This is a genomic window from Sorangium sp. So ce385 (assembly GCF_051474135.1).
Classification (GTDB): domain Bacteria; phylum Myxococcota_A; class Polyangia; order Polyangiales; family Polyangiaceae; genus Sorangium; species Sorangium cellulosum_D.
The window spans coordinates 8,249,419-8,306,007 of sequence record NZ_CP150337.1; the positions used below are offsets into that span (position 1 = coordinate 8,249,419).

Genomic DNA, 56,589 nt, shown 5'->3' on the forward strand with positions numbered 1-56,589 from the left:
ATCAAGACGATCAACGACTGGATCTGCGCCGGCGCCCCCGACCGCTGAGCATCGTCCGCCCCCGCGGACCTCGCGCCGCCCCCCCCCCGCCGGCGGCGCGCGCATCGACCGAGAACGCCCTTCCCGCCTTCCCCAGATCGCCCCGTCCAACGATGACGGTCGGCCGATCGAGCCGATTTCCGCCGCGCCCCCGGCCGCGCGCCTCACCGCCGACGGACGCGCGCGCGGCGAAGCCACGGCCAGGGCCCATGTGCGCTGCCGCGGTCGGAGACGCCGCCGCGGAGATGGAGACGGACGGAGCCCTCTGCCGGCGACGCCGCACACGGGCGCTCCCCCGCAGCGCCGCGACGCCGCGATGCCGCGACGCAGCGAGCCGCGAGCCGCGAGCCGCGAGCCGCGAGCCGCGAAGACGAACCAGCGGGGACGTCGTCCGCCTCCGCGGTAAGGCGTAGCGATCCGTGCTCTTCACCTACTTTGCAGTTGTCAGTCGCCACGTGTTCTGTAGCATCCGAAGCTGAGCATCTCTCCTTCGCTTGCATCTTAGGCGCACGAGCACGACCCCCCCAATCAAGGAGGATCCATGAACGCAAGGAGCATCGGGCTCCCGAGGCGCGGCTTTTGCCGTGCCCTCTCCAGGGCTGCCTTCGCCGCGACGCTGTTCGCCGGCGTGTCTTCGGGCCCGGAGGCCATCGCCGCTCCGTCCTACCGGCTGTTCGAGAGCGGGCAGGTCCGTCCGCTCGCGCTCTCGCCGAACGGCAAGCTGCTCTTCGCCGTCAACACTCCGGACAACCGCCTGGAGGTCTTCGCCGTCAACGGGGGCGGCCTGGCCCACCGCGCCTCGATCCCCGTCGGGCTCGAGCCGGTCGCGGTCGCGGCGCGCAGCGACGAGGAGGTCTGGGTCGTCAACCACCTGTCCGACAGCGTGAGCGTGGTCCGCCTCGGCCCGGCCGGGTACCGCGGCGCCGTCGTGCGCACCCTGCTCGTGGGCGACGAGCCGCGCGATATCGTCTTCGCCGGGCGGAACAAGCGGCGCGCCTTCATCACCACGGCCCACCGGGGGCAGAACATCCCTCATGATCCGCAGCTCACCACGCCCGGGGTCGGCCGCGCCGACGTGTGGGTCTTCGACGCCGGGAGCCTCGGCGCCTCGCTCGGCGGCGACCCGCTCACCATCGTCACCCTGTTCGGCGACACGCCCCGCGCGCTGGCGGCGACGCCCGACGGATCCCGCGTCTACGCGGCCGCGTTCCACTCGGGCAACCGCACCACCATCGTCCACGACTCCCTCGTCCCCGACGGGGGCGAGGAGGCCGGCGGGCTGCCCGGCCCCACGACGAACTTCGAGGGGGTCCCGAGGCCCGAGGTGGGCCTCATCGTCAAGTTCGACGGCGAGCACTGGGTCGATGAGCTGAACCGCCCCTGGGACGACAAGCTGCGGCTGTCGCTGCCGGACAAGGACGTGTTCGTCATCGACGCCAAGGCCAATCCGCCGGCGCAGCTCCCTGGCTCGGGCGGCTTCTACACCGGCGTCGGCACCATCCTCTTCAACATGGCCGTGAACCCGGTGAGCGGGAAGGTGTATGTCAGCAACACCGAGGCGCGCAACGACCTCCGCTTCGAGGGGCCGGGCATCTTCGCCGGCAGCAGCCTGCGCGGCCACCTGCACGAGAGCCGGATCACGGTGCTGAGCTCCGCCGGCGTCGCCCCGCGGCACCTCAACAAGCACATCGACTACGACGCTTGCTGCGCCCCGCTCCCGAACGACGAGAACGAGAAGAGCCTGGCGCAGCCGCTCGGCATGGCGGTGAGCGGCAACGGCAAGACGCTGTACGTCGCCGCGTTCGGCTCCTCGAAGCTCGGCGTCTACGACACCGCCGCGCTCGAGGGCGACACCTTCACGCCGAGCACGGACGCCCAGATCCCGCTCACCGGCGGCGGGCCGACCGGGATGGCGCTCGACGAGGCCCGGGGGCGCATGTACGTGATGACCCGCTTCGACAACGCGATCTCCGTGATCGACACCGCCGCGCGCGAGGAGATCGCGCACCTGCCCCTCTACAACCCCGAGCCGCCGAGCGTCGTCGCGGGGCGGCCGTTCCTCTACGACGCCCGGATGAGCTCGAGCCACGGGGACTCGTCCTGCGGGAGCTGCCATGTCTTCGGCGATTTCGACAGCCTCGCCTGGGACCTCGGCAACCCGGACGGCTCGGTGGTCAACAACCCGACGCTGGTCGTCCCGCCCATCCCCGGCGCCGGGTTCGGCGACGACGGGTTCTTCGGCGAGGACCCCGATTTCCACCCGATGAAGGGGCCGATGGTGACGCAGAGCCTGCGCGGCATGGACAACCACGGCCCCATGCACTGGCGCGGCGACCGCACCGCGGGCAACGCCGAGCCCACGTCGCAGCCGGACGAGGGCGGCTTCGACGAGGAGGCCGCGTTCAAGAAGTTCAACCCGGCGTTCATGGATCTGCTCGGGCGGCACGCGGAGCTCGGCGACCCGGAGATGCAGGCGTTCACCGACTTCATCCTCCAGGTCACCTACCCGCCCAACCCGATCCGCAACCTCGACAACTCGCTCACCCCCGCTCAGCAGACCGGGCGCGACGCCTTCATGAACACCGTCGTCGCGCCGACGGGCTCGTGCGAGAGCTGCCACCGGCTCGACCCCGGCGGAAACCCGTCGGAGGGCGCCTTCGCCGGCTTCTTCGGGACCGACGGCCGCGCGGCGGTCTCACCGGATCCCCAGTTCTTCAAGGTCCCGCACCTCCGCAACCAGTACCAGAAGGTGGGGATGTTCGGCGCGGCCTTCACCACCCTCTCGCACGGCCCCGATCCGTTCCTCGGCGATCAGGTGCGCGGCTTCGGCTTCAACCACGACGGCGCCTTCCCGGACCTGTTCCGCTTCAACAGCGGGTTCGACCAGTTCGAGGGCAACCCCGTCGGCCTCCCGGTGACCCCCGAGAACGCCCAGCTCAAGCGGGATATCGAGCAGTTCATGCTGGCCTTCGACTCGAACCTCGCGCCGATCGTCGGGCAGCAGACGACGCTCACGGCGAGCACCTACGGCGCGGTCGAGGGGCGCATCGATCTCCTCATCGAGCGCGCCGACGCCGGCGAATGCGATCTCATCGCGAAGGGCCGGATCGCGCACCAGGAGTTCGGGTTCCTCTACCTCGGCGGCGGCCAGTTCGCGGCCGACCGGCAATCGCTCGGCGCCGTGCCGGACGCGCTGCTGCGCTTGCTGGTCGCCCTGCCGGGCAGCGCGCTGACCTACACCTGCGCGCCGCCGGGATCCGGCGAGCGCATGGGGGTCGACCGCGATCTCGACGGGCACCTCGACGGCGACGAGACCTCGGCGGGCAGCGATCCGGCCGATCCCCAGAGCACGCCCTGAGGCGGCGCGCCTCCCCCTGAACGCGACCGCCGCGACCCGGCGCACAAAATCGGCGGTAGCGAGGAGCGCTCGAGTTCTTGGGCAGCGCCAAGCACGCTAGAGTGCGTGCGCATGACGTCGACAATCCAGGTGGGGCTCGTCGGTGATCGCGACGACACGGTGACGGCCCACCGGGCCATCCCGGTGGCGCTGCGGCTCGCGGGGGAGGCGCTGGCGGCGCCGCTCGCGTTCGCGTGGGTCCCGACCGAGGAGGTGACCGACGCCTCGCGGGTGGCGCGCTACGACGCCCTCTGGTGCGTGCCGGCGAGCCCGTACCGGAGCATGGACGGCGCGCTGCGGGCGATCCGCTTCGCCCGCGAGGAGCGGCGCCCGTTCCTCGGCACCTGCGGCGGCTTCCAGCACGCGATCGTCGAATACGCGCGCCACGTGCTGGGCTGGTCGGACGCCGAGCACGCGGAGACGGCGCCGGAGGCGGGGCGCGCGGTGATCGCGCCGCTTTCATGCGCGCTCGTCGAGGCCGCCGGGACGGTTCGTTTCCGCGCCGGCACCCGCATCGCGCAGGCGTACGGCCGCGCCGAGGCCACGGAGGGATACCGCTGCCGTTACGGCCTGAACCCGGAGTTCCAGGCCGCGCTGGTCTCGGGCCCGCTGCGCGTCAGCGCGGAGGACGACGCCGGCGACGTGCGCGCCGTGGAGCTGGACGGGCATCCGTTCTTCGTCGCCACGCTGTTCCAGCCGGAGCGCGCCGCGCTCGCCGGTCAGGTGCCGCCGCTCGTGGCCGCGCTCATCCGGGCGTGCTCGGGCCGCGCCGGGTGAACGCCGCGAGGCCACCGGGTCAGCAATCCCGCCAGAAAAACTGGTCGATGACGAGTGGCCGCCCGAAACAGTCGTCAGCCCCGCCCGCTCCGCGCGCGCCAGGTAGCCGCTGACCGTGCTCTCGTCGACGCAGGCCGCCGCCGCGATCTCCGCCCGCGGCGGCGGGGGGCCGCCAAGCTCGCCGCGAGCGCTTCCCTTCGAAAAGGCCACCGAAGCGCCTGGGCGCGGGTCGACGGCCGAGCTTCCGCGGCCGTGCTCCTTGACAACCCCCCGATAATGTAACATCATAAGTTACGTGAGACGAGACAGCCGACTCTCCGGGGTGCTTCACGTCCTGCTGCACATGGCCCAGCACGAGGGGCCCTTGACGTCCGAGCAGATGGCGAAAGCCATGGACACCAATCCCGTGGTGATCCGGCGAGTCATGGCCGGTCTCCGGGAGCACGGATACGTCCGGTCGGAGAAGGGACATGGGGGGGGATGGTCCCTGGCGTGCGATCTCGCGAAGGTGACCCTGCGCGACATCTACACTGCGCTCGGCTCGCCCTCGCTGCTTGCCATTGGGAACCGGACGGAGACGCCCGGCTGCGCCGTCGAAGAGGCGGTCAACGCGGCTCTTAGCAAGTCGTTCGAGGCTGCGGAGTCGCTGCTTCTGTCGCGCCTCGGCGAGGTGACGCTCGCGGCCCTGGGCGAGGACGTGCGGACTCGGGTGGCTGCTCGCCCCGCGCCTCCCAGTGACAGACGCGACCGGCACGAGCCACCACGACAACGAGGGAAAGCGAGGGCGAGGTGATCGCGACGGACCTCGAGCCGGACAGGGTGCGCTCCCTGAACGAGCGCGCACGTCGAGAAGAGGCACGTCGTGGAGGCGCCCCAAGGTCCATGAGTAGGTCACAACGAGCAGGAGCAAAACCATCATGACCGAATTCTGGGAAACCGCGTTCGCCGAGAAGCAGCTGATGTGGGGGCTGGAGCCGACGACGTCTGCTTCTCTCGCGCGCGACACGTTCGCTCGAGCCGGTGTCAAGAGCGTCCTGATACCCGGCATCGGCTACGGCAGGAACGCGAAGCCGTTTCTCGAGCGCGGGATGTCAGTGGCGGGGATCGAGGTCTCTGCGACGGCGATCGAGCTTGCCCGCTCGCGACTCGGTCTCGAGATCCCCATCGTCCACGGATCGGTCACCGACATGCCCTTCGACCGCCGGCAATACGACGGCATCTTTTGCTACGGGCTTGTCTATCTCCTGGATGCCCGCGGTCGCGAGAAGCTCATTCGAGACTGCTACCGCCAGCTGGCGCCCGGTGGGCACATGATCTTCACGATCATCTCAAAGAAGGCGCCAATGTACGGACTTGGGCTCCGGCTCGGCGACGACTGGTACGAGCGCCTGCCCGGTCTTCCGATGTACTTCTACGACGCCGAGTCGGTGAAGCGGGAGTTCGGTCCGTACGGGCTCGTCGAGTTCTCCGACATCGACGAGCCTGCGGGCAGTGGCGCGACTCTCCCATTTATCAATGTAGTCTGCAGGAGGGACGCCGTGATCGTCGGCGCAGATGAAGCCGTGAGGCGGCTCCACGCCGGACAGGTTGAGGTCACGGTCGACGGCGCGCTTCGGCAAACCCAGGTGGAGGCTATCGCGAAGGCGCTCGAGACGAGCAAGACCACTATCCTGAGGATGGGCGGCTGCCAAATCACAGACCTTGGCTGCAAGGCCATCGGAGACGCTCTTCTCGCCAACACCGCGCTCAAGGAGCTGTGGCTGTTCAACAACGAGATAGGGGACGTCGGCGGCGAGGCCATGGGAGATGTCCTGAAAAAGAACGCTTCTCTCGCGACGCTGTGTCTCAACGAAAACCGAGTGGGCGATGCTGGGGCGAAGGCGATCGGAGAGGCGCTCCGAACGTCCACTTCATTGGTCGAGCTGGGGCTCGGGCGCAACCAGATCGGCGACGTTGGCGCCGTGGCTATCGGCGAGGCGCTCGCATCCAACAGCTCGGTGATCGCGCTCAGCCTCAACCACAACCAGATTTGCGACATCGGCGCAGCGAGCGTCGGCGACGCTCTTCGCAACAACGCCTCGCTCAAGATTCTCCGGCTGCGCAACAACGCCATTGGGGACGTTGGCGCGGAGGCGGTGCGGACCGCAATCGCGAGGAACACCACCTTGAGAATCGTCAACTTCGAAGAAAACCCTGCGTCCCCTGCCTTTCACGCTGGCATCAAGGCAGCCCTGGAGGGGCGTCGCCAATGAGCACGGACTCGCGCGGAAGGATCCGGGCCGGCTCGGATCGCGCGGGCGTGCCTTCCACTTTTTCGGCTGCCCTCTCTCGACCGCAACGTGACGGGGAGGACGAGCTGCGCTTTCATCGGACGAGCCTTCCCGCCGACCGACTCGCCAGCACCTATGTCTAGAGAGCGCGCAAGGCTCGCGCTTTACAGACCGACCCACAGAGCCATGTAAACGTCGTCGATGTACTCGTTCGGACCGATCTTCAGCCGCCTCGTCTTACGCCCCTCTTCGACGAATCCGAGTGATCGATAGAGCGCGATCGCGGGCTCGTTCGACGAGCGCACCTGAAGCTCGACTTTTTCAACGCGCGGGTTCGACCGCGCCCAGCGCAAGAGCGCGTTCATGAGGGCTCTGCCGACGCCTTGGCGTTGATGGCCTTCGTGAACGGCGATCATCAGCCTGACGACGTGCGACGTCGCGGCAAGTGAGAGCGGCTCCAAGAACGCATGCCCGACGACCGTGCCCGCGTGTTCGGCGACGAGATAGATGCCGCCGCGCCGATCGTCGAGGTCGACGATCTTCTTTCGAAGGTCGTCGTCGACGATTTCGTCGGGCCTCGAGGCGAGCTTCCCCGGAACGCTCGCGATCGCGCGCTCGGCTGCCGCGAGCAGCGGCGCGTCCTCGGGCCGTGCTTCTCGGATCAAAGGCGCATCGAACCCCATGACGTTCTCTTATCACGCGACGGGGCGGTTGCGAACGCAGTCACGTGGGGAGGTCGTCCGCTCGCAGCACGCCGCGGCCCTCGTTGCCCTTCCTTCGACACGGCACGAAGGGCAAGAGAGATAACGAAAAGGCGCAATGGCGCAAGAAGGGAAGAGAGGCTATCTCTTCCTGGCGTCATCGTGGCGCGAAACATTTTCAGATTTCGTCTTGCGCACGTCATTCCTTTCTTGCGCCTTCCACGCATGGCGATGCGCCCACGCGAGGAAACACATGGCGATGTGTGCACACGACGAATCACGCCGATCCCTCGCGAGACGCCGCGCGGCGGCGCAGGCGCTCAGCGCGATTGCAGGAAGTACCTGCGCGCCGCCTCGCAGAGCTCCGGCCAGCGCTGGGCGAGCGCGGGATCGGCGGCGAGGCGGGCTGACCAGAAGGCGTCGAGCGCGGCGCGCGCGGCGGGGGTCGGGACGCCGTACCGCGCGTGCGTGCTCTCGACGTAGGCGGGGTACAGCTCGCACGCGACGACGAGGCCGGCGTACTGGTTGAGCGTGAGCGGCGGCGGCGAGCGCATGCTGAGCGGATCGCCGGCGCTCGCGGGGGCCGGCGCGGACGGCGGCGGGACGCTCTGCGCGGGGGGCGGGTGGGCGCCCGGCGTGGCGGCGGGCGGGATGCTCGGCGCCGAGGCCGGCGGGGCGCTCGGGCCGGCCGCGACGGGGGGGCGGTCGTGATGGGTCGACGACGCCGCGGGGCCGTGGTGCGCCGCCGCCGGGGAAAGCTCGCGCGACGGTGGCCCGTCGCTCGCGACGGGCTGGAAAGGGAGGGCCGCGTCGAAGCGCGCGACGGACGGCCGCGGGCGCTCCTCGGAGGCCACCTGGATGAAGGGAAGCGCCGAGCCGACGAACCTTTCCGCGTCGGGGAGCGTCTTGCTGAAGGGCCTGCGCTGGTCGCTCCCCGCCGGCGGCTCCACCCGAGAGGACGGCGGCTCCGTCCTGGAAGGCGGCGGCTCTACCCGGGAAGACGGCGGCTCTGTCCTGGAAGACGGCGGCTCCGTCCGGGGGACCGACGCCGCGACGGGTTCGGGCACGGGCACGGCCGCGGGCTCAGGCATGGCCGCGGGCGCGGGCGCGGGCGCGGGCGCGGGCGCGGGCGCGGGCACGGCCGCGGGCACAGGCACGGCCGCGGGCGCGGGCGCGGGCGCGAAGGGCAATCCCCCGCCCCGCAGCGAGCGCGGCCCCGACGCCTCGACCAGCGCCGGCGCGCTCGTCACGGCAGCAGCATCCTCCGCCTCGCGCGCCGCCACCGGCGCTGGCACCGCCACCGGCGCCGGCATCGCCACCGGCGCCGGCATCGCCACCGGCGCCGGCATCGCCACCGGCGCTGCCGCCGCCACCGGCGCTGCCGCCGCCACCGGCGCTGCCGCCGCCACCGGCGCTGGCACCGCCACCGGCGCTGGCACCGCCACCGGCGCTGGCGCAGGCACCGCGGCCAGCGCAGCCAGGCTCATCGGCGCGGGCGCCGCCACCGGCGCAGACGCCGCCACGAAGGGCAATCCCCCGCCCGACCACGAGCGCGGCCCCGACGCCTCGACCAGCGCCGGCGCGCCCGTCGTGGCAGCGGCGGCCTCGGCCTCGCGCTGCGCCGCGGCCCGCTTCGCCTCGGCCAGCCGCTCGTCGAGCGCGCGGCGCGCGTCCTGAAGCGCGCCCATCGCCTCGGGGCTCCCGCCGTCCGGGCCGAGGACCCGGCCGATCGCCAGGATCATCTCGCGCGCGGCGCGCAGCGCCGGCTCGTCCACCGCGCGGCCGGGCAGGTGCCGGCTCGAGAACGCCGCGAGCTCGTCGTCCTCGCAGCGCGCCAGGTCCGCGAGCCGGGCCGCCACGCGGCGCCGCTCCGGATCCGCGCTGCTGCCCCGCTGCGGGCGCATCGCCGCGTCGAGCTTCGCCAGCGCCTCGGCGAGCGGGGGCCTCTCGGACGAGGTCGCATCCATCGCTGGCAAGGGGCGCGCGCCGCTCACGGGGAGAGCACGACCACCGTGGTGACGCTCGGCACGATCGCCATGCCCACCGTGTTCGTGCTGTTCTGCAGCGAGAGGCTCGTCAGGCGCGTCATCGGCGCGCAGCCGACGATCACCGTGAAGGCCGCGGTGATGTTGCGCGACGGGCCCATCACCATCCCGGACGCGACGCCGAGCGCGACGCCCGGGTTGTCCCCCATCGTGAGCGGCGCGACGGTCAGCATGTTGTGCGCCGGCGCGCACGTGACCAGCACGTTCGGCACGAACAGCACGCTCATCGGGTGCAGCGAGATGTTCGGGTACGGGATCGGCACCGGGGCCGGCGTCGGGGTCAAACACACGTCGGGGAACGCCAAGCACATCCCCCCTGCGGTCGTCTTCGCGAGCATCGCTTCACCCCTCGTCCTTGCCGGCGTCCGCGGCGCCCCGCGGCGCGGGCGCTCAGCCGATCTTCACCTGCTCGCCGTCGAGCTTCGCGAGCGTCCGCGCGGCGACGATCGTGTTCTCCCCGCGGACGGCCGCGAGCCCCTCCGCGCGCAGGTCGAAGACCCCCGCGCGCACCTGCTCGAGCGCCTCGACGAAGCGGAACGCCTGCTTCGCCCGCTGCACGAGGCGGCCCGCGCGCGCCTCCATGCGCTCGGCCACGACGACCGCCTTCTGCAGGTGCGCCTCGAGCGACCCGCCCACCAGCCCGAGCTCCTCGATCGCGGCGGCAGCCGCCTGCGCGCGGACCTGGAGCTTGCCCGCGAACAGCCCCACCTCCCGGGCGGCGGCGATCTCGATCTGGTCCCCCGCGCCGAGCCCGAGGCGCCCCGTCGCCTGCACCTTCAGGTCGCCCTCCGCGACCACCCGCGTCGTCGCGCCGGCCTCGCCCTCAAGCACCGCGAGGACGAACACCTGATCCCCGTCCTTCGCGCAGAGCACCCGATCGCCCGCGTCCGGCGCCACGAGGCAGCTCTTCGCGCGCCGCGCGATCACCGGGCCGCCGCCGAGCTCGACCAGGAGCCCCGACGCCGTGCCCCGGACGACGCCCGTCTCGAGCGACGGCGCGCGCCGCGGCGCCGCCTCGACCGGCGGCGGCAAATCCACCGCGGCGAGGAGGTCGTCCTGCGCGCTGTCGTCGTGTGCCACCGTCAGGGGCTCGCGGGCCGCCGTGCTCTGCATTTCGGGTCTCCTCGGCCCGGCTCCGCCCGTTCGGGACGTGCAGGCCGCCGCGCCAGTTTCTGGCAATTTTCGAGGGGAATCAACGGCATCTCGCGTCTCACGGGCGCTCTGCGTCTCGCTCGCCGCGCTCGCCTCGCTCACCGCCGCGCTTCGGCTTCCAGTCCTCGAGCGCGGCGAGCTTCTCGTCGTCGCCCAGCCACCCTGCCCCGGCCGGCAGCCGCGCGCCGTCGCGGCGGGCGCGGTGCAGCTTCGCGCGGAACATCGCCGCCTGCGTGAAGTCGGCGCCCGACAGATCGCAGTGCGAGAGGTCCGCGTACGCGAGCTTCGCGCCGACGAAGCGCGCGCCGGGGCACGAGGCGAACGCGAGGTACGCCTCGACGAGCTCCGCGCCCGAGAAATCGGCCTCCGCGAGCGCGGCCCGCTCGAAGATCGTGTTCTTCAGCCGCGCCCGCGGGAACCGCGCCTGCGCCGCCTTCGCCTCGCCGAAGAGCGCCTGCGTCAGGACCGCGTCGCTGAAGTCGCAGCCCGACACGTCGACGCCGGTGAAGTTGCACTGCGTCGCGTCGCAGCCCGCGAAGCTGGAGCCCGCGACGCTGCCGCGCATGAACTGCGTGCGGAACAGCCGGACCCCCTGGAACGCCCGCGCGCCCAGCGAGGCCTCGACCAGCGTCGTGAGCGTCAGGTTCGCGCCGTCGAGCAGCGCCGTGCGCAGGTCGAGCCTGTACAGCGTCGCCTTCTCGAGGTTCGCGCGAGAGAAGCTCGCGCCGCCGGCCTTGACCTCGACGAGGTTCGCCCGGTCGAGGTTCGCCCCCTCGAACGAGGCGCGCTCGACCGAGCACGTCGTCCAGGTCGCGATGGGCGCCTCCGCGCCCGTCAGCGCCGCGCCCTCGAGCGTCGACTCGACGAAGCTCGCGCCCACGAGCCTCGCCCCCGCGAGCGTCGCCCCGTCGAGGCGGCTCCGGAAGAAGGTCGTCAGGTGCAGGTCCACGCCCGACGCGTCCACGCCCGACAGATCGCACTCCGTGAACGTCGACTCCTTGACGAGCGCGCCCCGCATCGCGCGGGGCATGCGGACCCGGTCGAACACCGCGCCCGAGAGATCCGCGCCCGTCAGGTCGAGCCCGGAGATGTCCACGGCCTGGATCGGCTCCCCGTGGCGGACCTTGTCGAGCACCTCGTCGCGGTTCATGTCGCGCCTCCGGGAGCCGGCGCCGCCTGCCGGTCGAACCGGGCGAACTCGACGCTCGCCTCGGCGAAGGTCGTCCGGCTGTCCCCGCGCGCGCGGCTGAAATCGGCCCGGCAGAGCTGCGCGCCCGTGAAGTCGGCCCCCGCCAGGCGCGATTTCGAGAGGATCGCCTCGGTCAGGTTGCACCCGCGGAGCGAGGCGCGATCGAGGTTCGTCCGGATCAGCAGGGCGTTCTTCATGACCGCGCGATCGAAGCTCGCGCCCGTCGCGTCGGCCTCGGAGAGATCGGTCATCGTCATCTGGGCGCGATCGAAGCGCGCGCCGCGCAGGTCCGTCGTCCGGAAGCAGGTCTTGTCGAGCACGGCGCCCGTGAAGTCGGCCTCCGGCAGGCCGCTCTTGTGGACGGCGACCCCCTCGGAGAAGCGCGCGCCCGCGAAGCGCGCCCGCGACCCGGTGCAGCTCATCAGCGACGTCTTGTGCAGCCGCGCGCCCGACAGGTCCGCGTCGTCGAGCGAGCACTCCAGCAGCGTCGCCCGCTCGAGGTTCGCCCCGGTGAGCTTCGCGTCGGCGAAGCTCGTCTGGACGAACGAGCAGAGCGAGAGGTCCGCGCCCGAGAGATCCACGCCGGCCCAGCTCACCTGGAGGACGTCGGCGCGCTCGAGCCGCGCCCGCTTCAGGCTCGCCCCGGCGAGCCTCGCGCCCATCAGGACGGCCTCGGTCAGGTCGGCGTCGTCGAGCACCGCGCCCTCGAGGTTCGCCTTGCCCAGGTTCGCGCCCCGGAGCCGCGCGCCCGTGAGGTTCGCGCCCGTGAGGTCGGCCCTCGCGAGCACCGCGCCCTCGAGCACCGCGCCCGAGAGGTCGCAGCCGCGCAGGTCGGCCCCCTCGAGGAACGCGCGCACGAAGCGCATCCCCCGCAGATCGACCCCGCGGAAGTCGGCGCCGGTGAGGTCGCGCTCGTCGAGCGGCTCGCCCGCTTCGCGCGCCGCATCGACGACGACGCGCGCCATCTGCGCGGCCTCGGCGGTCATCGGCAGGGCCTCGGACCGGAGGTGCGCCGAGCCCCGGTAGCCCTCGCGCGCCGTCTGCTCCAGGCGCAAGAGCTGCTCGTGGAACGCCGGATCCGCGAGCATCGCCTCGAGCTCGAGGTTGGGCACGCCGCCGCGGCGCCCCGCCTCGGCCAGCTCGGCGTACTGCCGGAGCTGCGCCTGTGCCGAGAACTTCGGCGGGCCGCCGGGCGGCTCGTCCTCGTTCTCGGCGCGCCGGAGCGTCTCCTCGGACACGCCCATGTCCGCGGCCCGCGCTTTCATGCGGTCCTCGGCCTCCTTCTTCAGGCGGGCGGCCCGCTCCTCCTCCTCCTCCATCTTCCGCGACGCGGCGTCCAGGTACACGACAAGCGCGTCGAGATCGTCGACCGGCGGCGGCGCTTCCTCCTCCGGCAGCGGCCCGTCGAGGCCGTAGCGCGCCGGGTCGATGCCGTCGGCGAGGAGCTCCTCGCGGCGGCGCTCGCGCTCCCGCTCCGCGCCGCGCCGCAGGTTCGGCGCGGCGAGGTTCTCGCTCTTGATCCACTGCATCATCTGGAGCCCGGCGACGTTCGCGACGACGCCCGACTCGCGCGGCGGCATGAGATCGCCGTCGCTGAGCGACGCGATCGCGCCCCGGTCCCTGTCGATCCGCCGGGCGAGCGCCTCGCGGTAGTGCTCGATCGGCCGCGGGCGGCCGATCTCCTCGCAGGCGACGACGAGATCGACGATGTCCGCGGCGTCGTCCTCGGCCACGGGGATCGACCCGTGGAAGATCACCACGCCGAGGTTGGCGGAGGGGAAGAGCCACACCGTGTCGCAGCGGACGGGCAGCTCCTGGAACGCCTCCCCGCCCGCGTCGCGGCGGGTGACGAGCACGCGCGCGGTGAGGCCGGGGAGCGCGCCCTCGATGCGCGGGCGCGTCGGGTGCATGTTCTCCACGAGGAACGCCTCGTCGCCGCGGAGCGGCTCGGCGATCCATTGATCGCTCGGCGCGACGTTGAAGAAGGCGGGATCCACGTCGGGCGGCAGGCCGGGCGCCCACTTCTCGGCGTAGTCCGGGCCGTACGTCCCCGCGCGGGCGCGGCGCTGGGCGAACGTCACGTCCATCGCGAGGAAGGACGCCGGGCCCGGCCGGTCGCCGGGCGAGCGGATCAGCGCGCCGTAGTGCTCCACGTTCGGCAGCGGCCGGACGCGCTGCCCGCCGCGCTCGACCTCCTCGAGCCCCTTGCCGTAGGGGTTCGCCGCGTCCTTCGGCCCGCCGAGGGCGTGCGCCCAGTCGATGGGCATCTCCGCGAACGGCTCCGGCTCCGTGAAGCCGCGGCCGCTCCAGGTCCGGTCGCCCAGCACGGCCAGGCGCTTGTCGACGGAGCCGAGCCGCGCGCGCACGAACGACGCGGCGACGCGGCGGCCCTCCGGGGCGTAGCACCGGCCCGCGATGAGCAGCTCGCCGCGCGCCTTCGCGATGCCGTCGTCGAGCGGGAGGGCCCCGAGCTCCGGGGTCGCGGCCTGCCAGAACGTCATCTCGTCGACGAGCGCGCGCGGCGCGTCGAGGGGGAACGCCACCATGGCGCCCACGTGGAACCTGAGGCGCCGCGCGACCTCGACGACGCGCGTGAGCGCCGGGACCTTGAGGGGTTTGACGACTCGCATCCGCGCTCAGAGCTTCGTGAAGCCGGCGTTGTACGCGATGACCCCGGCGAGGATCAGGCCGATCGCCTTCTGCTTCATGTAGGTGCCGAACTGGTTCATCTTGAGGCCGACGGCCTTCTTATCCATCCCGACGTAGTCGAGCTTGATCCCCACGAGCTCGAGCTTGAGCCCGTACAGCGTCTGGTAGAGCGCGGCGTGGTCGGTCTTGAGGACGCCGCTCGCGCCCTTGTAGACGTAGAGCTCGTGCTTGTTCGGCGTGAGGTCGAACGTCAGCCCGAGCACCTCCCACTTCAGGTCGGTGGCGGTGATCTTCGCGCTCGGCGCCTTGATCACGAAGCTCGTGTCGCTCTTCAGGTCGACGTTCCCGCCGAAGTGGCCGTTCCAGGTGGTGGCGACCTCGGTCTTCCAGCTCTGGTAGTCGTCGAAGCTCAGCGCCGTGACCTTGTGCGTCCACGGCCCGGTCACCGTCGACGAGCCCTCCGGCTCGATCGTCTGCTCGTACGTGCCGTGGACGTCGTGCTTCATCCCGCCGCTCGTGATGGTCAGCGTCATCCCGTCGGTGATCGTCTGCGTCATGCCGCCGGCTTCCACGGTGTCCTCGCGGCCCGCCTTGATCGTGGTCGTGCGCGTCGCGTAGTACGTCTCCTTCGCCGCGCCGGTGACCTGGAACGTGTACGTCGCGCCGACGCCCGCCCAGAGGTCGCCCACCACCATGCTGAACTTCTGCCCGCCGACGTTCTCCCAGGAGTCGCCGCCGATCCAGGACCCGCCGTCGCCGCACGTCGTCTCGAGGTAGCTGAACGTGACGTCGACGAGGCTGCTGCCCGCGACCGCCGGGTCGGCGTTCTCGGGGGACAGGAACGTGCCGACCTGCGTCTCGCCGTCGCCCGTGTAGACCGACGAGTGGCCGCCGCTCGGCGTGCCCATGTAGATGCCGGTGCGGTTGTTCGGCGTGTGGAGGAAGATGAACTCCTTGCCCTGCTCGTCCTCGAGCACGAGCTGGTTGCCGCTGCCGGTCCGGATGATGTTCTGGCTGAGGTTGCGCTCCCCGACGACGCTCGGCCGGTGCGCGTTCGGCACGACGCCGGCGATGAACGGCCGGTCCGGGTCGCCGCCGAGGAAGGCGATCATCACCTCGGTGCCCTTGCGCAGCGGGAAGTGGAAGCCCTCGGTCGTCCCGCCGTGGGGCTGCATCATGCGCACCCGCGTCGAGACGCGCGCGTCGGGCAGGCCGCTCGTGTCGAACTCGAAGCGCACGAGGTAGCGGCCGTCGGCGTCGATCTGGGCGTACTGGCTGTCGGCGGGGCCGCAGACCACGGCGTTCTCGAACCCGTAGATGCGCGGCCACGGCGTCGTCTGCGGCGCGCGGAACTGCGTGTCGGCCGGGATCGCGAGCAGCTTCACGCCGTAGATGTCCTTGTCCGAGAGCCGCGTGAGCTTCGCGATCTCGGGCGTGATCCCGGCGATCGACGCGGTGTGGTGCACCTCCAGCGCGAGCCACTCCTCGCCGACGTCGCCCGGCTGGTCCTCCAGCGAGAACCGGTACCCGGCGCGCGGGCCGAGCACGTCGCCGCTGCCGCGCAAGGTCACCTCGCGGCAGCCGATCGACTGCGCGCGCACCTGCGCGAGGCGCTCGGCGTCGCTCTGCATGAAGACGCGGTAGCCGTACTCGCGGATCGCGCCCAGCCCGTTCTGGGTGATGCTGCTCTCGCCCCGCACCGACGCGGACGGGTTCGAGTAGTTGTAATCGGCGATGGTGACCGTCTTCGGGAGCCACTGCACGTCCTGCTCGAGGTGGTGCAGGCCCGGCGGCGCGGTCACGTCGTCGCCGAAGAGGGGGACGTAGCGCACGGCGCCGCCGCCCGGGAAGTCGTCGTGCAGCCCGCGGTCGTCCACGACGACGAGCACCTCGCCGGGCCCGTCCTCGGGGTGCTCGAAGTAGTAGTAGAGCCCCTCGCGCTCGAGCCACCGGTGGAAGAACGCGAGGTGCGTCTCGCGGTACTGCGCGACGAACTCCTCGACCGGGTAGTCGGCCTCGTCGATCGAGAAGCGGAACTCGCTGGCCGCGAGCCCGCCGCTCTGGAGCGTCGCCGAGAGGAACTCCTTGACGGCCTGGTTCGTGAAGACGTGGCTGCGCCAGAAGTGGCGCAGGAGCCAGAGCTTCGGCACGAGCAGCGCCTGGTACAGCGCCCGATCCGCGTTCTGGTGCAGGAGGCGCACGCTCGCGATCACCCCGTGCAGCACGAACGGGTCCTTCCCCTGGCCGCGGTTCGCGCGCACGGTCGCCCGCTCGCCCACCGCCTTGCGCACGTCGGTGTTCGCCGGGACGGAGAAGAAGAGCTCGAACTCGTACGGCTGCGAGACGTGCTCGGTGCCCCGGAAGCCGATGAAAGCGACGCTGGCGAGCGCCGAGCACGAGAGCGTGAAACCGTCGTGGCGCATCAAGAGTCTCCCGTCCCAGACCTACGTGTTGACGGCGGAATCTCGGCGCATCGCGCCGCGGCGTCAACGCTCCGCTGCTCCTGGGCGGCGCCGCGAACCAGGGGCTGTGGCGGTGGGATGAGCGCGCACGTGTGCGTGTCCGGCGCCTCATCGCGCAGCGCCGACGACGCGCGCGCACCGCAGGTTCGTGCCGCGTCGCCGCGCGGCGGCGGTTTTGTGCAGCGTCATCGTGCGATGGCGGCCTCTTCACGGCTTCGTCATCGCGCGATGGCGGCTTCGTCGTGGCTCGCCATCGCGCATGTCGGCTCCGTCATCGCGCGGCGGCGTCCTCGGGCGGCGTCCTCGCGCCGTGGCCTCGCGCGGCGGCCGCGAGCGCGGCCACGACGGCGCGCGCGAAGCCCCGGAGGCGCGCGACGTCCTCGGCGCGAGGCGTGAACGAGCGCGCGTCGCAGTAGAGCCGGCGGGCGAGCTCGACCTGGAGCGCGTGCACCCCCTCGTCGCGGCGCGCGTGCCGCTCGATCGCGTGGCCGCCCGGGAACGGGTCGTCCAGCGCGAGCGACAGGCCGTGCGCGCGCGCGATGTCGGCGACCGCGTCGCGCGCCCAGCCGGCCGCGCTCGCGCCGCCCCGGGTCCCGAGCACGACGTCGGCCGCGCGCGGGAACAGGACGTCGGGGTAGCTGTGCGCCGACACGAGGATCGCCACGCCGTGGCGCGCGCGCGCGGCGGCGAGGCGCGCGGCGACCTCCGCGTGGTACGGCTCGAACACCTCGCGCACGCGGCGCTCGGCCTCGGCGCGGGGCGGCGGGCTGTCGAGCCACGCCTCGCCGCTCGCCGAGCGCCGCCGCACCTCCCGCAGCCCGTAGGGGAGCTTGTCCTCGTAGGGCGTGGGCACGCGCGGGGCCGTGTTGAGGTCGATCACGAAGCGGCTCGCCGTCGCCACCACGAGCGCGGCGCCCTCCTCGGCGACGTCGCCGAAGAGCGCGTCCGTCGCGATGTCCGCGTCGGCCACGAGGGCGCGCTCCGGCACGCGCGTGAAGCGCGCCGCGCGCTCGTCCACGGCGAGGCCCGCGTGCGGGACCTCGACGACGACCGGCCCCGGCGCGGCGGGCTCGTGGACGCGGAACGGGCGGAGCGGAGGCGGCGGCGCGGACATCGTCACCGCCGCGGGTGTACGCGCGGGGCGCGCGGGAGGGAACGGGCTCCCGCGCCCTCGCCGGGAGCGCCGGACCGACGCGCCCTCCGGCGATCTTCGCGCACGCGACCGCGCGGAGGCGCCGCCGGGTTTTTCGCACGGGCGCCCCGCTTTGCGCTCTCATGGCGGGCCATGGGACACCGCCTCCTGTCGATCGTCAGCGACCACCACCTCGACGCCTGGCTGTCGTCGGTCCTGGTGGACGGCGTCGCGACGGTCGGCCTGCTCGTCCTCGCCGCCCACGCCGTCCGGCTGTCGCTCCGCGAGCGCCGCGCCGCCGCGCAGGCCGAGGCGTCGTTCGATCCCGGCGTCGCGCTCGCGCCCGGCGAGGGCGTCGTCATGGGCACCGTCGAGCGAGCGCAAGGGGCGGACGTGGCCGTGCGCGTCGAGGTCGAGCAGGAGGGGTCCGAGACGGAGAGCTCCGGCGTCTGGAGCCACGAGTGGTCCGAGACCGATCGCAAGGTCCGGGTGCAGCCCTTCTACCTGCGCCACGCCTCGGGCGCGCGCGTCCGGGTGGAGCCGGGCGAGGACGTGATGCTCGTCGACGCGCTCGACGGCATGATCCTGGTCGATCGCACGAAGCGCGTCCGCGTGGCCGAGCTCGTGCCCGGCGAGCAGGTCTTCGCGGTCGGCGAGCTCCGGCGCGCGCCCGACCCCGAGGCGCCGACCCAGGGATACCGCGGCGTGGCGCAGGGGTTCCTGCTCGTGCCCCGCTCGCACGGGCGGCGCATGCTCCTCTCGTCCGAGCCGCTCGGGCAGCGGTTCGCGCGCCGGGCGGCGTTCCACCTGCGGTGGGGCGCCTTCGCCGCGGTCGCGTCGATCGCGTTCAACGCCGCGTTCGCGGGCTTCCACGCGCGCCGATGGCTGGGAGAGACGATCGATGTCCGCGTGACCGAGCTGCGAGAGATCGAGAGGGGCGACACCGACTACCACGAGGTGACGGTGCAGGGCGAAGGCGGCGCCACGGTCGTGGACGAGGTGTCCCACGCCGCCTTTGCCCTGCTCCGGAAGGGCGACGCGCTGAAGGCGCGCCATGTCCCGTCGTGGCCGCTGGCCAGCGCGATCGGACCCGGCGTGACGGCCCACTCCGCGGCCTGGGTCGCGTTGCCGCTCCTCGGCGTCCTCGCGTTCGCCTACCTCATCCGCGCGCACGGCACGCGGCCCTGGTACGAGAAGAAGGTGGTCGATCAGGGGAGCGGCAAGCTGCCCGACGTCGCGCCCGGGGCGCAGGCCGGCGTCGCGAAGAAGGCCCCGAAGCGCCCGGAAGGCCGCCGCCGGACGACCTCGTCCGGCTGACGGCTCCGCGGCCCGCCCGCGCCGCGCGGCGCCGTCGCGCGCCGGGGCGCGGTCATCCGCCGGCGGTCGCGAGCGCGCTCGGCTTGATGAGGGTGAAGGCCGCGCCCCAGGGATCGGTGACGACCGACTGCCGACCATAAGGCGTGTCGAAGGGCGGCACTTGCACCTTGCCGCCGAGCGCCTCGACCTTCGCGAGCGCGGCGTCGAGGTCGTCGACGGCGAAATACGTCATCCAGTGCGGCGGGACCTCGGCCGGCCACTGCGCGTCCATCTGGAGCACGCCGCCCGCCGTCTTCTGGCCCTTGTGGAGCGTCACGTAGTCCATCCCGGGCGCGTCGATCTTCTGCGCCTCGAGGTCGAAGACGCGACAGTAGAAGTCCGCCGCCTTCTTGTGATCGCGGGTGTTCACCTCGTGCCAGATCATCGAGCCGTGCTCGAGGATCGCCTGCGCGCCGGTGTGGTTCTTCGGCTCCCAGACGCCGAAGGCGGCGCCGGTCGGATCGGACGCGACGAGCATGCGCCCGTGATCCGCCACGGCCATCGGCCCCATCATGACCTGCCCGCCGTTCGCGCGGATGCGCTCGGCGATCCGGTCGGCGTCCTCGCCGTCGAAGTAGACGCTCCACACCGAGGGGAACGCGGCGCCCGCGGGCCGCTGGCCGATGCCGGCCGCGCGGCGCCCGCCCGCGCTGCAGGTCGTGTAGCGGTGGAGCTCCGGCGGGCCGACTTCGAAGGTCCACCCGAAGAGCGCGCCATAGAACTTCATCGCGCCGTCGAGATCGGGCGTCATCAGATCGACCCACGACAGCGTTCCCGGGGTGTGCCGCTCAATCGTGCTCATGTGAGGTCCTCCGTGCGGTGGCGTGAACGGCGGCGACCCTATCACGGCTCCCCGCCATCGACGGTGGTCCGGCGCGCGCCGCCGCGCCGCCGCGCCGACCGGAAGCGCATTGCGCGGCGCCGCTTCTTTCTTCCATCCGCCGCGCGCGGGAGCCTCGTATAAGGGACCTGCACCATGAAGATCTCCGAGTACACCGCCTTCGATGCCCTGGGCCTCGCGGAGCTGGTCCGCCGGCGCGAGGTGACCCCTTCCGAGCTCATGGACGTGGCCTCGACCGCCATCGAGCAGGTCAACCCGGCCCTGAACGCGGTGATCTCCACGCTGCGCGACGACGCCGAGCGGGCGATCCGCGCGGGGCTGCCGGAGGGGCCGTTCACCGGGGTGCCGTACCTCGTGAAGGACCTCGGCATCCTCGTCGCGGGCACGCCGACCGGCATGGGCTCTCGGCTGTTCCAGGGCCTCGTCTCGTCCGCGGACGACGAGCTGATGACGCGCTTCCGGCGCGCGGGGCTCGTGTCCTTGGGCAAGACGAACACCCCGGAGCTCGGCCTCAACGTGGTCACCGAGCCGGCGGCGCACGGGCCGACGCGCAACCCGTGGCGCCCGGATCGCACGCCCGGCGGCTCGAGCGGCGGGGCGGCCGCGGCCGTGGCCGCGCGGATGGTGCCGATGGCCCACGGCAACGACGTCGCCGGGTCCATCCGCATCCCGTCGTCGTGCTGCAACCTCTTCGGGCTGAAGCCCACCCGCGGCCGCGTTCCGACCGGGCCGATCGAGGGCGAGGTCCTGATGGGCTTCGCCACCGACCACGTGCTGACGCGCTCGGTGCGGGATAGCGCGGCGCTGCTCGACGCGATCGCCGGGCCCGACGCGGGCGCGCCGTACTTCGCGGCGTCGGGGCCCCGGTCGTTCCTGGAAGAGGCGCGCACGCCGCCGGGGCGGCTGCGGATCGCGTTCACCGACGCCTCCTGGAGCGGGGTGCCGGTGCACGACGAGTGCAAGCTGGCGGTGCGCCGGGCCGCGGCGCTCTGCGAGCAGCTGGGGCACGAGGTCGTGCCGGCGCGGCCGGAGATCGCGTGGGAGAAGGTGCGGATCGCCTTCCGGATGCTGCTGTCGTACCACGCCCACATGTTCGACCGCGTCTGCCCGCTGTACGGGCTCGCGGCGGGGCGCGACACGCTCGAGGCGACCACGCTGACCATGGCCGAGGCCGGCCGGCGGATGAGCGCCGTGGATCTGCACGACGTGCTCGTCGCGCGCGACCAGCTGGCGCGGCAGCTCGGGCAGTTCTTCACGCAGTTCGACGCCCTGCTCACGCCGACGCTGGCCACGCTCCCCATCCCGCCCGGCACGCTCGACGCGAACGATCCGACCGTGAGCGCCGAGGGCTGGATCGACCGGATCTTCGAGTTCGCGGCGTTCACGCCCCTGTTCAACGTGAACGGGAGCCCCGCGATGTCGGTGCCGCTCCACATGAGCGCCGACGGCCTGCCGGTCGGCGTGCAGTTCGCCGGCCGGTACGCCGACGACGCGACGCTGCTGCGGCTCGCCGGCCAGCTCGAGCAGGCGGCGCCGTGGGACAAGCGCCGGCCGGGGATCTGCGCGAAGTGAGCGGGCGTCCCCGCGCGGCGCGCTCGCGGCTCAGCTGACGTTCGGCGCGAACCGGCGCTGTCCGGAGGTGATCAGCGGCTGCAGCACCGCGCGCGAGACCGGCTTGACCAGGTGATGGTCGAAGCCGGCCGCCCGCGAGCGGCGCCGATCTTCATCCTGGCCGTACCCGCTCAGGGCCACGAGGAGCGCCCGCTCCAGCTCGGGCTGCCGGCGGAGCTGCCTCGCGACCTCGTACCCGTCCATCCCAGGCAGCCCGATGTCCAGCAGCACGACGTCCGGCAGGAACGCCGGGGCCGCCTCGAGCGCCTCGGGGCCGCTCCGCGCCATGGCGACCTCGTGGCCCAGGGCCTGCAGCAGCATGACGAGGGACTCGGCCACGTCGGGGTTGTCCTCGACGACCAGGATGCGCCTCGGGCTCGCGGGGACCGGGCGCGCCTGCGGGAGCGCCGCGGAGGGCGTCTCCGCGCCCGCGGCGCCGGCGGCGAGGGCCTCCGCCGGCAGCCGCACGATGAACTCGCTCCCCTTCCCCGGCCCTTCGCTCACGGCGCGCACGGTCCCTCCGTGCATCTCGACCAGGCGGCGCACCAGCGTCAGGCCGAGGCCGAGCCCCCCCTGGGACCGGTCCAGCGCGCGGTCTCCCTGGGTGAACAGATCGAACAACTTCGGCAGGAGGTCCGGCGGGATGCCGTGTCCGGTGTCCCTGATCCGGACCTCGAGGCCGTCCCCCGTCCGTTCGCCCATCACCCAGATGCGGCCCCCTGGCTCCGTGTACTTGACCGCGTTGTGGAGGAGATTCGTGATCACCTGCGTCATCCGGGTCGCGTCCACCTGGAGGTGCACGGGCTTCATCGGGAGCGAGATCATCAGCTCGAGGTTGCGCGCCTCGACGAGCGGCCGGACGGTCTCCACGGCCTGGCCCACGATCGCGGCGAGCTCCGCCTTCTCCTTGTGGAGCTGGATCATGCCGCGCGTGATGCGCGAGACGTCGAGCAGGTCGTCGACGAGCCGCACGAGGTGCTCGACCTGGCGCTCGATGATGGCGTAGGCCCTCTCCAGGCGCTCGGCGTCGCACGGCTTCTGGCGCATCACCTCCAGGAGGCTGCGGACCGGGGCGAGCGGGTTGCGCAGCTCGTGCCCCAGCATCGCCAGGAACTCATCCTTCTGCCGGTCGGCCTCGGCGAGCTGCTCCGCTCGGTGCTGGAGCGCTTCTTCGAGGAGCCTTCGCTCGGTGATGTCGACGCACGCGCCCGTCATGGCGACGGGGCTCCCGCGCGCGTCGCGCAGGATCGTCCCCTGGTCGCGCAGCCAGCGGACGGAGCCGTCGGGCCCGACGACGCGGAACTCGACGGTCAGCTCCGTGCCGTCGCGGAGCGCGGCCTGGAAGGCGCCTCGCACGGCCGGCTGGTCGTCGGGATGGATGAGCTGGATGAAGTCCTCGAGGGTGCGCACCTCGCTGTCCGGCGCCGCGCCCATGAGGCGCTTCAGGCTCGCGTCCAGGGTCTCCCTGTCCTCGGCGATGTTCCAGAGCCAGGTGCCCATCTTGGCGGCGTCGAGCGCGACCCGCAGGCGTTGCTCGCTCTCGCGCAGCGCCAGGTCTGCCAGGTGGGGCTCCGTCCGATCCCGCACGACCTTCGCGAAGCCGCGCAGGTTGTTCGCCTCGTCCCTGAGCGGCGTCATGAGGCCGCTGCACCAGACGCGGCTGCCGTTCTTCCGGAGCTGCCAGCGCTCGTTGACCGCCCGGCCCCGCGCCAGGGCGGTCCTCATCTCGTCGGCGAGCACGCCGGCCCGGACGTCCTCGGGCGTGTAGATCAGCTCGAGCGACTTTCCGAGGATCTCCTCCTCGGTGAACCCGAGGACCTCGGCGGCTCCCCCGCCCCAGGCGATGACGTCGCCGGCCGGATCGGCGATGAGGATGGCGTAATCCTTCGTGTTTTCGACGAGCAGCTGATAGAGCTGACGCTGCCACGTGTCCTGTCGGGCTCTCTGTTCCTGGTCCATGGGGCGCACGCCTCACTTTCCGGCGACTCCTCGCTTCGCGGCCGAGCGGCGTGGCAGGAGGCTTCGATCGAGGTCCTCACGTCTGGCGCTGCGGTGACGCGCCCGGGGAGAAGCAACCCGCGAGCCACGCGGGTCCGGGGCGTCGTGCGCGCAGGGTGCGGCGCTCGGGCGTCCGCGGCTCGCGGGGCGCGGGGCGCGAGGCGCGAGGCGCGAGGCGCGAGGCGCGAGGCGCGAGGCGCGAGGCGCGAGGCGCGAGGCCGATCGAGCTGGCGCTGCGGGACGAGGTGGCCGCGCCGAGCTGCCCGGCGCTCCTCTCGACGTTGCGCAACATGGCTGTCGCGCGGTGGAGCTTTCATTGGCTCACGGCCGCTCGAGAGGGCCGAAATTCGAACCGCCACGGCGCCAAGATCTTGTGCTCTTCTTGGCGTCGCGCCCACACCGAGGAGAGGATCCATGAAAGACAGGACGATGGATGAGAGGACGTCTCCGAAGCACGCCTCGTCGGGCGAGCTTCACGCAGCGGCGCGCGGCGCGGCGCATCTCCACCTCATCGTCGGCCCGGTCGGCGCCGGCAAATCGACGTTCGCGCTCGAGCTCTGTCGAGCGCAGCGCGCCGTGCGGATGAACCTGGACGAGTGGATGGCGACGCTCTTCAGCCCGGATCGCCCGGATACGGGCGCGCTGGCGTGGTACATCGAGCGAACGGAGCGGTGCATCGATCAGATCTGGACGCTCACCGAGCGGATGCTCGACGTGGGCACCAGCGTGGTGCTCGAGATCGGCCTCATCCGCCGGGACGCCAGGGAGCGGTTCTACGAGCGCGTCGACGCCGGGGGAGTTGGCCTCACCATCTACGTGCTGGACGCGCCTCGCGCGCTGCGGCGCGAGCGGGTCGAGCGGCGCAATCGGGAGCAGGGAAACACCTTCTCGATGGTGGTTCCACCTCACTTCTTCGAGCTGGCCAGCGACAGGTGGGAGCCGCTCGACGATGCCGAGCGCGACGGACGCGACGTGCGGCTCATGTCCACCGCGGGCTGAGCGCGCCGCCGGCGAACGAGCCGCGATGGCCCGGCGGCGAGCGTGAGACGAGGCCTGTCGTCCGTCGCCGGGATCGGCCATCCTTCGCCGATGCAGCTGTGGCTCGCGTTCACCTCCCCGTTCGCCCGGAAGGTCCGCATCGCCGCCCACGAGCTGGACCTCGCCGGCGAGATCCAGCTGGTCGAGGCCGATCCGTGGACGGACCCGCGCCTGCGCGCGGTCAACCCCCTGGCCAAGGTGCCGACCCTGGTCCTCGACGACGGCGAGATCCTCTACGAGTCGTCCGCGATCTGCGATCACCTGGACGAGCGCGCCGGCGGCGGGCGCCTCCTTCCCCGCGCCGGCCGCGAGCGTCGCCGCGCCTTGCGGCTGCAGGGCCTGACCGACGGCGCGGCCACGGCCGCCGGGCGCCTGTTCGCCGCCGAGCGCCGCGCCGCGACGCAGCCGGACCCGATGACCCCGCGGTTCGAGCGAGCGATCGCCGCGTCGCTCGACGCGCTCGACACCGAGCCGCTGTCGACCGAGGCCTTCACGATGGCCGAGGTCGGCGCCGCGTGCCTGCTCGGCTACCTCGACTTCCGCTGGCCCGAGCGCGACTGGCGCCCCGGGCGCCCGGCCCTCTCGGCCTTCTGGGCCGCCGCGGCCCGCCGCCCCTCGATCGTCGAGACGGCGCACCGCCTGCCGACGGCCGCTCCCCGCCCCTGAGCGCGCCTCGCCTCGGCGCCGGGTCCGCGACCCTGACGCGCCGAGCAGGCCGGGCGGGCGCGTCCGGCGCTATCGCCGCAGCGTCTTGTAGAACATGTAGCCGAGGCCGAGCGTCAGCGCGACCAGCACGGCCCCGCCGACCGCGGCGAGCGGCAGGACCTTCGCTCGCGCTTGCCGCTGCATCTCGCCGACGCGGCTCACGAGGTGCTCGCGGACCGCGTCGGCCCGCTGCTCGAGGCGCTCGCGCTCCGGCGAGTCCTTCGCCTCCTTGTCCCTGACCGCGGGCCCTGCGGCGCCGCCGGCCGTCACGACGTGCTCCTCGCTGATCCGCTCGAGCTCGTCCAGGCTCGCGCGGACGCTCTCGCGGAGCTGGGCGGCGCGGTGTTCCAGGTCGTCGATGCCATCGGTGTTCGTGCTCATGCGATCTCTTCCTTCAGCAGGTTGGCCTGGGCCTGGGCGTGCTCCTTCGTGGCGTCGAGCGGCGGCTCCCGCGGGATGAGCCGGTATCCGACGAGCCCGGCGACCCCCGCCGTGACGAGCAGGACGCCCGCGATGACGAGGGCCGGCGCCGGCCCGCCCATCGCGAGCGCCGCCGCGACGAGGAGCATCGCCAGCGTCAGGATCGCGGCGGCGAAGGCCACGCCGAACGCGATGGCCGCGTTCTTGAACTTGGCGACGTCCCGCTTGGTCTCGTTCCTCGCGAGCGCGACCTCGATCCGGATCAGCTCCTGCGTGTCCTGGATGGCGTCCTTCACGAGCTCGACGAGCCCGCTCTCCTTGGGCTGATGGTTGTTCGCCATGGCTTCCTCGCGTGGGATGGGTCGCCCGGGGAACCCTCCATCCGGCGCTTCGCCGGCGGGCTCATCCGCTCGTCCGCATCGGTCAGCTCCGTCAACGGCCAGTCGTGGGAGGCGCCAATGCATCCATCGGACCAGGCAGAGAGTTGATGGGAGCGCGCCCCGCTGCGCGGACTGACAGGTCTTCCGCGTCGATGGCAGCGTCCTTTGCGCCACATGTGGCGAGCCTGCGCGTGCAGCGTAGGGCGCCTCGCCGTATCGCCGCGAGCGCCGCGCCGGCGGCCGGCGCTCCGCCGCGGCGCGGCAGGGCTCTCTGCGAGCGCTGGCTGGGCGCACGGGTGCGCTGCGTCGGAGGCTCGCCCCGGTCGCGGGCGACCCGACCCGATCGGGGCGGCGGCGTTCGGGTCCTCGTCGGCCGCTCTCGCCGCCGGCGGCGTCGCGGGGCGCTTGATGCTCGCGGCGCCGTCCACGCCTGGTGTAGATCCCTGTCCCCTTTTCAAGGAGACAACCATGAAGGCTCGGATGTGGCTGATGGCGCTCGCGATGCTCACGGCTGCTGGATGCGGGAGCGACGGCGCCGAGGCGGAGAGCGCTACGTGTACGGGCGCAGGGTGTGCGTGCAACGGGTTCGACTGTGACTGCGTGGCGGGCGCGGATTGCAAGACCGACTGCGGCTCGGAGGCGTGCGCGCTCGATTGCTCGATGGGCTCGAAGTGCAACGGCAGCAGCGAGGAGGCGCTCGTGCTCCAGTGCGTCGACACGAGCGAGTGCAAGGGCGACGGCGGCGACGGCAGCGTGCTCACGTGCACGCAGCAGTCGAAGTGCGATCTGAAGGCCGACGTTCGCTCCACGGCGATCTGCCGGGATCAGGCCGCGTGCAAGTTCGACATGGGCTCGGGCTCCATGATCTTTTGCGAGGGCGAGAGCAGCTGCGACCTCAAGTGCTTCGCGGATTGCACCGCGAGGTGCGCCGAGACGGCGACGTGCAAGGTGAGCTGCGGCGCTGACGGCTCACCCGGCGTGACGTGCCCAGACGGGCGCACGGTATGCGGCGCGGCGTGCTGAGGTGCGCGCGGCCGCTGGGCGCCGCCCGGCGGCGCAGCGCGCCGCGCCGCCGGGTGTCGTCGTCGGCGCCGCGCGGGCCGATCAGTACTCGGTGTTGTTCGACGTCGAGATCTTCGAGACGCCCATGAAGAGCTCCTTGCCGATGTCGCTGTAGCGGGTGTTCGTCATCGTCACGGAGCTGCTGCTGCTGTCGGTCCTGAAGATCGACTCCTTCATCTTCGAGATGTCGCACCGGTCGATCACGACGTCGACCTTGAAGGTGGTGCCGCCGTTCTGCCGGATGAACTTGCCGGCGTTCTCCGCCTTGAAGTTCGAGACCCGGAAGGTGCTGGCCGCGTTGATCTGGAACACCTTGTCCTCGCCGTTCTTCGCGGAGCCGCCGTTCAGGACCACGGTGCCGGACTCCTTGATCGTCATGGCGTCCTCGCCGATGTCCTCCCAGACGATGTTCTCGAGCGTGACGTTGCCGTAGGTGTGGATGCCGTCGGCGGCCGGCGCGCCGAGGACGACGTTCTTCAGCTTCGCGCCGTCCTCGAGCTTGAACACCGGCTTCTGCCCTTCCTTCTGGCTGCCGTCGCCGAGCTTGTCCTTGTCGGCGATGAAGCGCTTGCCGCCGCCGTCGAACGTCTCGCCTCTCTTCACGACGATGGTCGCGCTGACGACGCCGCCGCCCCCCGTCGTGGTGGAGCCGCCCGAGCCGCCGTCGTCCGAGCCGCCGCCGTCCACGGGCACGAGCTCGATGTAGTCGATCTTGAGGTCGTAGCCCGACGCGGACGAGTTCCTGCCCGTCACCTTGAAGGTGAACTCGACGTTCCCGGAGAGCGACTTCTCCGCGAGCTTCGCCGTCGTCCAGCTGTCGCCGGTGGCGGACGTATAGGCGTCGAAGGACTTCACCGAGGAGCCGTTCGCGAGCAGCTCGTACTTGCCGTACACGTTCCGCTTGGCGTACCGGAGGACGATCTCGTACTTGCCGGCCGCGACCGACGTGGAGAACTTGAAGGTGTCGCCGCTCTGGTTCGCGCGGAGCTTCACGTTGTCCGCGTTGTCCTCGATCCTGTCGCCCGAGGAGATGGCCCAGGACTGATCCTCCGCCTGGATCTTGACCGCGCTGAGCGCGTCGCTCATCGCGCCCATGTCCATCGCGTCCTCATCCGCCGCGATGCAGCCGACGAGACCGAGCGAGAGCAGCGAACCCAAAGCACCGATCCATTTCAAGCTCATGATGTCATCCCTCGTTGGTTGGCCGTCCGCGCGACCGAGCAAGTATGCAAGCCATCTCAGGAGATCTCGCCGCTCGACCGTCCGGAGCTCTGCGCCCCTCGCGTCGATGCGGCGCCCCGCCGCGCGCCTCGACAGGCCATCAAAGCAACGCTCGGGCCACGAAGCGGCTTTGCCCGAGGTCGTCCAAACGCACGCTATCCTTACATTTTTCCGCCGAAGGACCGCAGTCCGACGCAATCCGACCGTGCCGGCGGAAAGGCACACGCGTGGGCGTCGCGCGGGGTTGTCAACGACGTCAACCCGCGGTTGACGCCGGCGGCTCGAGCGCGGCGACATGGGATGACACGGTGGGAGCACCTCGCCCACGGCGCGGCTAGGGCGGCACCTGAATCGTGCTGTCCACGTTGATCTCAAGGCGCCACGGGGCCGCGGCGGCGGCGGGCTCGGCGCTCCTGCGCTTTTCCAGGACAGGCGGACCTGGTAGACACGGGGCGGGTCGATTCTTCTTCGCCGGACCGATGAGATCGACCCCCTGCGGGCGTCAGTAGCTTCGAACCTCCCCCACCGTGGAGACGATCATGTCAACGAACCGTTCCCGTATGCTCTTCGTCAACCTGCCCATCCGTGACCTGAAGCGGTCGGTCGAGTTCTTCACCAAGCTCGGCTTCTCGTTCAACCCGCAGTTCACCGACGACAAGGCGACCTGCATGATCGTCAGCGAGCAGGCGTTCGTGATGCTCCTCGTCGAGGAGCGCTTCAAGGACTTCACCAAGAAGCAGATCTGCGACACGGCCACGTCGACCGAGGGGATCTTCGCGCTGTCGGCGGGCAGCCGGGCCGAGGTCGACGAGCTGGTGAACACCGCGATCGCGTCCGGCGGGACGGAGGCGGGCGAGCCGTCCGACATGGGCTTCATGTACTTCCGTCGCTTCTACGATCTTGACGGCCACCACTGGGAGGTGGCGTACATGGAGCCGAACGCCGCCCCGCCGCACTAGCACCTGACCTCCAAGCTCACTGAAAGAACGCCGGGGAGCCCCAGTGAGCAAGATTTTGGAGATCCAGGCCGAGCCGCGCTGCCCGGTCTGCCGCATCCTGCAGGCCGAGCTGCTGTAGCGCAGCGCCGAGGCCCTCCTTCCCTGAACGCAGCGCTCGAAGGGCTCGCTCGAAGCCGGCATCAAAGCTTCCTCCGCGAAGGATCTCCCCGAGCAAGAGGGCACCCCAGATGGGCGTGAGGAGCCAATTCGTGTTCCACAGATGCGATATTACGCCCTGATGGGGCCCAGCGAGCCTCGGTCCGCCTCCCAGCTCTCCCGTACCTTCCAGGAAGGGCGCCATCCCGCCATGGCAAACGTTGATCACGAGAAGTCGCCTATCCTCTTCGGGAACCCTCCACTGGGTCAGGCTCGTGAAGGATATTTCACCTCCCGACTCGAGCGGAAGGCGAGAGGACGCAGGTCGCAGGCTGCTGAACTCTCCATGTCCTGTCAGCCATAGGACGTCGAACGCGCCGTCCTCGTAGACGGCCTGCAGGGAGCTGGGGCTGACCTCTGACGCGCCGTGGCAAACCACCTCCACCCCCGCATCCTTGAGCAGCGTCTCGAGCCAGGGAATCTCCATGCCTTCAGTTGTCGCGTCAGTAGCGACCACGGCGACGCGCCGCACCCGCCGATCGGGGCGCGGACGCCGAAGGCTCGTGGACCATGCGGGGATACTCTGTCCAAGAGCGGAGAGGACCGCCTGCACCGGGTGCGGCATGAACGGAATCATGGCGAACGCGGCGATCTTGGGCGAGCTGCTCCCCCCGAACGCCCCCGAGAGCATCGCGCGCAGGGCCGCCTCGTATTCCTGCGCTGCGTTTCCGGTGACCAGGTCAAGCCGGGAAGGATCGATGTCACTTGCATCAGGCGCTTCCAGGCTTTGCCTCACGACCAGGTTAATCGCGCGGAACGCGTTGACCACCCTCGTGGTCTCCTGAACTCCGGGTCCGGGGAGAGAATCGACACGATAGCTCGGACCAACGAGCAGCCCTCCCAGGCTTGTATGTGGGAACCAGACCGCGACACTCTCATCTAGGTCGTCCGATGCATTTCCGTTCCGCCACGCGCAAAGGATGCGTAACACGGCCACGTGATCCCCGCTGCGGGCCAGCGTCACGAGAACCGGATGCAGCACACGAAACAGGAATCCCATGTTCATGGCCGCGCTCTCCGCAGCCCCCCAGCTCGGATCCGCGTGCGCCGCCGAGATGGCATTGAGCAGAGATTCAACGTCTCCTCGTCCACGCAGGACGTCCTCTGCCGCAACCTGGAGCCGAGCGATACTCTGAGGATGATTCCTGATAGACGCGGCGTATGCTTCGCGATCGACGCCGACGAGCTGCCCGATGCGGCCCTGAAGCGCCAGCGCCACCTGCGCAGCCTCGGGCGAACCCGGTCTCAGGCGTCGTGAGTACACAAGCAGCGCGTCCCCGGCCGCCCTTTGCAGTCTTGGTTCAATCTGGTGGTCGAGCAGCCACTCGCACAGCTCGGCCGCAAACAGGGCGCCGACGTCAGGCCTGAGCGGCCCACGAAGGACCATCACGAAGAGCGGCAGCAAAGAGGGCAGGAATTCATTGAATGCGCCGGCTGCGCGAGATGTGTAGAGGGCAGCTCGACCCCATTCGGCCACGTCCGCGAAGAGCTCCTGAAGCGGCGCAATTTCGCTTGTGAAGAAGGCGTGGATGCGCTCTGGCTGCAGCGTGCCTTCCGGCAGTCCGCCTTCGGGGACAAACTTGATGTCCTCGGACAGTCCGACCACTATCCAGGCAAATGCGTCGGAAAACCTGCGCTGGTAGGCGGCCAGAGCGGCGGGCGTAATGGACGCGATGAACTTCAGATACCAGAAGGATAGCCGCTTTGCCTCATCTTGGGCGGCGAGCGCTCCATCGTGCGCTGCTTCCATGAGCGCAGAGGCGGTGCGGTGCAAGCTGGCTAGGGATTCTGGCCCGTCTTGAACCATGTCGAGAATGTCGCGCATAGCACATCTCAGGTTCGCGCGCTCCTCGGAACTGCATCCGGGCAAGTCTATCTCCGAAAGTCTCTCCTCGACTTCGGGTGCGACCAATGCCCCGATGAATGGCACCACATCGAGCAGCCTTACTCCCACGGGTTCAGGGTATCACCAGCAGGCGCCGCGATCGAGTCCGCCGCGGCACCGCGGGTGCGCGCGCCTCGAGCAGCGCCTTCCAGCCGCCGCCGCTCCGCGAGCCGCTCAGAGCGCCAGCTTCACCTCATGGCGGGCGAGCCAGTCGTTGAGCAGGAGGACCTGCTCCACGCTCGACCGGGAGACCTCGTCCGAGGGCCCTCCGGCGCTGCTCGACGCGGCGCGCGCCCGCGCCGCGTCGAGCAGCGGCAGCACCGGCGCGTCCTTCTGGGCGAGGAGCCGGCCGAGCTGGCCGCGGAGCGCCTGCGCGTACGCGGGATCCTGCGTCGCCGGATACGGGCTCTTGCGCCGCTCCAGCACCGAGCGCGGCAGGAGATCGTGGGACGCGGCGCGCAGCAAGCTCTTCTCGCGCCCGTCGAAGGTCTTCATCGACCAGGGCGTGTTGAACACGTACTCCACGAGCCGGTGGTCGCAGAACGGCACCCGGACCTCGAGCCCGGTCGCCATGCTCATGCGATCCTTCCGGTCGAGCAAGAGCTGCAAAAAGCGCGTCAGGTGCAGATAGCAGATCTCGCGCATGCGCCGCTCCTCCCCGTCCTCGCCCGGCAGGCGCGGGACCTCGGCGAGGGCCTCCGCGTAGCGCTCGGCGATGTAGCCCTGGACGTCGAGCCGCCCGAGGAGATCCGGGGCGAGCAGCGTCGCGACGGAGCTCGAGCTCCTCATCCGCGTGCGCATGGCGCTCCAGGGGAACGTCTCGGCCGCCACCGCCTCCGGGTCGTGGAACCAGAGATACCCGCCGAAGATCTCGTCGGCCGACTCGCCGGACAGGGCCACCGTGGAGCGCTCCCGGATGGCGCGGAAGAGCAGGTACAGCGAGGCATCCATGTCCCCGAAGCCGACCGGGATATCCCGGGCCCGGAGCACGATCGCGCGGACGGCGGGATCGGCGAGCTCGGCCGCGGAGAGCACGATGTCCGCGTGATCCGACCCGACGTGCCGCTGGACCTCCGCGACGTAGGGCGCGTCCGGCGTGCTCCGCAGCTCGTCCGCCTTGAAGTTCTCGGCCTGGCCCACGAAATCGACGGAGAAGGAGCGCACCGGCCCCGCGCCGGCCGCGCGCAGGGTCTTCTGGGCGAGCGAGGTGACGGCGCTGGAGTCCAGCCCTCCGGACAGCAGCGTGCACAGCGGCACGTCGGAGATGAGCTGGCGAGCGACGATGTCGTCGAGCAGCTCGCGGACGGTGCGGATCGTCGTCGGGAGATCGTCGGTGTGCGGCCTGGACTCGAGCGCCCAGTAGCGGCGCTCGGTGACGCCTCCCCTCCGGACGCGCACGACGTGGCCGGGGCGCACCTCGCGCATGTCGCGGAAGACGGCGAGCCCCGGCGTCTTGACGAAGGCGAAGAGCTCGCGCAAACCGGTCTCGTCCACGACCGGCGGGGCGAGCGGGTTCGCCAGGATGGCCTTGGGCTCCGAGCCGAAGAGCACGCCTGAGCCGGTCGGCCGGTAGAACAGCGGCTTGATGCCCATGCGGTCCCGGACGAGCAGGAGCTCTTCCTCGCGGGCGTCCCAGAGGGCGAAGGCATACATGCCGTTGAGGCGCTCGGGGAAGCTCGCGCCCCACTCGAGGTAGGCGCGGAGGACGACCTCGGTGTCGCTGCTCGTCCTGAATCGGTGTCCGAGGGCCTCGAGCTCGCCGCGCAGCTCGCGGAAGTTGTAGACCTCGCCGGTATAGGCGAGGACGGCGGCCGGCGCGCCGTCTTCCTCGGCGATCATCGGCTGGCGCCCGCCCTCGAGATCGATGATGGCGAGGCGGCGGTGCCCGAGGGCCGCGCGCGACGTGAGCCACAGCCCCTCGTCGTCCGGTCCGCGGTTCCTCATCGTCCTCGTCATCTTTTGCAGGACGTCGCGTTCCCGCGTCAGATCGCGGGCGTAATCCACCCATCCAGCAATGCCGCACATGGGATCATCGCCTCCTTCCAGCGCCGCCGCGCCACCTCCGGCGGGCCCTTCGGCTCGCCGCGGCTCTCGCGGGCGCTCGTTGTTCGGCGGCGAGCGTAGACAGCGCGGGCGCATCGCGCAACCAGCCTGGCCAGCGCGGCATTCGCCGATCTCGAAGGAGGGCGCGGAGATCCAGGAGTCGAAGGCGGCTGGCGGGAGCGCGGCGTCGCAGGAGAGCTCACGCCTCCGGTGGTGCGACCCACGCTCAAGCACGCTCGAGCGGCCCGTCCGCACGGCGCGCCGGCCGCGAGCGCGGCTCCGCCTGGGTCGAGCGGGGGCGCGCTCCGGCGCCCCACGCCGCGTCGCGACCGGCACGGTTGCTGCAGCCCGTCGCCGCGACCGAGGGCACGTGCGCTTCACGCACGCCGCCGCGCGCCGCCGGGAGAGCGGCCATCGATGATGGAACCCGATGACGAGAACGCCCCGATCGATGCGCCGGTGTCCTTCGGGTTCGAGAGCGACGCCGAGGCGGACGCCACGTGCCTCCTGATCACCTGGTTCGCCGTCGTGGAGTCGGCGGCGCTCGGGGTCCTGCCCGTCCTCCCGGCGCTCGATCTGGCGCGGGAGCGCGGCGACCTCGGCTATCTCGATTCGTTCTTTGCGCACGGCCTGAAGCACCTCCGGGACGAGCAGGCGCACGCGAACCTCTGGTGCGAGGCGCTCGTCGATTTCACCCGCGCCTACCCCGACGTCGTCGAGCGCGCGCGCCTCCCGGGGTGGCTCATGAAATCGATGCTCCGCAGGGTCGCCGTCCCGCACGACGTGCTCGAGTTCGCGGTCGACTGCCTCGCGTTCGAGGTGGTGATGAGCGCGTTTTACGAGATCGCCGCGCCGCGCCTCTCGTATCCTCCGCTCGGGCCGGTGTTCCGGCGCCTCGCCATCGACGAGCGCGCGCACACGGCCTATGACCGCGCCTACCTGGAAGGCTTCTTGTCCCGATCCCGCCTGCCAGCGTACCTCCGCGCGATCTCGCGCTACTGGTGGCACACGGCTGGCGTGCTCGCGACGGTGGTGCCGCTGCTCCGCGCGCTCGATCGCCACAGGCCCCTTCCTCGCGGCGCCTTCCGCCGGACGCTCGCCGCGCACCTTCGAGGGTCGGGGATGCCGGGCTGCCGCCGCCTCGCGCCCGCCCTGCTCGGGCAGCGAGCTGCTTAGTCCATGGGGTCGATCGTCGAGGCGGGATGGATCCATGGCACCTCGCCGCTCGACGGCGCGCCGCTGTCGTCCGTGCGGGTGACGGCCGCCGACGACATCGCCGGGGTGGTCCACGCCGCCCGGCGAGCGCAGGCCGCCTGGGCACGGCGGCCCGTCCCGGAGCGGGCGCGCGTGCTCGCCGAGGCCGGGCGGCGCCTCCTGGGGAGCGCCGACGAGATCGCGCAGGCGCTGCACCGGGAGCTGGGCAAGCCCATGGCGGACGCGTACGGGGTCGATCTCGGCTCGACGCCCGAGGTGTTTCGGTATTACACGACGCGCGGCGAGGCGCTCCTCGGGGACGAGGCGGTCGCCTTCAACCCGATCATGTTTCCGCGCAAGAGGGCGCGCGTCGAGCGCCTGCCGCACGGGGTGGTCGGCCTCATCACGCCCTGGAACTACCCGGTGTCCGTCGCGGTGCACAACCTCGTCCCGGCGCTCCTCGCGGGCAACGCGGTGGTGCTGAAGCCGTCCGAGCACGCCGCCCGGACCGGCGCCGCGCTCGCCGGCGCGCTCCGCGAGGCGCTGCCCGAGGCGCTGCTCGGCCTGGTGCAGGGCGGCGCCGAGGCGGGCGCGGCGCTCGTCGCCGAGGTCGATCTCGTCGTCTTCGTCGGCGGCGTCGCGGGGGGGCGGGCGGTGGCGCGCGCGGCCGCGGATCGCCTCATCCCCGCGCAGATCGAGCTCGGCGGGAAGGACGCGGCCATCGTGCTGCGCGACGCGGATCTCGAGCGCGCCGCGCACGGCGTCGCGTGGGCGGGCTTCGTCAACGCCGGCCAGAGCTGCGCGGGGATCGAGCGCGTGTTTGTCGAGGCGGAGGTGTTCGAGGCGTTCGTCGAGCGCCTCGTCGCCGTCGCGGAGCGGCTGCGCGCCGGCGACGACGGCGGCGCGCCGGGCACGGTGGAGATCGGCCCCATGGTCACCGAAGCGCAGATGGCGCGCGTCGAGGCGCACGTGCGCGCGGCGGTCGCGGCCGGCGCGCGGGTGCGCTGCGGCGGGGCGCGCCGGGGGAACTTCTATCTCCCGACGGTGCTCACGGGCGTCGACCCGTCGCTCGACCTCCTGCGCGAGGAGACCTTCGGGCCGGTGCTCCCCGTCATCGCCGTTCCGGACGCGGGCGCGGCGGTCCGCGCGGCCAACGAGAGCGTCTATGGCCTCACGGGGAGCGTGTGGACGCGAGACGTCGCGCGGGGCGAGGCGCTCGCCCGGGAGCTGCGGGTCGGGGTCGCCACGGTCAACAACCACATGTTCACCGGCGCGGCCCCGCAGGCCGTGTGGACGGGGCGCGGGCGCTCGGGCCACGGCGTGCAGAACGGCCCCGAGGCCCTGCGGGCGATGACGAGGCCGCGGCTCATCGCGGTGGACGAGAGCACCGCGTCGCGCGAGCTCTGGTGGTTCCCGTACGACCGCGCGTTCGTGGAGATGGCGCGGGGAATGGTGCGCTCGCTGGGCGCGGGCCCGGGGCTCGATCGGCTCTCGTCGATGGGCCGGATGGTGCGCGGCGCCGCTCGTCGGTGGATCGGGGCGCGCTCGGCGTCGCGCGCCCCGAATGCGTGAGGGCGAGAATCAGGCGGGGCCGGTCCTCGTCGGGAAGGTGGATAGGATAGATATCGCCGCTGGCTCGAACATCGCTCCTGAGGGGATGAGGGGGAGCGTCGCAGAGCCGCCCTTGACATCCTCGACTCATTTTGCTTTTTCCTTCCCCCTCGATGCGCATTGGCAAGCTCAATCCGTCCGACGTCCACAAGACTCCCGGCTATCACCACGTCACGATCGTCGAGGCTGGCCGGCTGGCCTTCCTCGCCGGCCAGTGCCCGCTCGATCCCGACGGCAACCTGGTCGGGGCGGGCGACCCCCTCGCGCAGGCCGACCAGGTGGCGGCGAACGCCCTGACCGTCCTGGCCGCGGTCGGGGCGCAGCCCGCCGACGTGGTGCGCTCGGTGATCTACGTGGTCAGCGACGACCGCGAGGTGCTGGGCGCTGTGTGGCAGCGACTCAACGACTCGGCGCTCGGCCCGGCCTTCGCCTCGGCCAGCACCCTGCTCGGGGTCGCTTCGCTCGGCTTCGCCGGTCAGCTGGTCGAGGTGGACCTGACCGCCGCCCTCCCCGGTTGATCTGCTTCCGCAGGGAGGCTCTCCTCGACGCGCACGCGGAACACGCTCGCATCGGGCCCTGCCGGGCTATCCGGAGGCGCGCCGGGCGCCGCCGGGCGATCTCGAGCGCGGGCGCGGGCCGCTCTTCGCCGCCCGCTTCGGCTTCGGCGCGTCCGCCCGCGGGCGGAGCTCCCCCCCTCCCCACGCCACCACCGCGTCGATGAAGGCGCGGAGCTGCGGCGGCATGAACTCCCGCTCCGCGTAGATCACCGCGAAGTGCGATTCCCCCTGGATCGCGCCTTTCAGCACGTGCACGAGCGCGCCGCTCTCGAGGTGCGCGCGCGCGAGCGGCTCCGGCAAGAGCGCGATGCCGAGGCCCTTGAGCGCGGCGTCGCAGAGCAGGTGCATGTCGTTCGTGAAGAGCGCCCCCTCGACCTGGAGCTTGCCGCCGGAGGACGGCCAGTGCGTCTGCGGCAGCTCCCCCCGGGCGAAGCCCATGAGGCAGCGGTGGCCCCGCAGATCGCGGCGCGTGCGCGGCGCGCCGCGGGCCTCGAGGTACGCGGGCGAGGCGACCGCGAGGAGCGGGTGGCGCATCAGCGTCCGGGCGACGAGGCCGGGCTCGAGCGCGGCGCTCGCGCGGAGCGCGACGTCGTAGCCGCCGCGCCGGAGATCGACGAGCTGCGTCGTGTTGTGGACGTGGAGGCGGACCTCGGGGTAGCGCCGCGCGAAATCGCAGAGCATCGCGCTGAAGCTCTCGTCCATCATCGGCGGCACCGACACGCGCAGCTCGCCGCGCACGGCGTCGTCGGCCTGGCGCACGCTCGCCTCGGCGTGGTGGACGGCGTCGAGGACGATGCGGGCGTGGCGGTAGAGCGCCTCGCCCGCGTCGGTGAGGGCGAGGCTGCGCGTGGTCCGGCGGAGCAAGCGCACCCCGAGCCGCTCCTCCAGCCGCGCGAGGCGGCGGCTGATGGTGGCGCGAGGGACGCCGAGCTCGGCGGCGGCGCGGGACAGGGATCGGGCCTCCACGGTCTTCGAGAAGGCGAGGAGCTCGGAGGTCTCGAGGGGTTCGTCCATCTGGATCAAATCCTGGCAGGTGCTTCCAACTGTTGATGCATTGTTACAGGCGCGTCCACGGCCCAGAATGCTCGCTCATGAACGACAAGGCACGCACCATCGGTTACTGGATCTCGACGAGTCTCCTCGGCCTCGCCTTCGCCACAGGCGGGCTCGCCGATCTCACTGGCTCCCCCCAGGTCCTCGAGGGCATGGCGCACCTCGGCTACCCGGCCTACTTCGCCACCATCCTCGGGGTCTGGAAGGTCCTCGGCGCCGTCGCCGTCCTCGCCCCGCGCTTCCCGCGCCTCAAGGAGTGGGCGTACGCCGGCATCTTCTTCGATCTCACCGGCGCCGCCGCCTCGCACGCCGCCGTGGGCGACGCCGCCGGCCAGGTGATGACGCCCCTCGTCCTCGTCGCCGTCGCCGCCGCCTCCTGGGCGCTGCGCCCCGAGAGCCGCAGGCTCGCGAGCGCCCCGAAGCGCGAGGCCGGGACCCGCGTCGGCGAGCCCGCGCTCGCGACCTGACGCGGGATCTCACGGAACGACTCGCCCCAACTCACCCATGTACTATGGAGCAAGCCTCATGAGCGACCAACTCCTCCAGCAGATCCTCCTCGAAGCCCGCACCCACAACGGCTGGCTCGCCGAGACCATCGACGACGCGACCCTGCGCCGCCTCTACGAGGCCCTGCGCCTCGGGCCGACCGCGGCCAACACCGTGCCGGCGCGGATCGTCTTCGTGAAGAGCCCCGAGGCCAAGGAGCGCCTGCGCCCCTGCCTCTCGCCGGGCAACGTCGAGAAGACCATGAGCGCGCCCGTCACCGCGATCATCGCCTACGACACGCGCTTTCACGAGAAGATGCCGAAGCTCTTCCCGGCGCGCCCGACGATGGGCGAGGCCCTCGCCGGGATGCCGCCGGAGCAGCGCGACTTCTTCCTCCTGCAGAACGCCTCGCTCCAGGCCGGCTACCTGATCCTCGCGGCCCGCGCGCTCGGGCTCGATTGCGGGCCGATGGCCGGCTTCGACCGGGAGAAGGTCGACGCGGCGTTCTTCGCCGACGTGCCGTGGAAATCGATCCTCCTCATCAACCTGGGCCACGGCGACCCGGAGAAGCTCTACCCGCGCAACCCCCGCCTCGATTTCGACGAGGCTTGCCGCATCGCGTAGCGATCGGCGCGGAATCGGCCGGCGCGGCTTGCAAGGCGAGGCCGCTCGGGGGCAGCATCGGGCGCATGGAACCTATCGAGTTCGTCGACGTCGCGACCGCGAAGGCGGCCCGCGGCGTCCGCATGGTCGCGTCGGGGATGGTGCCGAGCCCCTGGTCGGAGGCCGCGAAGGGGCTGTTCCGGCTCCAGGGCGTGCCGGTGCGCGTGGTGCGGTTCTCGCGGGAAGACGCGGACCTCGCGGCGTGGATGCGCGCCGACAACGTGCCCGTCGTCTTCCACGACGACGAGCCCCCGCGCGTCCACTGGGCCGCGATCACGACCCTCGCCGCCCGCCTCGGCCCGCCGGGCGCCCTGCTCCCCGACGACCTCGATCACCGCACCCGCACCGTCGGCCTGCTCCACGAGATCGCGGGTGAGGACGGCCTCGGCTGGAACGCGCGCCTCCTCATGATCCACGCCTCGATGACGAGCGAGGGCAAGCGCGGCTTTCCGCCGCCGGTCGCGCGCTACCTCGCGGCGCGCTACGGCTACTCCCCGGCGTTCGACCTCGACCGCGTGCGCGCCCGCATCGTCACCGCGCTCTCCGCCCTCGCCGCCCGGCTCGACGGAGGCCGCGACTACCTCGACGGTGACCGCCCGAACGCGCTCGACGTCTACGCCGCCACCTTCCTGACCCCGCTCTGCCCGATCCCGGAGAGCGACTGTCCCCGTCTTCAGCCGTTGCTCCGCCAGGCCTTCGGGACCGCGCGCGAGGAGCTCGGCGACGCGGTGCCGCGCGCGCTCGTCGAGCACCGGAGCCGGATGTACGAGCGCCACCTGGGCTGGCCGATCGAGCTCTGACGGCGTGGGGACCCCGCCCAGGGGTCGGGGCTGCTACCTTCTTGACATGGCTCGGCACGAGAGCTCAGGACACGAGGGCGAGGCGCGGCAGAAGCTCCGGACCAGCCGGCAGGTGTACGACCAGATCCGCTGGGACCCGCGGCTCGACCCGGCCGCGTTCGTCATCGGCTACGAGACCCGCGCGTCGGGGACCGAGGAGATCGGCCTCCCGAGCTTCGACCCGGAGGGCGACATCCCCTGGCATCGAATCCAGTACATCCGCCGGGGCACGACCACCGTCTGGGACCGCCGCCGGCGCGTGGACCTGCTCGAAGGCCAGCGCAGCGCGCCCGCGGCGCCGGCGCCGGCGCGGAGCGGGCTCGACGCCCGGCCCGTCCACCGCAGCGCCCTCGCGCTGATCCCGCCCCGGGAAGCGTGGGCGCCGATCGAGGCGATCCGCCAGGCGCACGACAGGCACGTGCAGCGGTGGATGCCGCACATCAACCTGCTTTACGGGTTCTTGCCGGAGGCCGCCTTCGCCGAGGCGAGGAGCGCCATCGCCGCGGCGCTGCGCGACGTCGCGCCCTTCGAGGTGACCCTCGACGACGTGCGGCGCTTCCAGCACCGCGCCGGCGCCACGGTGTGGCTCCACCCGCGCTCCGAGCCGCCCGGCGCGCTGGAGGCCCTGCAGGCCAGGCTGGAAGCCCTCTTCCCCCAGTGCAGCGAGCAGAGCACGGTCTCCGCCGGCGGCTTCACCCCGCACCTCTCCATCGCGCAGCTCCGCGGCGGCGAGGACGGCGAGGCGCTCGTGGCCGAGTGGCGGCGCATCCTGCCGATCACCTTCCAGGCCCGCGCGATCCACCTGATCAGCCGCCGTGGCGACGAGGCGTTCGCGATCCGCCACGCCATCCCGCTCGGCGCGCCGTCTTCCGAAGAAGGAGATCGGTAAAGCGCGCGTCAGCCCCCGCCCTTCGGCGCCTCCGGGGGGTGGACGCGGGTCCACCTCTCGCCGTCGAACCGCGCGATGTCCGTGGGGCCGACGCACCAGAGGACGCCGCCGGCCTGCTCGATCGTGTGGATGTAGCGCAGCTCCTGCTCGAGGCCGGTGCGCACCCGCAGGGCGCGCCGGCGCTCGAGGTCGTAGCGGAAGAGACCGAAGTTCGACCCGAGATAGAGGGTCTCCTGGTACATGGCGACGGCGTGGAAGAGGTGCGGGCTCCTCTCCCGCGACACGCTCCGGAAGCCGTCGCGGTGATTGCCGACGAGCAGCGCTCCCTCGTGCCCGCACACCCAGATGCGCTGCGCGCTCTCGACGTGAACCGCGTTGAGCCCGCCGACCGGCGGCACCGCGAGGCGGCGCCACCGCGGGCCGCCCAGGTGAAACAGGCTCCCTTCGAGCCCGCGCGGGCCGAGCTGCTGGGCGGCCAGGTAGAGGTCGTCCTCCGCCGGTCCCTGGAGGTCGACGGGCCTCACGAGGTCCTGGAAGTCCACGCCGGGCGGCGCCTGGAGGAGACCCGCGTCCGCGTGCGCCCAGCGGCCGGGGCCGAGCCTCCGGTACACCTGCCCCGCGCTCCCGCAGGCGAACAGGCGGTCGCCGACGCGGCGCAGCGCCGTGAGGAAGCCGTATCCCTTCGACGTCGGCCGGCGGAGCCCGGCCTCCGGGATCGGCTCGATCACCGCGCCCCGCGCAGACCGGAGCTCGACCTCGCCGTCCAGGGAGAGCGCGCACAGCGCGAGATCTTCCCCGGGGGCGGCCTGCTTCTCCAGCCCGACCGTGAAGAAGCCGACGTCGTGCGCCGTCCACGGCGGGGCGCCGCCCTCGTCGTACAGGAAGAGCCTTGTATGCGGGGTATAATCCCCCGGCGCGGCGAAGGTCGCCGAGAGATAGACGCTGGACGCGCTCAGGGCGAGCGCGCCCGTGATCGTCATCGGGGTGTCGCCGGGATCGTCCGGCGTCGCTCGGGGATCCTCGCCGATCGGGCTCATCTGATCTTCACTCGCTGGGTGGTGTCGATCCCCTGGAATGCCCTGCTCACCTCGCGGATGATCTGGGCAGTGCACTCCGGCTTGTACGCGACCGTGACGCGCAGCGACGATCCGATCACCTCGGAGAGCGGGAGGGTGCCGTCGGTCGACTCGCCGGCCGCGACCTTGTTGCTGAGGATCCTGTTCAGGTCCGCGTGAATCGCGTTGTGCAGCGTGCCCTTGACGAAGGCGTTCCCGGGGATGCAGATGGCGGCGCCGTCGTCCTCGGAGAGGATCCGGTACGAGGCGCCGTTGCGCGTGCCCGATCGCACGAACTCGTCAGGGACGATGTGGTGCGACTGGGAGCCCTCGCCCGGCAGCAGCTTGCAGATCTTCTTGAGATCGCCGTGCCGCCCCACGAGGCACGGCGGGCGCCTGACCTGAACGTTGCTGTCCAGCCTCGGGGCCGCGCGGAGGTCGAGGCCCATGTCCAGGCCGAGAAAGGGCGTGCGCATCGGCCGGTGAGCCGGGTCGGTGAGCGCGTCCTGGGTGAGGGCATGGGTCCGCGAGATGCCGATCAGGCCGATTCCGCCGGCGAGCCCCCCCCAGACCCCCGCGCCGACGGCCGCTCCGCCGGCCGCCGGGCCGAGGGTGGACAAGGCGCCCGGCGCCGCCTTCGTGGCGGCCTCCGCCGCGGCTCTCCTGGCGGCCTCCGCCGCGAGCTGCCTGGCGAGCTCCTCGTCGAGCAGCGCCACCTGCGTCACCTCTCTCTGTGTCGTGTAGACGCGCCCGAGCGCGTTGGCGGGCGGGTTGCCGTCGCCGGGCGTCTCGCCTCGAACGGAGGTGTCGATCTGCGCGCTGGGCGGGAGGGCCATGGCGTCAGGCCTTCACGTTCATCCAGCAGCGATCGCCCCGGCGCACGATGCGCCGGCCGTCGGCGCGGACGTTCTTCGACGCCTCGTGCGCCCACACCTTGCCCAGGTTCACGCCCGATTTGACGCCACCGCCGGTGCCGGGCTCGTCGCCCTGGACGGTCGGCGCCAGGCTGTGATCGTAGACGTAGGTGGGTTTGCCGTTGAGGTTCACGCCCTCGATGCACTTCGTGCTGCCGTTGAAGCTGGCGTAGAGCATGTACGGGACCGGCACCATCGCGCCGCCCACCGGCGTCAAGCACACGTCCGGGGCGACGGTCACCGCGTAAAAGCTGCTGTCCTTTCGAGCGCCGATAGGCATGTTCTCTCTCCGTGCCCCGATCAGGCCGCACCCGCCTGCTGCATGTACCCGAGCGAAAGGAGGGTCACGCCCTCGACCTCGAGCGACGCCGGGATGCGCGCGCGCCACACGAGCGACAGGCGCATCTGATCGAGGTCAATGATGACCGTGTCGATCGGCACGGCGGCGAAGCTCACCGCGTCGCCCTTGCCGGTGAGCCGGACGACCACGGCGGCCTCGGGCACCTGGAAGCGGCAGGCCGTGCCCGCGGCCTCGGGCGCCGCGCCCGGCGCGCTCGGCGGCAGCAGGTTCCACAGCTCGGCGAGCTCACCGCCAAGCAGGTAATCGCATTGCATGTCGGGGTGCGCGCCGTTCCAGTAGGCCATATCGAAATCGGGCGGCATGTAGGGCCAGCGCTCGGCGAGCCAGCGATCGTCGAAGGTGCCTGCCAGCTTCAGCCGCGGCTGCCATGGCTTGGCGATGACGCCGAATCCGCGCGGCGACAGCTCCGGCGCCTCGCCGGCGCGCACCTCGCCCGCCACCATCCGCGCGAAGATCTCCGCGGTGATGAGGGCGCCGGGCGCCTCGATCCGCGGGGCCGGCCAGCGCTTCACCTCCGCCGCGTCGGCGTACCAGCGCTCGAGGAAGCCGACGCCGAACGGATTGTGCGCGCAGGTCGCGTGCGCCACCGGGGCGGCGTCCGCCTCCGGGTGCGCCCGGCGCGCCTCCTCGCTCAGCCGGTGCGCGCCGTCGAGCCGCTTCGCCGCCTCGTCCCCGGCGTACACCTTGAGCTGGCCGCCGAAGGCGTGCTCGTAGCGCAGCGGCAGGGCCACGAAGGGCTCCGGCTCCGTCAGCGCCCAGCCATCGTCCTTGCGCTCGAACGCCCGCGCCCCGTGGACGACCAGGCGGTGATCCAGCAGCGTGCCGGCCTCCGCGAGGTTGGGGATCGCGGCCAGGCGCCGGATGCGGACGCGCACGTCCACGCGCGCCGCCGCCTCGCCGGCCGGCGCGTGCGCGGCGCCGATCACGATGACGTCGCACCGCGGCTTGCTCTGCGCGAGATCGCTCTCGACTTTGACGCTGCTGCGGTTGATTTCGCCGTGATATGCATCCGAGAGCACGAGCTCGCCATCGCAGATGGCGGCAACGTGGGTGATCCGCGCGCCGTCGCTCTCGCCCGCGCCCGGCGCGGCGCGCAGCTCGTAGCTGCCCCGCGCGACGACGACATGCGATTCGTCGCCCCGAGCGTCGACGATGTCGTACTCCAGCACGGGAAACGGAGTGCGGTTGTCGAGCTCCATCGGGGCGGCGGCAGGATACCCGACCGCGTCGGCGCGGAGCAAGGCCGCTCGCCGCCGTCCCCGCCGGGCTCGTCCCCCGCAGGCTGTGGCGTGAAGGCGGCCCTTCGATGCATCGAACAATTTTCGATAGAGCGTCGCTTTCCAGGAGGGAGGCGGATCGCGCAACACGGACGCGTGCGGCGCTCGACGCATTCCTATCGGGGTGCTGCGGTATCGCGAATCCCGCGACCCCGCGTTGCTGCGCGTTCCAGGTGAACCACACGTTCTCGCTCGCCCGAACCCGAGCTGCCCGCGCCGCGCGAAGCCCATGGGCGTGGTTGACGTCGCCGACGCGCCGTGCCACTTTCGCCAGTGTCCCGCAGGACCCGCCGTGTCAGCGCTCGTCCGGGGCTCGACCCGCTCGTGAGGGCGGAGGGCGAGCGCACCCTGAGCGTCGGCGTGAAGGCGCTGCGGAGCGTGCTCGGGGCCGCGGAGGCTGCCGGGATCGACGCGGGCGCGCTCGCCCGAGCGCACGGGCTCGCGCCGGAGGAGCTGCGCAACCCCGACTTCCGGCTCTCCTATCGCCGGTGGATCGCGCTCTGGGACGATGTCGTCGAGACGGCCGGCGATCCGGGCGTCGGGCTCCGCGCCGCGGAAGCACTCTCGATCGGCCACTGGGATGTGATGGACTATGTCGTCGCGTCGAGCGACACGGTGGGCGACGCATTCCAGAGGTTCTCGCGGCACTTCGCCGTCATCAGCACGGCCGTGCGGCATGTCCTCCAGGTCGATCACGAGGAGGCCCGGCTCGTTCGGGAGCACGTACCGGGCGCGGCCCCGCACCGGGTCGCGACCGAGTTCGGCTTCGCGAACATCGTCCTGCGCTTCCGCATGCTCGCCGCGGCGCCCTGGTCTCCTTCCCTGATCCAATTCCGTCATCCGCGCTGCGTCGAGCTCGAAAGGTACGCCCGCATCTTCTCATGCCCGATTCGATTTCGAGCGCCCGGCGACGCGATCGTCCTCCCGCGCGCGGCGCTCGCGACGCCGATGAAAGGGGCCGCCCCCGAGCTCTGCGCCGTCCTCGATCGCCACGCCGCCCTCGTGGTGCAAAAGCTCCCACCCGCCCAGGCGAGCCTCGTCGAGCGCGCGAGGCACGCGCTCGCCCTCGAGCTGCACGGCGGTGCTCCCACGCTGGCGAGGGTGGCGAAGCGCCTCGGGCTGAGCGCGCGAACGCTCCAACGACGCCTCTCGGCGGACGGCTTCCCCTTCCGAGAGCTCCTCGAGGAGACCCGCGAAGAGCTCGCGCTCCGCTATCTGGAGGATCCCGCCATCGGCCTCGCGGAGATCGGCGCGCTGGTGGGCTTCTCCGACGTGAGCGCGTTCTACAAGGCTTTCCGGCGGTGGACGGGGAGCACGCCCGGCCAGCTCCGCGAGCGTTCCGTGACGTAGCCGAAGGCACCGCCGGACAATCGATTGGCGTGGCGGCACAATGCCGAGGGCGGCCCGGGCTCGTACGCTTCGGCCATGCGCTCCCTCGCCCGCCGCTGTTGTCTCGCGTGCGTCATGCTCGCCTCGGGTTGTCTGGATCCAGACGAGCCTGGGAATCTCGTCCCGAAGACGGTCGCGGAGGACGACACGCTACCTCGCTTCACCCTCCGCGACGGCGCTCGCATTCACCTTCGCACGCAGGGCGACCCGAAGAACCCGACCCTCATCACGCTGCACGGCGGCCCCGGCGGCGACATGCGCGGCATGCTCGGGCTCGGCGCGCTCTCCGAGCGGTACTTCGTCGTCCACTGGGATCAGCGAGGCACCGGTCTCTCGGAGCGCGTCCCCTCCTCGGACTTCACCGTCGAGACCTACGCGGACGATCTCCACGAGCTCGTCCAGCACTTCTCCCCCGACGCGCCGGTCACGCTGTTCGGGCATTCGTGGGGCGCCATGTACGCGGCGCTCTACATCCAGAGGCACCCCGACCGGGTCGGGGAGGCCGCCCTCAGCGAGCCGGGCTTCCTGAACGCGGCGATCGCGAACGAGACCGAGCTCTTCACGTTCGACCTGAGCGCCGAGGGGCTGAACGATCTAGGTTGGTCGGAGTGGGCCATGAGCCCCGACGGAGACGCGCGCGCGGACTTCCTCCTCTCCTTGGGACAAGGCTGGTCTCAGCCAGGTTATTACGAAGACCCGGACGCCCCCGACAACGTCAAGGCCTTCCGCCTGGGCGCGCGCGCGATGCGGGACCTGCAGAGCTCGGCGAAGACGGATGGAGCGTGGAATTTCGATTTCTCTTCCGGCCTCGATCGCTTTTGCAAGCCGGTGACCCTGATAGGGACGACGATCAACAGCGTCATTGGGTTCGAGCACCAAGAGCGCCGCCACGCCCCTCTCTTCTGCGACGTCGAGCTCGTCCGCGTCGAAGGCGAAGATCACGGCTGGGTGAACCGACACCCCGATCGTGTCATCGATGTCCTTCGCGCCCACCTCGGCGCCTACAAGGAGGCTCAATGAGAGCCGTCGCCCTCGCCGCGGCGATCGCCGCGGCCTCGGTCGCGGCGGTCGCGTCGGCCGCGCCCATCAGCGGGTATCAAGGGGAGCAAGAGAACGCGACGCACGTCAATGTCGGCTGGAACTCCGCGCCCGATCTGGAGCTCGCCTACGGGCGAACGATCCCGATGGAGCGGTTCGTGCGCCGCCTCGATCTCGAGCTCGGACTGACGCTGCCGGTCTTCCTCGTGACGGACCTGGACTCCTTCCGCCTGGAGCCGGCGGCGCGCGCGATGCTCTTGCAGCGCGGCGATTGGGGGCTCGCCGGGCGCCTGGGGCTGCCGGTGCAGACGGGCGACAACCAGACGTTTCGGTTCGTGAGCGTGGGCGCGCACACCGGGGTCGCAGGCGGCTATTTCAAGCGCGGCGGGTTCATCGCGCTGGAGGTGGAGTACACGGCGATCCTGAGCACGTACGTCGCGGCGAGCGATCGCGCGCGCGCGACCTATGCGGGCATTCGCGACGGCTTTTATGCGCCCACGGGGGGCTATCTCGACGCGAGCCTCGCGCTGGCGCTGTCGCTCGGCGCGAGCTTCGAGCTCGGGGTTCGCGCGGGCTATCGCTCCACCCAGGGTCTCGAGCCGCCCCCGCTCGTCCCCTTCCGCGCCGAAGTGGGCCTGTCCTACGCGTTTGGAACGCCGGCGAAGGCGCCGCCCCGAGAGGTCGAGCGCGCTCGCCGGGGTCGTCACCCTGCGCTCTCGCTCAGCCGGAGCGCGGCGCCGGGGCAAACGGCGACCGCTTCCCGGACCGCCGCGTGCTGCTCCTCGGGCGGCTCGGCGTCGCGCACGATGACGATGCCGTCCTCCCGCTGATCGAAGACCTCGGGCGCGACCATCACGCATTGGCCCGCGCCGCAGCACTTTTGAACGTCCGCGATCACCCTGAGCTTCGAACCCGTTTCCATGTGTCTCTCCGCTCCCGTCTCACGTCGCCTGGGTCACCGGAGCCGTCCAGAGCCCGAGCCGGCCATCGTCACCAGCGGACCAGGAGCCTCTCGATCCCGCCGACGAGCAGGCCCTCGCGGCGCGGCAGATCCTGGGACGCGACGGCGAGATCGAGCGAGGGCAAGCGGCGCAGGAGCACGCTCAGCACCGTCTGCAGCTCGGTCCGCGCGAGCGCCTGTCCCACGCACGAATGGCCGCCCGCGCCGAACGCGAGGTGCGGGTTCGGCGCGCGGTTCAGCACCATGTCGTCGGCCCGCTCGAAGGCCTTCTCGTCCCGGTTCGCCGAGGCCATGTTGCAGATGATCGTCGTGCCGCGCGGCACCTTCGTGCCCGACAGCTCGATGTCCTCGGTGATGAAGCGCGGCAGCCCGAAGCCCGCGTTGGCGTCGAAGCGGAGCGCCTCTTCCACCGCGGTGCGGACGAGGGAGGGCTCGGCCAGGAGCCGCTCCCAGCGCTTCCGGTCCGAGAGCAGCATGGCGACCATCTTGGCGATCATGTTCGAGGTGGTCTCGTGCCCGGCCACCAGGACGCCCTGCGCCGTGAGCATGAGGACCTTTTCGCTGATCTGCTCTCCCTGGTCGGCGGCCCTGATCAGGTCGCTGAGCAGGTCGTCCCCGGGCTGCGCGCGCTTCTTCGCGATATGGCCCATCAGGTACTCGGTGAACTCCGCCTGGGCCTTGTCGACCTCCGCCTGGGTGAACTGCGTCAGGGTGAGCATCGCGTTCGACCAGGTGGCGAGCTTGTCGCGCTCATCCACGGAGATGCCGAGGATCTCGGCGATCACCCAGACCGGCAGGGGGAAGGCGAGCTCGCTCACGAGGTCGGCGGGCGGGCCCTTCGCGACCATCTCGTCGATGAGCTGGTTCGCCATCGCCTCGATGCTCTGCTGCATCGCGGAGATGCGCTTGACGGTGAACCAACGGCTGATGAAGCGCCGCCATTTCTCGTGCTGCTCGCCGGCCGAGATCTCGGCCGCGGCCTCGCTCTCGAAGGCGCTGCCCCCCTCGTTGGCCGTGATCCTCGCCGCGCCTTCCTGGCTCAGGTTGCGGGTGAACCGCGGATCCGAGAGCACGTGGCGCACGTCGTCATACCGCGTGACGAGCACCGCCTTGTCCCCGCTCGGCAGCCGGACATGGGCGACCGGACACCCCTTCCGGAGCTTGGCCCACTCCTCCGGCGGCTCCACGGCGTTCGGGGCGCGGAACGGATACTCCAGGACCTGATCGCTGCTGTCAGTGCTCATCGAGACCTCCCGCCACGGGTCTAAGGCGCGCGACTTATGAAGTCAATTGACTTAATCCTGATTTCACCCTCAGGAGCCGCGGATCGCCGGGCGGGGCATCCTCCAATTATGTAATTAAAATTACATAATTACTGATTTTGTAGTATTTCTTGGAAGGGACAGCGAAGGGGTGGGTGGAGCCGCTCAGATCACGTACCGGACCCAGCACGACTGCAGCCCACGCCCTGTCAACGAGACGCTGCGCTTCCCTCCCACTGGCCTTCATCGGTGTGGGGTCCACGCTCGAAGCGTCCCTGTCAACCGTGGGTTGCACCGGTTGACGGCAGCGGTTGCATCGGCGGCTCGCCGCCTCCCGGTCCTACGTCAGGACAGGAACCCCAGCCACAGATTCCAGCGGCCGCCCTCGGACCGGCATTCGTAGTCGTCCGCGCCGCCCGGGTTGCTGGGCCACAGGTACAGCTGAGCGGCGGCCTCACACGCGGCCTGCCTGTTGTACGAGCTGTGCAGGTACCAGAAGTCCGCCGCCGCGACGGCGGCCTGGCCACCGGTGTCCCCACGGGCCGACGCCGCTCCCGCCACGCCGGTCGCCAGGCCCAGACCGACCACCATCGCGACACCTACCGAAAGCAAGCACTTTCCTCTGCTCAATGGAGCCTCCTTGGGTTGGAGCCGGCTGGGACCACAGCAACAGGTATACCAGCCGGTGCCGCAAGCTGCCTCTGTACCCGGAGCAGGCGTTTCGCGGCTACCTGCGCCGCGGAGCAGCGGTCACGGGAGCGGGCCGTAGGAGAGCAGACCCACCTTCGGGGTCTCCATCGACAGCAGCGTGATAAGCCCGAAGTTGGTGAGGAGGGCGTGCCTCGTCGAGCCCGACGTCGCGAGCGCGACGCTCGCGGGCCCATCGAACAAGCCGCCTCTGGCGAGCACGGTCGCTTTGCCGTCAGTCCCGACCCGGACGAGCGCGTTGCCCCCGTTGCCCGCGACAAGGATGCTCCCATCCGCGTCTGCGGTGATGCCGTCGGCGCCCTGGAGCGGCAGGCATGTCGCCGGATCCGACGTGGAGAACTCGACCGCGACATCCGGCGTCCCGTCGGCGTTGATCGGGATCTTGATGAGCGCCGCCTTGTCCGTATTGGCCACGTAGAAGGCGCCGCGCGAGAGCGCGAGGCCGTTGGCGCCAAACGGGATGCCGAGGACCGTCTTGCAGGGGTTCGTCGCAGCCACGTCCCCCTTGAGCAAAGGATCGGTGAGCCAGTTGGTCACCGTCTTGCCATCGGGGCTTATCTTGAAGATCGCGCCCAGGGCCGAGTCCGTGACGAAGAGGTTGCCGTCCTCGTCGAAGACGAGCCCATTGGGCAGGTTCATGGCCGCGTCGGTGGCGAAGGCCGTGGTCACCGGACCGCCCGCCGCCGGGATCTTGTAGATGCCGGGCGCGTACGCGGCCGGGTCGAGCGACGCGGCGGCCACGTAGAGATCGCCGGCGGCAGACTGGGTGATGCCGGTCACGAAGCCCGTGTTCGCGGGCGGCGCCGGCACGGTGGCGAAGGCAGACACCTTGTTGTCGGCGAGCGAGACGGCGACGATCTCGCCGGTCAGGGCATAGCCCATATACGCCGTCTCGCTGTCGGCGGTGACCCAGAGCCCCTCGGGGAGCTGGGACCTCGCTGCATCGAGCTCGGCGAGAAACTTGAGCTCTGGCGTCGAGGCGCTGTTGCCGCCGCCGCCGCTGTTGCTGCTGCTGCTCGTGGGGTTGTCTTCACCGCACGCGACGAGAGAGGCGCTGAGCCCCAGCGCCGTCAGGAGGATCGAGCGGGAGAGTGCCATGGTCGATTTCATGAGAACTCCTTCGGTGATATGTCTCTATTGCCAGGGCGGCTGCCGCCCCTCGGCGGGACGTGAAGGACCGTGAAAGGTCGTGCCCGCGCAAACGAGCTTCTGCCCTTGCACCGCAAGGGCTCGCCGGTGCCCGCGACATACGGCAGCGCCGCGAGCTGTGGTGGCCTGAACATGACGCGACGTTCGTCCTTGCGGTAGAGTCCTCCGCCGGTTAAACTGTTCTGCCTGGAGGACAATGCTGACCACCTCCCTGGACGACCTCCTCTCGATGGCGATCTTTGCGCGCGTGGTGGAGCGCAAGTCCTTCACGGGCGCGGCGAGCGTGCTCGGGCTCTCGAAGTCGGTCGTCAGCGCGCGGCTCGCGGCGCTCGAGGAGCGGCTCGGCGTACGGCTGCTCCACCGCTCGACGCGGCGCCTCGCGCTGACCGAGGACGGCCTACGGCTCTACGAGAGCTGCGAGCGTATCCTCACGGCCGCCGACGAGGCCGCGTCCGCGATGCACGGCGTGAGCCGGGTCCCCGAGGGGCTCTTGCGCGTGTCGGCGCCCGTCTCGTTCGGCATCCTGAAGATCGCGCCCTTGCTGGGTGACTTCGCAGCGCGCTGCCCGCAGGTGCGCCTCGATCTCTCCCTCTCCGACAGCCTCGTGGATGTCGTCGGCGGGGGCTTCGACGTCGTGGTGCGCTTTGCGCGGCAGCTCGATGAGGCGCGTGTCGCGCGCAAGATCGGGTCTTACCGTCGTAGGGTCTATGCCTCGCCCGGCTACCTCGCGCGCCACGGCGCGCCGCAGGTGCCCGGCGATCTCGTCAGGCACAACTGCATCCGTCTCTCGGGGCAGTCGGGCGAGTGGGTCTTCGAGTCCGGCGCGGAGACGCTCGCCGTGACGGTCAGGGGCAATCTGGTCGTGGATAATGTCGTCGTGCTCAGGCAAGCGCTCGTAGACGGGCTCGGCCTCGCGATGCTGCCGTACTTCGTCGTCGCAGCGGATGTGGCAGCCGGCCGGCTCCAGCCTGTGCTCTCGAGCCATGCCGGGCAAGAGATCTCGATCTTCGTCGTCTTCCCTCACCACCTCCACCAGCCCACCAAGGTGCGCGCGTTTGTGGACCTCCTCGTCGAGCACCTCGGGAGCGAGCCAGGGGCGGGCGCCGCGCCGGAGAGAAGGAAATCCAGAGCAGCTCGGACATGATATCCTCGAATCGTTTTGCGCTCCCCTCCTCCGAGCGAAAATCCCGGCGGGCCCCTCCCGCGGGGGCGAACCGTCGCGATCTGTCGGATGCCCCGGGATTCTGGGAGAGCGTGACGACGGATCGCAACCCCTCGGTGGCATGGGCCCAACCCGGCCGACTTGGCGACCGCGCACGCGCCGGCCCCTCCGGCGCGTGCGTTGCCCCTACGCGCTCTCAGACGCGGGCTGCAGAGGCGGCGTCCTGCTGCAAGCGGGCGATCAGCGTCACCAGCACATCGAACGACATCACGGCGTTCGAGTGCATGGTGTGGAACACCCCGCCATCCACATCCAGAATCTGCGACCGCTCTGCCCAGAGGTTGGACGCGACGTCGGCGATGCGTTCGATCGCGATGGTCTTCCCCTCGATCGTGAGGTGGCCGCGCGTGAGCTCGATCATCCGCATCGGGTGGTCCATGTTGCGGGAGGCGAACAGGGTTTTGGACAACGCCACGCTGTCGGGCAGAGCCCGGAAGCTGACCGATCCACCGGCCTGAAGCTCGCGGTAGAGCCGCTCCCCGCGCTGCTCTACATGGCGCGTTCGCAATGTCCGGCTCAGCTCGGCGTAGCGCGAGGTGCGTGCTCCAATGAAGACCCACGGCGCCTGTGGTGTCGCCCGGTAGCCGATACCGCCGAAGTAAAACGTGTAGAGATCCTCGATGTCGGCGTAGAAGTCAGTCCGGGTGCCTTTGCGCTCCCGAGCCTGGATCGCGTTCTGGTGCAGCACGAACACGGGCTGCGAGCCCACGACCCACCACGTGCCCAGCGCGATCACGACGCCCACAGCGATCGCCCCGTAGCCAGCGCGATACAGCACCGACACATCCCCATCGAACCGCACAGTGCTGCCCGGCCCCGGTACCAGGGACAGCACCAGGGCGCCCGCACCGGCGAACAGCGCTGCCAGAAACCATCCGGCAAAAAGAAGCGAACGGCTCTTGCCGTAGGTGCCGATCACATCGCCTGGATTGTGCATGCTTCCATCCTCATCATCACGTAGGTGTCGACGGTATCACCGTTGCCCCAGTCGCTCCCGAGCACGGCGCGCGTGCCGCCAGGGCCGGGCACGGTGTGCGGCTCGGCCCAGTACGGCTCACCGAGGTCGGTGTTCTCCTTGCCCCAGCTCCGGTGGAGACCAATCCGCCAGACTTTGCCCGTGCTCGTGTCGGCGATCAGATTCTCCATGTCGAGCACCCCTGCGCCCGACGCATCGCCGATCGACGACACGAGCACCCGCCCCGGCTGCTTGTACGCCATCCCTGAGATGTGACCTGTCGGTGGATAGGGCCACCCCGTCTGCGGCCCGATGATCACCTTCGAGGTGCCCTCCGCGAGATCCCATGTCACGACGAGCCCGATGTCGGCATTGCCGCCGGGACCGGGATCGTAGACAGCCCCGTTCCAGGTGTCGTGACCGTTCACCATGCCCAGCGACGCGTGGCCGTACGGCTCCAGCAGGTCCAGCGTACGCACCCCGTTCTGCCGCGGATCGGTCACGCCGCCGCTGTCGCTCAGGAACGCGAGCGTCCCGCTCGGCGCGACCTGGGCGGGGTTCTCGTCGAGCGCCTTCCTCGCGAGCACCGTATTCTGGCCGATATCATAGTCGAACACCTGTTCGTCGCACGTAAGGCCGATGCGGTTCGAATCCCACGACATGAACAGCGGGTCGCTGCCCGCGCTCGCGCCGCCCGAGCAGAAGTCAAACGTCGTCACGACCTCCTTCGTCCCGGCGCCGACGTGGTAACGGATGAGGTCCTCGCCGTCAACGTAGAACAGGACGTCGGGATCAAATGTGTGCCAGTACACCTGCTCGATGTCCGCCGGCGAGATGTCGAGCGCCTCGATGAACCGGTACGTCTTGCCGTCGTAGAGCTGGAGCTCGCCGGCTGCGAACGAGAAGAGAATGAGCCTCGACGCGTCCGCGTTCCACGCCGAGATGGTCGAGTACATCGGCTTGGTGACCGGGGCGTTCCCGCCGTCCGGCGCGACCGCCGTGATCCGGCGGATCGTGGTGCCGAACTAGGCGTCGGTGACGGCCTCGCCGAGCGCCGGCTTGGCGGATGGTAGCAGCGACGCCGAAGCTCATGGGGTTTCCTTTGCGCGCGAGCTACGGCGCCTGGCCGCGGCAGCATGCCCCCACGCAACGTCAGGCGTACGCGACAGTTCGCGGACCGAGCCGGCTGTGCCACCCCATGGCGGCCCCGGTCGCGGCCCGAGCGATGCGCCGCCGCCTGGCTGCCTTCATCGAGGCTCGTATGCAGGGTCTGACGATGTCGTCTTCGCGGCGAGCAGCGAATTGACGTGCGAATCGACGATGTGCGTGATCTCGCGCTCTCGATCGATGAGAAACTCGTGATCTCCTGGGAGGAGATGCGAGTAGAAGCGCTCCGTGGTGCGAGTTTGTAGCTCCTGGACGTCGCGTGGAGACACGATCGAGTCGTCGGATCCGGCGATGGCGACGATAGGGGCCGCGATCTTCACGGGCGGCTCCTTCGGGTCGCCGGGGACCAGCCCCACCATGGTCTTCGTGATGACCTCGTCTGCGCGGCCATCGGCCATAACTTGCTGGAGGGGTCGTACGAAACCCGCGACGTTCCGGAAGAAGAGCTTGGCTATCATGTCGGCCTCCATCTCCTCGGTGATCTCTTTAGAAAAGCTCAAGCCGCCGCCCAACAGGAAGACGGCCAACGGAACCGGCGCGCCAGAACGACGGGTGAGCTCCACGGCTGTCCCCATGACGAACCGGACACCCAGGCTGAACCCGATGAGCGCAAACGGTACGTCCGCGTGGTGTTGAATCAGCGAGGCCGCCTCCTGGACATATTTCTTGCCAGGCGCGTCTTCGGAGGCGAGGCTGCGATCGTGCCACATGGCGAGGATCTCCACATCGCTCCACTCGGGCTTCTCCGACCAGGAACGGAAGCCCTCGGGCGAGCCGCCGAAGCCGTGAAAGCAGAAGAGACGAGCCCGCGGCCTGGCGACAGGACGAAAGCGGAGGAGATGGACGGACGCTCCGGCGCTCGCCGTCGACCCGTCCGTGCCCGACCCGCCGCCGAGCCGGACGGCGAGGGCGTCGTCGAGCAGCCAGCGCGCTATCGCTGCGACCGTCGGGTAGGTCCACCCCAGGGCCGCAGGCACGGCGACGCCCAGCGCAGCCTCGATGCGGTTGCGCAGCTCCAGGCTCATGAGCGAGTCCATGCCCATGCTCGAGAGCGGTGCATCCACATCGACCCCGCCTTCAGGGAGGCGCAACACATGCGAGACCTGCACGCGCACGAACGTCTGCAGCAGCCCCGCCCGCGCGCTCGGCTCGGCCGAGGCGAGCTGCTCGAGCAGGTCCCGATCCCCGGTAGGCAGATCAGCGCCCGCGCGCTGCGTGGTCATCAGCCGCGACAACCTCCGTGAGGACGCTGTCGCCGGGTAGAACTCCACCCACTGCCGCGGAGGGATCGGCATCACACCCGCCTGCGCGCGATCGCTCCCGAGCAAGCGCGCCAGAGCGGACAGGCCCTCCTCGGGGGTGATGCCCCGCATCCCGCGAGAGATCAGCCGCGGGCCACGGCGCTCTTGCGCAGCCGCCATCCCCACCTCCGTGAACATGCCCCAGTCGACGCTCAGCGCCGGCAGGCCATGCGCCCTCCGGTGGTGCGCCAGGGCGTCGAGGAACGTGTTGGCCGCGGCGTAGTTGCCCTGGCCCGGCGAGCCCAAGAGCCCTGCTCCCGAAGCGTACAGCACGAAGAAGGAGAGCGGCGCTCCGCGCGTCAGCGCGTGCAGGTGCAAGGCTCCTTGGATCTTGGGCGCCATGACCGCGCGGAACCGCGCAGGGGTCTGCTGCATCAGCAGCCCGTCATCCAAGAGACCGGCCGCGTGAACGACGCCGCGGAGCGGCATCCCCGACGCGGTAACCTCGCCGAGGATCCGCTCGAGCTGCGCCCGATCGGCGACGTCGGCCTTCGCTACCGTGACGCGCGCGCCGTGTGCCTCGAGCGCGGCGACCGCCGTCCGCTGCTCCGTGCTCACCGCGCCGGAGCGGCTTACCAGCACCAGATGCCCAGCACCCTGCTTGGCCAGCCATCCAGCCACGCTCAGACCGAGCTCACCCAGGCCGCCGGTCACAAGGTAGGTGCCGTCCGCGCGGATGGTCGCGCCGGATTCGACCGGAACGCGGATTGGCACGTCCGGGTCCTCCAGCGCGAGCACGAGCTTCCCGAGGTGCTGCGCTCGCGCCATCTTCCGGAACGCGTCAGCGGCCCGCGAGACAGGGAAGACCTCGACCGGGAGCGGCTCCAGCGCTCCCCGTGCGAGCAGATCCACCACCTCCCCCAGCAGCGCCGCGATGCGCTCGGGCCGACGCTCGGCCAAGCCCGCGAGATCGACGGCGCTGTAGGAGAGGCTCTTCTTGAAGTGAGCGAGCCCCAGCGAGCGATCTGCATAGATGTCCGCCTTGCCGAGCTCGATGAAGCGGCCGTCCGG

48 protein-coding genes and 1 pseudogene (2 of these 49 cut by a window edge) are annotated in these 56,589 nt (G+C 71.1%); 21 read left to right on the top strand and 28 right to left on the bottom strand.

Translation table 11 applies throughout. From position 1 onward, the window contains the following. The 5 genes from WME83_RS30030 to WME83_RS30050 all read left to right on the top strand — a co-directional run. On the top strand, positions 1–48 hold the 3' end of the coding sequence (locus WME83_RS30030) for a hypothetical protein (RefSeq protein WP_437313135.1). It extends 771 nt beyond the left edge of the window; the window shows 48 of its 819 coding nt (coding positions 772–819); its start codon lies beyond the left edge, outside the window; the stop codon is at positions 46–48. 532 nt (positions 49–580) lie between these two features. Next, positions 581–3,397: a hypothetical protein gene (locus tag WME83_RS30035; protein WP_437313136.1), complete on the top strand. Its 2,817-nt coding sequence runs from the start codon at positions 581–583 to the stop codon at positions 3,395–3,397. A 111-nt stretch (positions 3,398–3,508) separates the two neighbouring features. Beyond that, a complete protein-coding gene (locus WME83_RS30040; protein WP_437313137.1) occupies positions 3,509–4,213 on the top strand; it encodes a CTP synthase C-terminal region-related (seleno)protein in 705 nt (234 codons plus the stop codon). Between the two features lie 295 nt (positions 4,214–4,508). Beyond that, a complete protein-coding gene (locus WME83_RS30045; protein WP_437313138.1) occupies positions 4,509–5,006 on the top strand; it encodes an Rrf2 family transcriptional regulator in 498 nt (165 codons plus the stop codon). 124 nt (positions 5,007–5,130) lie between these two features. Next, positions 5,131–6,465 (top strand): methyltransferase domain-containing protein, encoded by a 1,335-nt coding sequence (locus tag WME83_RS30050; RefSeq protein WP_437313139.1) that lies wholly within the window; start codon positions 5,131–5,133, stop codon positions 6,463–6,465. Positions 6,466–6,647: 182 nt separating this feature from the next. On the opposite strand, the gene WME83_RS30055 is transcribed toward WME83_RS30050, so the two are convergent. The 8 genes from WME83_RS30055 to WME83_RS30090 form a co-directional block, all read right to left on the bottom strand. Beyond that, positions 6,648–7,166: an N-acetyltransferase family protein gene (locus WME83_RS30055; RefSeq protein ID WP_437313140.1), complete on the bottom strand. Its 519-nt coding sequence runs from the start codon at positions 7,164–7,166 to the stop codon at positions 6,648–6,650. A gap of 338 nt (positions 7,167–7,504) precedes the next feature. Continuing rightward, on the bottom strand, positions 7,505–9,160 hold the full coding sequence (locus WME83_RS30060; RefSeq protein WP_437313141.1) for a hypothetical protein: 1,656 nt from the start codon (positions 9,158–9,160) through the stop codon (positions 7,505–7,507). A gap of 14 nt (positions 9,161–9,174) precedes the next feature. Continuing rightward, on the bottom strand, positions 9,175–9,567 hold the full coding sequence (locus tag WME83_RS30065) for a DUF4150 domain-containing protein (RefSeq protein ID WP_020737870.1): 393 nt from the start codon (positions 9,565–9,567) through the stop codon (positions 9,175–9,177). Positions 9,568–9,619: 52 nt separating this feature from the next. Further along, a complete protein-coding gene (locus tag WME83_RS30070; protein ID WP_437313142.1) occupies positions 9,620–10,342 on the bottom strand; it encodes a DUF3540 domain-containing protein in 723 nt (240 codons plus the stop codon). A 97-nt stretch (positions 10,343–10,439) separates the two neighbouring features. Further along, positions 10,440–11,531, bottom strand: a complete 1,092-nt coding sequence (locus tag WME83_RS30075; protein WP_437313143.1) for a pentapeptide repeat-containing protein — start codon at positions 11,529–11,531, stop codon at positions 10,440–10,442. Next, complete coding sequence (locus WME83_RS30080) at positions 11,528–14,200, bottom strand: DUF2169 family type VI secretion system accessory protein (RefSeq protein ID WP_437313144.1); 2,673 nt, start codon at positions 14,198–14,200, stop codon at positions 11,528–11,530. Before WME83_RS30080 ends, WME83_RS30075 begins: the two co-directional genes overlap by 4 nt. Before the next feature lie 6 nt (positions 14,201–14,206). Continuing rightward, complete coding sequence (locus tag WME83_RS30085) at positions 14,207–16,642, bottom strand: type VI secretion system Vgr family protein (RefSeq protein ID WP_437313145.1); 2,436 nt, start codon at positions 16,640–16,642, stop codon at positions 14,207–14,209. A gap of 310 nt (positions 16,643–16,952) precedes the next feature. Continuing rightward, a complete protein-coding gene (locus WME83_RS30090) occupies positions 16,953–17,795 on the bottom strand; it encodes an N-formylglutamate amidohydrolase (RefSeq protein WP_437313146.1) in 843 nt (280 codons plus the stop codon). Between the two features lie 171 nt (positions 17,796–17,966). Here WME83_RS30090 and WME83_RS30095 point away from each other — a divergent pair, with 171 nt between their 5' ends. Beyond that, positions 17,967–19,130 (top strand): hypothetical protein, encoded by a 1,164-nt coding sequence (locus WME83_RS30095; protein WP_437313147.1) that lies wholly within the window; start codon positions 17,967–17,969, stop codon positions 19,128–19,130. Positions 19,131–19,182: 52 nt separating this feature from the next. Here WME83_RS30095 and WME83_RS30100 read toward each other — a convergent pair whose 3' ends face one another. Continuing rightward, the gene (locus WME83_RS30100; protein ID WP_437313148.1) at positions 19,183–19,971 is read right to left on the bottom strand and encodes a VOC family protein; all 789 of its coding nucleotides are present in this window, start codon (positions 19,969–19,971) and stop codon (positions 19,183–19,185) included. 174 nt (positions 19,972–20,145) lie between these two features. Here WME83_RS30100 and WME83_RS30105 point away from each other — a divergent pair, with 174 nt between their 5' ends. After that, positions 20,146–21,582, top strand: a complete 1,437-nt coding sequence (locus WME83_RS30105) for an amidase (RefSeq protein WP_437313149.1) — start codon at positions 20,146–20,148, stop codon at positions 21,580–21,582. 30 nt (positions 21,583–21,612) lie between these two features. Here the strand turns inward: WME83_RS30105 and WME83_RS30110 are convergent, their stop codons facing one another. Then, positions 21,613–23,580, bottom strand: a complete 1,968-nt coding sequence (locus tag WME83_RS30110) for a hybrid sensor histidine kinase/response regulator (protein ID WP_437313150.1) — start codon at positions 23,578–23,580, stop codon at positions 21,613–21,615. A 453-nt stretch (positions 23,581–24,033) separates the two neighbouring features. Between WME83_RS30110 and WME83_RS30115 the strand changes: the two genes are divergently transcribed. Together WME83_RS30115 and WME83_RS30120 are read left to right on the top strand one after the other, a co-directional pair. Next, positions 24,034–24,618 (top strand): AAA family ATPase, encoded by a 585-nt coding sequence (locus tag WME83_RS30115; RefSeq protein ID WP_437313151.1) that lies wholly within the window; start codon positions 24,034–24,036, stop codon positions 24,616–24,618. A 42-nt stretch (positions 24,619–24,660) separates the two neighbouring features. Then, positions 24,661–25,323, top strand: a complete 663-nt coding sequence (locus WME83_RS30120; RefSeq protein ID WP_437313152.1) for a glutathione S-transferase family protein — start codon at positions 24,661–24,663, stop codon at positions 25,321–25,323. A 69-nt stretch (positions 25,324–25,392) separates the two neighbouring features. Here the strand turns inward: WME83_RS30120 and WME83_RS30125 are convergent, their stop codons facing one another. Both WME83_RS30125 and WME83_RS30130 read right to left on the bottom strand, forming a co-directional pair. Continuing rightward, complete coding sequence (locus WME83_RS30125) at positions 25,393–25,743, bottom strand: hypothetical protein (RefSeq protein WP_437313153.1); 351 nt, start codon at positions 25,741–25,743, stop codon at positions 25,393–25,395. Continuing rightward, on the bottom strand, positions 25,740–26,123 hold the full coding sequence (locus tag WME83_RS30130; protein WP_437313154.1) for a phage holin family protein: 384 nt from the start codon (positions 26,121–26,123) through the stop codon (positions 25,740–25,742). The genes WME83_RS30125 and WME83_RS30130 overlap by 4 nt, the downstream gene beginning before the upstream one ends. Positions 26,124–26,630: 507 nt before the next feature. Between WME83_RS30130 and WME83_RS30135 the strand changes: the two genes are divergently transcribed. Beyond that, a complete protein-coding gene (locus WME83_RS30135) occupies positions 26,631–27,185 on the top strand; it encodes a hypothetical protein (protein WP_437313155.1) in 555 nt (184 codons plus the stop codon). Between the two features lie 81 nt (positions 27,186–27,266). Here the strand turns inward: WME83_RS30135 and WME83_RS30140 are convergent, their stop codons facing one another. Together WME83_RS30140 and WME83_RS30145 are read right to left on the bottom strand one after the other, a co-directional pair. Then, positions 27,267–27,911, bottom strand: a complete 645-nt coding sequence (locus WME83_RS30140) for a pectate lyase (RefSeq protein WP_437322063.1) — start codon at positions 27,909–27,911, stop codon at positions 27,267–27,269. 6 nt (positions 27,912–27,917) lie between these two features. Continuing rightward, a pseudogene (locus WME83_RS30145) lies at positions 27,918–28,742 on the bottom strand (hypothetical protein); the annotation flags it as partial. 242 nt (positions 28,743–28,984) lie between these two features. Here WME83_RS30145 and WME83_RS30150 point away from each other — a divergent pair. Then, positions 28,985–29,404 (top strand): VOC family protein, encoded by a 420-nt coding sequence (locus WME83_RS30150; RefSeq protein ID WP_437313156.1) that lies wholly within the window; start codon positions 28,985–28,987, stop codon positions 29,402–29,404. 16 nt (positions 29,405–29,420) lie between these two features. Here WME83_RS30150 and WME83_RS30155 read toward each other — a convergent pair whose 3' ends face one another. Together WME83_RS30155 and asnB are read right to left on the bottom strand one after the other, a co-directional pair. Then, positions 29,421–31,424, bottom strand: a complete 2,004-nt coding sequence (locus WME83_RS30155; RefSeq protein ID WP_437313157.1) for a hypothetical protein — start codon at positions 31,422–31,424, stop codon at positions 29,421–29,423. 234 nt (positions 31,425–31,658) lie between these two features. Then, entirely contained in the window at positions 31,659–33,509 is a 1,851-nt protein-coding gene (asnB, locus tag WME83_RS30160; RefSeq protein ID WP_437313158.1) for an asparagine synthase (glutamine-hydrolyzing), read from the bottom strand. A gap of 435 nt (positions 33,510–33,944) precedes the next feature. Between asnB and WME83_RS30165 the strand changes: the two genes are divergently transcribed. The 3 genes from WME83_RS30165 (at position 33,945) to WME83_RS30175 (ending at position 36,850) form a co-directional block, all read left to right on the top strand. Continuing rightward, the gene (locus tag WME83_RS30165; protein ID WP_437313159.1) at positions 33,945–34,703 is read left to right on the top strand and encodes a hypothetical protein; all 759 of its coding nucleotides are present in this window, start codon (positions 33,945–33,947) and stop codon (positions 34,701–34,703) included. A gap of 3 nt (positions 34,704–34,706) precedes the next feature. Beyond that, positions 34,707–36,293, top strand: coding sequence for an aldehyde dehydrogenase family protein (locus WME83_RS30170; RefSeq protein ID WP_437313160.1), 1,587 nt, complete (start codon positions 34,707–34,709; stop codon positions 36,291–36,293). 152 nt (positions 36,294–36,445) lie between these two features. Next, complete coding sequence (locus WME83_RS30175; protein ID WP_437313161.1) at positions 36,446–36,850, top strand: RidA family protein; 405 nt, start codon at positions 36,446–36,448, stop codon at positions 36,848–36,850. Between the two features lie 66 nt (positions 36,851–36,916). On the opposite strand, the gene WME83_RS30180 is transcribed toward WME83_RS30175, so the two are convergent. Continuing rightward, positions 36,917–37,903, bottom strand: coding sequence for a LysR family transcriptional regulator (locus tag WME83_RS30180; protein WP_437313162.1), 987 nt, complete (start codon positions 37,901–37,903; stop codon positions 36,917–36,919). Positions 37,904–37,980: 77 nt separating this feature from the next. Here WME83_RS30180 and WME83_RS30185 point away from each other — a divergent pair, with 77 nt between their 5' ends. From WME83_RS30185 to WME83_RS30200, 4 genes are all read left to right on the top strand, one after another. Beyond that, positions 37,981–38,409, top strand: a complete 429-nt coding sequence (locus WME83_RS30185) for a DoxX family protein (protein ID WP_437313163.1) — start codon at positions 37,981–37,983, stop codon at positions 38,407–38,409. A gap of 58 nt (positions 38,410–38,467) precedes the next feature. Next, complete coding sequence (locus tag WME83_RS30190) at positions 38,468–39,052, top strand: malonic semialdehyde reductase (protein ID WP_437313164.1); 585 nt, start codon at positions 38,468–38,470, stop codon at positions 39,050–39,052. 65 nt (positions 39,053–39,117) lie between these two features. Next, the gene (locus WME83_RS30195; protein ID WP_437313165.1) at positions 39,118–39,891 is read left to right on the top strand and encodes a glutathione S-transferase family protein; all 774 of its coding nucleotides are present in this window, start codon (positions 39,118–39,120) and stop codon (positions 39,889–39,891) included. A 46-nt stretch (positions 39,892–39,937) separates the two neighbouring features. Next, complete coding sequence (locus WME83_RS30200) at positions 39,938–40,819, top strand: RNA repair domain-containing protein (RefSeq protein WP_437313166.1); 882 nt, start codon at positions 39,938–39,940, stop codon at positions 40,817–40,819. Between the two features lie 8 nt (positions 40,820–40,827). Here the strand turns inward: WME83_RS30200 and WME83_RS30205 are convergent, their stop codons facing one another. Genes WME83_RS30205 through WME83_RS30220 form a run of 4 tightly spaced genes read right to left on the bottom strand, consistent with a single transcriptional unit; the run spans position 40,828 to position 44,390 of the window. Then, complete coding sequence (locus WME83_RS30205) at positions 40,828–41,856, bottom strand: hypothetical protein (RefSeq protein ID WP_437313167.1); 1,029 nt, start codon at positions 41,854–41,856, stop codon at positions 40,828–40,830. Next, positions 41,853–42,710 (bottom strand): hypothetical protein, encoded by an 858-nt coding sequence (locus WME83_RS30210; RefSeq protein ID WP_437313168.1) that lies wholly within the window; start codon positions 42,708–42,710, stop codon positions 41,853–41,855. Before WME83_RS30210 ends, WME83_RS30205 begins: the two co-directional genes overlap by 4 nt. A gap of 4 nt (positions 42,711–42,714) precedes the next feature. Beyond that, positions 42,715–43,068 carry a DUF4150 domain-containing protein gene (locus WME83_RS30215; RefSeq protein WP_437313169.1) on the bottom strand — a complete coding sequence of 118 codons (354 nt, stop codon included), beginning with the start codon at positions 43,066–43,068 and terminating at the stop codon, positions 42,715–42,717. A gap of 20 nt (positions 43,069–43,088) precedes the next feature. After that, positions 43,089–44,390: a DUF2169 family type VI secretion system accessory protein gene (locus WME83_RS30220; protein ID WP_437313170.1), complete on the bottom strand. Its 1,302-nt coding sequence runs from the start codon at positions 44,388–44,390 to the stop codon at positions 43,089–43,091. A gap of 360 nt (positions 44,391–44,750) precedes the next feature. On the opposite strand from WME83_RS30220, the gene WME83_RS30225 reads away from it, so the two are divergent. Both WME83_RS30225 and WME83_RS30230 read left to right on the top strand, forming a co-directional pair. After that, the gene (locus tag WME83_RS30225) at positions 44,751–45,776 is read left to right on the top strand and encodes an AraC family transcriptional regulator (RefSeq protein ID WP_437313171.1); all 1,026 of its coding nucleotides are present in this window, start codon (positions 44,751–44,753) and stop codon (positions 45,774–45,776) included. 75 nt (positions 45,777–45,851) lie between these two features. Beyond that, the gene (locus WME83_RS30230) at positions 45,852–46,835 is read left to right on the top strand and encodes an alpha/beta fold hydrolase (protein ID WP_437313172.1); all 984 of its coding nucleotides are present in this window, start codon (positions 45,852–45,854) and stop codon (positions 46,833–46,835) included. A 721-nt stretch (positions 46,836–47,556) separates the two neighbouring features. Here WME83_RS30230 and WME83_RS30235 read toward each other — a convergent pair. From WME83_RS30235 to WME83_RS30250, 4 genes are all read right to left on the bottom strand, one after another. Beyond that, positions 47,557–47,775, bottom strand: a complete 219-nt coding sequence (locus WME83_RS30235; RefSeq protein ID WP_437313173.1) for a ferredoxin — start codon at positions 47,773–47,775, stop codon at positions 47,557–47,559. 68 nt (positions 47,776–47,843) lie between these two features. Beyond that, complete coding sequence (locus WME83_RS30240) at positions 47,844–49,058, bottom strand: cytochrome P450 (protein ID WP_437313174.1); 1,215 nt, start codon at positions 49,056–49,058, stop codon at positions 47,844–47,846. A gap of 363 nt (positions 49,059–49,421) precedes the next feature. Beyond that, positions 49,422–49,688 carry a hypothetical protein gene (locus WME83_RS30245; protein ID WP_437313175.1) on the bottom strand — a complete coding sequence of 89 codons (267 nt, stop codon included), beginning with the start codon at positions 49,686–49,688 and terminating at the stop codon, positions 49,422–49,424. A 138-nt stretch (positions 49,689–49,826) separates the two neighbouring features. Next, on the bottom strand, positions 49,827–50,894 hold the full coding sequence (locus WME83_RS30250) for an SMP-30/gluconolactonase/LRE family protein (protein WP_437313176.1): 1,068 nt from the start codon (positions 50,892–50,894) through the stop codon (positions 49,827–49,829). Positions 50,895–51,129: 235 nt separating this feature from the next. Between WME83_RS30250 and WME83_RS30255 the strand changes: the two genes are divergently transcribed. Continuing rightward, a complete protein-coding gene (locus tag WME83_RS30255) occupies positions 51,130–52,077 on the top strand; it encodes a LysR family transcriptional regulator (RefSeq protein WP_437313177.1) in 948 nt (315 codons plus the stop codon). Positions 52,078–52,291: 214 nt separating this feature from the next. Here the strand turns inward: WME83_RS30255 and WME83_RS30260 are convergent, their stop codons facing one another. The 3 genes from WME83_RS30260 to WME83_RS30270 form a co-directional block, all read right to left on the bottom strand. Beyond that, a complete protein-coding gene (locus WME83_RS30260; protein ID WP_437313178.1) occupies positions 52,292–53,092 on the bottom strand; it encodes a hypothetical protein in 801 nt (266 codons plus the stop codon). Then, positions 53,071–54,066, bottom strand: a complete 996-nt coding sequence (locus WME83_RS30265; RefSeq protein ID WP_437313179.1) for a hypothetical protein — start codon at positions 54,064–54,066, stop codon at positions 53,071–53,073. The genes WME83_RS30260 and WME83_RS30265 overlap by 22 nt, the downstream gene beginning before the upstream one ends. Positions 54,067–54,357: 291 nt before the next feature. Continuing rightward, positions 54,358–56,589 carry the 3' end of an SDR family NAD(P)-dependent oxidoreductase gene (locus WME83_RS30270; RefSeq protein ID WP_437313180.1) on the bottom strand. The gene runs 20,214 nt beyond the window's last position, so only the last 2,232 of its 22,446 coding nucleotides appear in the window; its start codon lies off the right edge, out of view — the gene reads right to left on this strand; the stop codon is at positions 54,358–54,360.

Bases quoted from the DNA above. Each gene is read 5' to 3' on its own strand.
- WME83_RS30035 (WP_437313136.1), top strand. From the start codon at position 581: ATGAACGCAAGGAGCATCGGGCTCCCGAGGCGCGGCTTTTGCCGTGCC.
- WME83_RS30040 (WP_437313137.1), top strand. From the start codon at position 3,509: ATGACGTCGACAATCCAGGTGGGGCTCGTCGGTGATCGCGACGACACG.
- WME83_RS30050 (WP_437313139.1), top strand. From the start codon at position 5,131: ATGACCGAATTCTGGGAAACCGCGTTCGCCGAGAAGCAGCTGATGTGG.
- WME83_RS30055 (WP_437313140.1), bottom strand. From the start codon at position 7,166: ATGGGGTTCGATGCGCCTTTGATCCGAGAAGCACGGCCCGAGGACGCG.
- WME83_RS30065 (WP_020737870.1), bottom strand. From the start codon at position 9,567: ATGCTCGCGAAGACGACCGCAGGGGGGATGTGCTTGGCGTTCCCCGAC.
- WME83_RS30070 (WP_437313142.1), bottom strand. From the start codon at position 10,342: ATGCAGAGCACGGCGGCCCGCGAGCCCCTGACGGTGGCACACGACGAC.
- WME83_RS30075 (WP_437313143.1), bottom strand. From the start codon at position 11,531: ATGAACCGCGACGAGGTGCTCGACAAGGTCCGCCACGGGGAGCCGATC.
- WME83_RS30080 (WP_437313144.1), bottom strand. From the start codon at position 14,200: ATGCGAGTCGTCAAACCCCTCAAGGTCCCGGCGCTCACGCGCGTCGTC.
- WME83_RS30085 (WP_437313145.1), bottom strand. From the start codon at position 16,642: ATGCGCCACGACGGTTTCACGCTCTCGTGCTCGGCGCTCGCCAGCGTC.
- WME83_RS30090 (WP_437313146.1), bottom strand. From the start codon at position 17,795: ATGTCCGCGCCGCCGCCTCCGCTCCGCCCGTTCCGCGTCCACGAGCCC.
- WME83_RS30095 (WP_437313147.1), top strand. From the start codon at position 17,967: ATGGGACACCGCCTCCTGTCGATCGTCAGCGACCACCACCTCGACGCC.
- WME83_RS30100 (WP_437313148.1), bottom strand. From the start codon at position 19,971: ATGAGCACGATTGAGCGGCACACCCCGGGAACGCTGTCGTGGGTCGAT.
- WME83_RS30105 (WP_437313149.1), top strand. From the start codon at position 20,146: ATGAAGATCTCCGAGTACACCGCCTTCGATGCCCTGGGCCTCGCGGAG.
- WME83_RS30110 (WP_437313150.1), bottom strand. From the start codon at position 23,580: ATGGACCAGGAACAGAGAGCCCGACAGGACACGTGGCAGCGTCAGCTC.
- WME83_RS30115 (WP_437313151.1), top strand. From the start codon at position 24,034: ATGAAAGACAGGACGATGGATGAGAGGACGTCTCCGAAGCACGCCTCG.
- WME83_RS30125 (WP_437313153.1), bottom strand. From the start codon at position 25,743: ATGAGCACGAACACCGATGGCATCGACGACCTGGAACACCGCGCCGCC.
- WME83_RS30130 (WP_437313154.1), bottom strand. From the start codon at position 26,123: ATGGCGAACAACCATCAGCCCAAGGAGAGCGGGCTCGTCGAGCTCGTG.
- WME83_RS30135 (WP_437313155.1), top strand. From the start codon at position 26,631: ATGAAGGCTCGGATGTGGCTGATGGCGCTCGCGATGCTCACGGCTGCT.
- WME83_RS30150 (WP_437313156.1), top strand. From the start codon at position 28,985: ATGTCAACGAACCGTTCCCGTATGCTCTTCGTCAACCTGCCCATCCGT.
- WME83_RS30155 (WP_437313157.1), bottom strand. From the start codon at position 31,424: ATGCGCGACATTCTCGACATGGTTCAAGACGGGCCAGAATCCCTAGCC.
- asnB (WP_437313158.1), bottom strand. From the start codon at position 33,509: ATGTGCGGCATTGCTGGATGGGTGGATTACGCCCGCGATCTGACGCGG.
- WME83_RS30165 (WP_437313159.1), top strand. From the start codon at position 33,945: ATGATGGAACCCGATGACGAGAACGCCCCGATCGATGCGCCGGTGTCC.
- WME83_RS30170 (WP_437313160.1), top strand. From the start codon at position 34,707: ATGGGGTCGATCGTCGAGGCGGGATGGATCCATGGCACCTCGCCGCTC.
- WME83_RS30175 (WP_437313161.1), top strand. From the start codon at position 36,446: ATGCGCATTGGCAAGCTCAATCCGTCCGACGTCCACAAGACTCCCGGC.
- WME83_RS30180 (WP_437313162.1), bottom strand. From the start codon at position 37,903: ATGGACGAACCCCTCGAGACCTCCGAGCTCCTCGCCTTCTCGAAGACC.
- WME83_RS30185 (WP_437313163.1), top strand. From the start codon at position 37,981: ATGAACGACAAGGCACGCACCATCGGTTACTGGATCTCGACGAGTCTC.
- WME83_RS30190 (WP_437313164.1), top strand. From the start codon at position 38,468: ATGAGCGACCAACTCCTCCAGCAGATCCTCCTCGAAGCCCGCACCCAC.
- WME83_RS30195 (WP_437313165.1), top strand. From the start codon at position 39,118: ATGGAACCTATCGAGTTCGTCGACGTCGCGACCGCGAAGGCGGCCCGC.
- WME83_RS30200 (WP_437313166.1), top strand. From the start codon at position 39,938: ATGGCTCGGCACGAGAGCTCAGGACACGAGGGCGAGGCGCGGCAGAAG.
- WME83_RS30205 (WP_437313167.1), bottom strand. From the start codon at position 41,856: ATGAGCCCGATCGGCGAGGATCCCCGAGCGACGCCGGACGATCCCGGC.
- WME83_RS30210 (WP_437313168.1), bottom strand. From the start codon at position 42,710: ATGGCCCTCCCGCCCAGCGCGCAGATCGACACCTCCGTTCGAGGCGAG.
- WME83_RS30215 (WP_437313169.1), bottom strand. From the start codon at position 43,068: ATGCCTATCGGCGCTCGAAAGGACAGCAGCTTTTACGCGGTGACCGTC.
- WME83_RS30230 (WP_437313172.1), top strand. From the start codon at position 45,852: ATGCGCTCCCTCGCCCGCCGCTGTTGTCTCGCGTGCGTCATGCTCGCC.
- WME83_RS30235 (WP_437313173.1), bottom strand. From the start codon at position 47,775: ATGGAAACGGGTTCGAAGCTCAGGGTGATCGCGGACGTTCAAAAGTGC.
- WME83_RS30240 (WP_437313174.1), bottom strand. From the start codon at position 49,058: ATGAGCACTGACAGCAGCGATCAGGTCCTGGAGTATCCGTTCCGCGCC.
- WME83_RS30250 (WP_437313176.1), bottom strand. From the start codon at position 50,894: ATGAAATCGACCATGGCACTCTCCCGCTCGATCCTCCTGACGGCGCTG.
- WME83_RS30255 (WP_437313177.1), top strand. From the start codon at position 51,130: ATGCTGACCACCTCCCTGGACGACCTCCTCTCGATGGCGATCTTTGCG.
- WME83_RS30260 (WP_437313178.1), bottom strand. From the start codon at position 53,092: ATGCACAATCCAGGCGATGTGATCGGCACCTACGGCAAGAGCCGTTCG.
- WME83_RS30265 (WP_437313179.1), bottom strand. From the start codon at position 54,066: ATGTACTCGACCATCTCGGCGTGGAACGCGGACGCGTCGAGGCTCATT.